The sequence below is a fragment of the Rhodococcus sp. LB1 genome (genome assembly GCF_001583455.1).
Taxonomy (GTDB): domain Bacteria; phylum Actinomycetota; class Actinomycetes; order Mycobacteriales; family Mycobacteriaceae; genus Rhodococcus_F; species Rhodococcus_F opacus.
In genome coordinates, this window is record NZ_LTCZ01000290.1 from 285,689 (window position 1) to 340,608 (window position 54,920).

At 68.5% G+C, this 54,920-nt stretch carries 60 protein-coding genes (2 of these 60 running past the window's edge); 25 read left to right on the forward strand and 35 right to left on the reverse strand.

What is annotated here, in order from left to right; translation table 11 throughout:
* On the reverse strand, window positions 1-397 hold the 5' portion of the coding sequence (locus tag AZG88_RS30820) for a DUF4328 domain-containing protein (protein ID WP_061700022.1). Its footprint begins 587 nt before the window's first position; the window shows 397 of its 984 coding nt (coding positions 1-397); its start codon is at window positions 395-397; the stop codon falls past the left edge of the window.
* A gap of 456 nt (window positions 398-853) precedes the next feature.
* Here AZG88_RS30820 and AZG88_RS30825 point away from each other — a divergent pair, with 456 nt between their 5' ends.
* The gene (locus tag AZG88_RS30825; RefSeq protein ID WP_061700023.1) at window positions 854-2,635 is read left to right on the forward strand and encodes a hypothetical protein; all 1,782 of its coding nucleotides are present in this window, start codon (window positions 854-856) and stop codon (window positions 2,633-2,635) included.
* On the opposite strand, the gene AZG88_RS30830 is transcribed toward AZG88_RS30825, so the two are convergent.
* Window positions 2,636-3,502 carry a S49 family peptidase gene (locus AZG88_RS30830; protein ID WP_005248879.1) on the reverse strand — a complete coding sequence of 289 codons (867 nt, stop codon included), beginning with the start codon at window positions 3,500-3,502 and terminating at the stop codon, window positions 2,636-2,638. It lies immediately after the preceding gene.
* 41 nt (window positions 3,503-3,543) lie between these two features.
* On the opposite strand from AZG88_RS30830, the gene AZG88_RS30835 reads away from it, so the two are divergent.
* Window positions 3,544-4,473, forward strand: a complete 930-nt coding sequence (locus tag AZG88_RS30835) for an LLM class F420-dependent oxidoreductase (protein WP_061700024.1) — start codon at window positions 3,544-3,546, stop codon at window positions 4,471-4,473.
* Here the strand turns inward: AZG88_RS30835 and AZG88_RS30840 are convergent.
* Entirely contained in the window at window positions 4,470-4,949 is a 480-nt protein-coding gene (locus AZG88_RS30840; RefSeq protein WP_025431645.1) for a RidA family protein, read from the reverse strand. The genes AZG88_RS30835 and AZG88_RS30840 overlap by 4 nt on opposite strands.
* Before the next feature lie 149 nt (window positions 4,950-5,098).
* Between AZG88_RS30840 and AZG88_RS55160 the strand changes: the two genes are divergently transcribed.
* Window positions 5,099-5,230: a hypothetical protein gene (locus AZG88_RS55160; protein ID WP_264297271.1), complete on the forward strand. Its 132-nt coding sequence runs from the start codon at window positions 5,099-5,101 to the stop codon at window positions 5,228-5,230.
* Window positions 5,231-5,256: 26 nt separating this feature from the next.
* The gene (locus AZG88_RS30845) at window positions 5,257-5,568 is read left to right on the forward strand and encodes a DUF3303 domain-containing protein (protein WP_005248883.1); all 312 of its coding nucleotides are present in this window, start codon (window positions 5,257-5,259) and stop codon (window positions 5,566-5,568) included.
* Between the two features lie 6 nt (window positions 5,569-5,574).
* On the opposite strand, the gene AZG88_RS30850 is transcribed toward AZG88_RS30845, so the two are convergent.
* Window positions 5,575-6,168: an Rv1733c family protein gene (locus AZG88_RS30850; protein WP_061700025.1), complete on the reverse strand. Its 594-nt coding sequence runs from the start codon at window positions 6,166-6,168 to the stop codon at window positions 5,575-5,577.
* A 108-nt stretch (window positions 6,169-6,276) separates the two neighbouring features.
* The gene (locus AZG88_RS30855) at window positions 6,277-7,218 is read right to left on the reverse strand and encodes an AraC family transcriptional regulator (protein ID WP_061700026.1); all 942 of its coding nucleotides are present in this window, start codon (window positions 7,216-7,218) and stop codon (window positions 6,277-6,279) included.
* A gap of 81 nt (window positions 7,219-7,299) precedes the next feature.
* On the opposite strand from AZG88_RS30855, the gene AZG88_RS30860 reads away from it, so the two are divergent.
* A complete protein-coding gene (locus tag AZG88_RS30860) occupies window positions 7,300-8,130 on the forward strand; it encodes an NmrA family transcriptional regulator (protein ID WP_061700027.1) in 831 nt (276 codons plus the stop codon).
* Window positions 8,131-8,132: 2 nt separating this feature from the next.
* Window positions 8,133-8,600, forward strand: a complete 468-nt coding sequence (locus tag AZG88_RS30865) for an anthrone oxygenase family protein (protein ID WP_061700028.1) — start codon at window positions 8,133-8,135, stop codon at window positions 8,598-8,600.
* 9 nt (window positions 8,601-8,609) lie between these two features.
* Here AZG88_RS30865 and msrA read toward each other — a convergent pair whose 3' ends face one another.
* Together msrA and AZG88_RS30875 are read right to left on the reverse strand one after the other, a co-directional pair.
* Entirely contained in the window at window positions 8,610-9,320 is a 711-nt protein-coding gene (gene msrA / locus AZG88_RS30870; RefSeq protein WP_037204971.1) for a peptide-methionine (S)-S-oxide reductase MsrA, read from the reverse strand.
* On the reverse strand, window positions 9,280-10,473 hold the full coding sequence (locus AZG88_RS30875) for an acyltransferase family protein (RefSeq protein ID WP_061700029.1): 1,194 nt from the start codon (window positions 10,471-10,473) through the stop codon (window positions 9,280-9,282). The genes msrA and AZG88_RS30875 overlap by 41 nt, the downstream gene beginning before the upstream one ends.
* Before the next feature lie 258 nt (window positions 10,474-10,731).
* On the opposite strand from AZG88_RS30875, the gene AZG88_RS30880 reads away from it, so the two are divergent.
* Together AZG88_RS30880 and AZG88_RS30885 are read left to right on the forward strand one after the other, a co-directional pair.
* A complete protein-coding gene (locus tag AZG88_RS30880; protein ID WP_005248891.1) occupies window positions 10,732-11,355 on the forward strand; it encodes a superoxide dismutase in 624 nt (207 codons plus the stop codon).
* Window positions 11,356-11,470: 115 nt separating this feature from the next.
* Entirely contained in the window at window positions 11,471-12,910 is a 1,440-nt protein-coding gene (locus AZG88_RS30885) for an amidase (protein ID WP_061041716.1), read from the forward strand.
* A 3-nt stretch (window positions 12,911-12,913) separates the two neighbouring features.
* Here the strand turns inward: AZG88_RS30885 and AZG88_RS30890 are convergent, their stop codons facing one another.
* The 4 genes from AZG88_RS30890 to AZG88_RS30905 all read right to left on the reverse strand — a co-directional run bounded on the left by AZG88_RS30890 (window position 12,914) and on the right by AZG88_RS30905 (window position 17,332).
* Window positions 12,914-14,263 (reverse strand): hypothetical protein, encoded by a 1,350-nt coding sequence (locus tag AZG88_RS30890; RefSeq protein ID WP_061700030.1) that lies wholly within the window; start codon window positions 14,261-14,263, stop codon window positions 12,914-12,916.
* Window positions 14,264-14,328: 65 nt separating this feature from the next.
* Window positions 14,329-15,804, reverse strand: a complete 1,476-nt coding sequence (locus tag AZG88_RS30895) for a CotH kinase family protein (protein WP_061700031.1) — start codon at window positions 15,802-15,804, stop codon at window positions 14,329-14,331.
* A complete protein-coding gene (locus AZG88_RS30900) occupies window positions 15,804-16,481 on the reverse strand; it encodes a DUF4956 domain-containing protein (RefSeq protein WP_061041719.1) in 678 nt (225 codons plus the stop codon). The genes AZG88_RS30895 and AZG88_RS30900 overlap by 1 nt, the downstream gene beginning before the upstream one ends.
* Complete coding sequence (locus AZG88_RS30905) at window positions 16,478-17,332, reverse strand: polyphosphate polymerase domain-containing protein (protein ID WP_005248896.1); 855 nt, start codon at window positions 17,330-17,332, stop codon at window positions 16,478-16,480. Before AZG88_RS30905 ends, AZG88_RS30900 begins: the two co-directional genes overlap by 4 nt.
* A gap of 255 nt (window positions 17,333-17,587) precedes the next feature.
* Here AZG88_RS30905 and AZG88_RS30910 point away from each other — a divergent pair, with 255 nt between their 5' ends.
* From AZG88_RS30910 to AZG88_RS30930, 5 genes are all read left to right on the forward strand, one after another.
* Entirely contained in the window at window positions 17,588-18,115 is a 528-nt protein-coding gene (locus AZG88_RS30910; protein ID WP_005248897.1) for a hypothetical protein, read from the forward strand.
* A gap of 275 nt (window positions 18,116-18,390) precedes the next feature.
* Window positions 18,391-19,101, forward strand: a complete 711-nt coding sequence (locus AZG88_RS30915) for a TMEM165/GDT1 family protein (RefSeq protein WP_005248898.1) — start codon at window positions 18,391-18,393, stop codon at window positions 19,099-19,101.
* A gap of 82 nt (window positions 19,102-19,183) precedes the next feature.
* A complete protein-coding gene (locus AZG88_RS30920; RefSeq protein WP_061041741.1) occupies window positions 19,184-20,860 on the forward strand; it encodes an FAD-dependent oxidoreductase in 1,677 nt (558 codons plus the stop codon).
* A gap of 13 nt (window positions 20,861-20,873) precedes the next feature.
* Window positions 20,874-22,322 carry an ATP-binding protein gene (locus AZG88_RS30925; protein ID WP_061700032.1) on the forward strand — a complete coding sequence of 483 codons (1,449 nt, stop codon included), beginning with the start codon at window positions 20,874-20,876 and terminating at the stop codon, window positions 22,320-22,322.
* Complete coding sequence (locus AZG88_RS30930) at window positions 22,315-22,662, forward strand: UBP-type zinc finger domain-containing protein (RefSeq protein WP_005248901.1); 348 nt, start codon at window positions 22,315-22,317, stop codon at window positions 22,660-22,662. Before AZG88_RS30925 ends, AZG88_RS30930 begins: the two co-directional genes overlap by 8 nt.
* A 9-nt stretch (window positions 22,663-22,671) precedes the next feature.
* Here the strand turns inward: AZG88_RS30930 and AZG88_RS30935 are convergent, their stop codons facing one another.
* Window positions 22,672-23,019, reverse strand: a complete 348-nt coding sequence (locus AZG88_RS30935) for a hypothetical protein (protein WP_061700033.1) — start codon at window positions 23,017-23,019, stop codon at window positions 22,672-22,674.
* A 173-nt stretch (window positions 23,020-23,192) separates the two neighbouring features.
* On the opposite strand from AZG88_RS30935, the gene AZG88_RS30940 reads away from it, so the two are divergent.
* A complete protein-coding gene (locus AZG88_RS30940) occupies window positions 23,193-23,960 on the forward strand; it encodes an SDR family NAD(P)-dependent oxidoreductase (RefSeq protein ID WP_061700034.1) in 768 nt (255 codons plus the stop codon).
* Window positions 23,961-24,049: 89 nt separating this feature from the next.
* Complete coding sequence (locus AZG88_RS30945; RefSeq protein WP_061700035.1) at window positions 24,050-24,679, forward strand: class I SAM-dependent methyltransferase; 630 nt, start codon at window positions 24,050-24,052, stop codon at window positions 24,677-24,679.
* 24 nt (window positions 24,680-24,703) lie between these two features.
* Here AZG88_RS30945 and AZG88_RS30950 read toward each other — a convergent pair whose 3' ends face one another.
* Complete coding sequence (locus AZG88_RS30950) at window positions 24,704-25,378, reverse strand: YoaK family protein (RefSeq protein ID WP_005248905.1); 675 nt, start codon at window positions 25,376-25,378, stop codon at window positions 24,704-24,706.
* Between the two features lie 37 nt (window positions 25,379-25,415).
* Entirely contained in the window at window positions 25,416-26,972 is a 1,557-nt protein-coding gene (locus tag AZG88_RS30955; RefSeq protein WP_025431641.1) for a TM0106 family RecB-like putative nuclease, read from the reverse strand.
* 162 nt (window positions 26,973-27,134) lie between these two features.
* Here AZG88_RS30955 and AZG88_RS30960 point away from each other — a divergent pair, with 162 nt between their 5' ends.
* Genes AZG88_RS30960 through AZG88_RS30980 form a run of 5 tightly spaced genes read left to right on the forward strand, consistent with a single transcriptional unit; the run spans window position 27,135 to window position 30,508 of the window.
* Window positions 27,135-27,788, forward strand: coding sequence for a DUF6474 family protein (locus AZG88_RS30960; RefSeq protein ID WP_005248907.1), 654 nt, complete (start codon window positions 27,135-27,137; stop codon window positions 27,786-27,788).
* Between the two features lie 17 nt (window positions 27,789-27,805).
* Window positions 27,806-28,324 carry a hypothetical protein gene (locus AZG88_RS30965; protein ID WP_061700036.1) on the forward strand — a complete coding sequence of 173 codons (519 nt, stop codon included), beginning with the start codon at window positions 27,806-27,808 and terminating at the stop codon, window positions 28,322-28,324.
* Between the two features lie 41 nt (window positions 28,325-28,365).
* Window positions 28,366-29,034: a YcnI family copper-binding membrane protein gene (locus AZG88_RS30970; protein WP_061700037.1), complete on the forward strand. Its 669-nt coding sequence runs from the start codon at window positions 28,366-28,368 to the stop codon at window positions 29,032-29,034.
* Window positions 29,031-29,564 (forward strand): copper resistance CopC family protein, encoded by a 534-nt coding sequence (locus AZG88_RS30975; protein ID WP_005248910.1) that lies wholly within the window; start codon window positions 29,031-29,033, stop codon window positions 29,562-29,564. The genes AZG88_RS30970 and AZG88_RS30975 overlap by 4 nt, the downstream gene beginning before the upstream one ends.
* A gap of 5 nt (window positions 29,565-29,569) precedes the next feature.
* Window positions 29,570-30,508 carry a CopD family protein gene (locus AZG88_RS30980; protein ID WP_061700038.1) on the forward strand — a complete coding sequence of 313 codons (939 nt, stop codon included), beginning with the start codon at window positions 29,570-29,572 and terminating at the stop codon, window positions 30,506-30,508.
* A 50-nt stretch (window positions 30,509-30,558) separates the two neighbouring features.
* Here AZG88_RS30980 and AZG88_RS30985 read toward each other — a convergent pair whose 3' ends face one another.
* Both AZG88_RS30985 and AZG88_RS30990 read right to left on the reverse strand, forming a co-directional pair.
* Window positions 30,559-31,488 carry an NADP-dependent oxidoreductase gene (locus tag AZG88_RS30985; RefSeq protein WP_061700039.1) on the reverse strand — a complete coding sequence of 310 codons (930 nt, stop codon included), beginning with the start codon at window positions 31,486-31,488 and terminating at the stop codon, window positions 30,559-30,561.
* Between the two features lie 52 nt (window positions 31,489-31,540).
* Window positions 31,541-32,191 carry a UdgX family uracil-DNA binding protein gene (locus AZG88_RS30990; protein WP_005248913.1) on the reverse strand — a complete coding sequence of 217 codons (651 nt, stop codon included), beginning with the start codon at window positions 32,189-32,191 and terminating at the stop codon, window positions 31,541-31,543.
* 105 nt (window positions 32,192-32,296) lie between these two features.
* Between AZG88_RS30990 and AZG88_RS30995 the strand changes: the two genes are divergently transcribed.
* The gene (locus AZG88_RS30995; RefSeq protein WP_005248914.1) at window positions 32,297-32,662 is read left to right on the forward strand and encodes a RidA family protein; all 366 of its coding nucleotides are present in this window, start codon (window positions 32,297-32,299) and stop codon (window positions 32,660-32,662) included.
* Between the two features lie 107 nt (window positions 32,663-32,769).
* Complete coding sequence (locus AZG88_RS31000; protein ID WP_005248915.1) at window positions 32,770-33,330, forward strand: MarR family winged helix-turn-helix transcriptional regulator; 561 nt, start codon at window positions 32,770-32,772, stop codon at window positions 33,328-33,330.
* Window positions 33,331-33,339: 9 nt separating this feature from the next.
* Here AZG88_RS31000 and AZG88_RS31005 read toward each other — a convergent pair whose 3' ends face one another.
* From AZG88_RS31005 to AZG88_RS31085, 17 genes are all read right to left on the reverse strand, one after another.
* Window positions 33,340-34,029 (reverse strand): TetR/AcrR family transcriptional regulator, encoded by a 690-nt coding sequence (locus tag AZG88_RS31005; RefSeq protein WP_005248916.1) that lies wholly within the window; start codon window positions 34,027-34,029, stop codon window positions 33,340-33,342.
* A 20-nt stretch (window positions 34,030-34,049) separates the two neighbouring features.
* Window positions 34,050-35,081, reverse strand: coding sequence for an aromatic ring-hydroxylating oxygenase subunit alpha (locus AZG88_RS31010; protein ID WP_005248917.1), 1,032 nt, complete (start codon window positions 35,079-35,081; stop codon window positions 34,050-34,052).
* Window position 35,082: 1 nt separating this feature from the next.
* Complete coding sequence (locus AZG88_RS31015) at window positions 35,083-35,295, reverse strand: recombinase-like helix-turn-helix domain-containing protein (protein WP_005248918.1); 213 nt, start codon at window positions 35,293-35,295, stop codon at window positions 35,083-35,085.
* A gap of 12 nt (window positions 35,296-35,307) precedes the next feature.
* Window positions 35,308-36,267, reverse strand: a complete 960-nt coding sequence (locus AZG88_RS31020) for a PDR/VanB family oxidoreductase (RefSeq protein WP_025431638.1) — start codon at window positions 36,265-36,267, stop codon at window positions 35,308-35,310.
* A gap of 110 nt (window positions 36,268-36,377) precedes the next feature.
* Entirely contained in the window at window positions 36,378-37,112 is a 735-nt protein-coding gene (locus AZG88_RS31025) for an MBL fold metallo-hydrolase (RefSeq protein ID WP_005248920.1), read from the reverse strand.
* An 88-nt stretch (window positions 37,113-37,200) separates the two neighbouring features.
* Window positions 37,201-38,349, reverse strand: a complete 1,149-nt coding sequence (locus AZG88_RS31030; protein ID WP_005248921.1) for an MBL fold metallo-hydrolase — start codon at window positions 38,347-38,349, stop codon at window positions 37,201-37,203.
* Window positions 38,350-39,480 (reverse strand): FAD-dependent monooxygenase, encoded by a 1,131-nt coding sequence (locus AZG88_RS31035; RefSeq protein ID WP_061041727.1) that lies wholly within the window; start codon window positions 39,478-39,480, stop codon window positions 38,350-38,352.
* On the reverse strand, window positions 39,477-41,126 hold the full coding sequence (locus tag AZG88_RS31040; protein WP_005248923.1) for a thiamine pyrophosphate-binding protein: 1,650 nt from the start codon (window positions 41,124-41,126) through the stop codon (window positions 39,477-39,479). The genes AZG88_RS31035 and AZG88_RS31040 overlap by 4 nt, the downstream gene beginning before the upstream one ends.
* Window positions 41,119-41,901 (reverse strand): SDR family oxidoreductase, encoded by a 783-nt coding sequence (locus AZG88_RS31045; protein WP_005248924.1) that lies wholly within the window; start codon window positions 41,899-41,901, stop codon window positions 41,119-41,121. Before AZG88_RS31045 ends, AZG88_RS31040 begins: the two co-directional genes overlap by 8 nt.
* A 16-nt stretch (window positions 41,902-41,917) precedes the next feature.
* Window positions 41,918-42,667, reverse strand: coding sequence for a 3-oxoacyl-ACP reductase family protein (locus AZG88_RS31050; protein ID WP_061700040.1), 750 nt, complete (start codon window positions 42,665-42,667; stop codon window positions 41,918-41,920).
* Between the two features lie 2 nt (window positions 42,668-42,669).
* The gene (locus AZG88_RS31055) at window positions 42,670-43,176 is read right to left on the reverse strand and encodes a cupin domain-containing protein (protein WP_005248926.1); all 507 of its coding nucleotides are present in this window, start codon (window positions 43,174-43,176) and stop codon (window positions 42,670-42,672) included.
* Between the two features lie 14 nt (window positions 43,177-43,190).
* Window positions 43,191-43,973, reverse strand: a complete 783-nt coding sequence (locus AZG88_RS31060; RefSeq protein WP_005248927.1) for an alpha/beta fold hydrolase — start codon at window positions 43,971-43,973, stop codon at window positions 43,191-43,193.
* Entirely contained in the window at window positions 43,970-44,899 is a 930-nt protein-coding gene (locus tag AZG88_RS31065; RefSeq protein ID WP_005254764.1) for a VOC family protein, read from the reverse strand. Before AZG88_RS31065 ends, AZG88_RS31060 begins: the two co-directional genes overlap by 4 nt.
* Window positions 44,900-45,090: 191 nt before the next feature.
* Window positions 45,091-46,599: an aldehyde dehydrogenase gene (locus tag AZG88_RS31070; protein WP_061700041.1), complete on the reverse strand. Its 1,509-nt coding sequence runs from the start codon at window positions 46,597-46,599 to the stop codon at window positions 45,091-45,093.
* A complete protein-coding gene (locus tag AZG88_RS31075; RefSeq protein ID WP_005248931.1) occupies window positions 46,596-47,978 on the reverse strand; it encodes an MFS transporter in 1,383 nt (460 codons plus the stop codon). The genes AZG88_RS31070 and AZG88_RS31075 overlap by 4 nt, the downstream gene beginning before the upstream one ends.
* Window positions 47,979-48,107: 129 nt before the next feature.
* Window positions 48,108-48,818 carry an ABC transporter ATP-binding protein gene (locus AZG88_RS31080; protein WP_061700042.1) on the reverse strand — a complete coding sequence of 237 codons (711 nt, stop codon included), beginning with the start codon at window positions 48,816-48,818 and terminating at the stop codon, window positions 48,108-48,110.
* The gene (locus AZG88_RS31085; protein WP_061700043.1) at window positions 48,815-49,855 is read right to left on the reverse strand and encodes an ABC transporter permease; all 1,041 of its coding nucleotides are present in this window, start codon (window positions 49,853-49,855) and stop codon (window positions 48,815-48,817) included. The genes AZG88_RS31080 and AZG88_RS31085 overlap by 4 nt, the downstream gene beginning before the upstream one ends.
* 198 nt (window positions 49,856-50,053) lie before the next feature.
* Here AZG88_RS31085 and AZG88_RS31090 point away from each other — a divergent pair, with 198 nt between their 5' ends.
* From AZG88_RS31090 to AZG88_RS31100, 3 genes are read left to right on the forward strand one after another with little or no spacing between them, the layout of a single operon-like run.
* Window positions 50,054-51,205, forward strand: a complete 1,152-nt coding sequence (locus tag AZG88_RS31090; protein WP_197487964.1) for a sensor histidine kinase — start codon at window positions 50,054-50,056, stop codon at window positions 51,203-51,205.
* On the forward strand, window positions 51,202-51,825 hold the full coding sequence (locus AZG88_RS31095) for a response regulator (protein WP_005248935.1): 624 nt from the start codon (window positions 51,202-51,204) through the stop codon (window positions 51,823-51,825). The genes AZG88_RS31090 and AZG88_RS31095 overlap by 4 nt, the downstream gene beginning before the upstream one ends.
* A 55-nt stretch (window positions 51,826-51,880) precedes the next feature.
* Complete coding sequence (locus AZG88_RS31100) at window positions 51,881-53,365, forward strand: adenylate/guanylate cyclase domain-containing protein (protein ID WP_061700045.1); 1,485 nt, start codon at window positions 51,881-51,883, stop codon at window positions 53,363-53,365.
* Window positions 53,366-53,418: 53 nt separating this feature from the next.
* On the opposite strand, the gene AZG88_RS31105 is transcribed toward AZG88_RS31100, so the two are convergent.
* Together AZG88_RS31105 and AZG88_RS31110 are read right to left on the reverse strand one after the other, a co-directional pair.
* Window positions 53,419-54,771, reverse strand: a complete 1,353-nt coding sequence (locus AZG88_RS31105) for an MFS transporter (protein WP_061700046.1) — start codon at window positions 54,769-54,771, stop codon at window positions 53,419-53,421.
* Window positions 54,772-54,784: 13 nt separating this feature from the next.
* On the reverse strand, window positions 54,785-54,920 hold the end of the coding sequence (locus tag AZG88_RS31110; RefSeq protein ID WP_061700047.1) for an acyl-CoA synthetase. The gene runs 1,439 nt beyond the window's last position; only the last 136 of its 1,575 coding nucleotides appear in the window; its start codon lies beyond the right edge, outside the window; it ends in the stop codon at window positions 54,785-54,787.

Genomic DNA, 54,920 nt, shown 5'->3' on the forward strand with positions numbered 1-54,920 from the left:
GATTGCGGAGGAGGACGGCGTACCGGCCAAGTTCGGCGATGACGGCGAACGCGTACAAACCGGCGGTGAGGGTGAGGAAGGTGGCCGCCTTGCCGGCGAGCAGTTCCGGCCAGTCGCGCCGCGAGGAGGGGGCCTCGACGTGATCGTGGAGTCCCCAGCGGGGGATCTCGGTGTAGTGCGGGGTGGGGCCGGCCGTCGGCGCCTCGGCCGCGAGACCGCTCCTCCGCAGCGGGGATCGCGCGATCCAGCGGAACCCCCGGCTCGCGGGTGGCTGGTGCTGGTCGGTGCGGACGGGGGCGAGCAGCACACCGTGGCAACGCGGGCACCACTGCGCCGGGGAGCCGAGGACCGGCCACCGAGCCGCGCATCGCGCACACACCTGAACGACGACGCTCATGCCCTCCGCACCCACTTCACATTGCCGATTCTGTCACGACCCGCGAATGCGGGCAGCCCACGACCGAATCGTCCTTTTTGGGGAGAATGTGTGAGCTGCACCACGCGAAATGCCGAGTTATCCACAGTTTCCACAGGTTCATACACAGTTATGGACAGTGTGAGTAGTGCTCATACACAGGTCAGAGCGCATGCGAATCCGCGATTGTTGACAGCTTCGGATGAACGGTCCACAACGGTGGATGAACTTGACATCGCAGCTCGGTGAACAATCGGGCTCGGTGACCGACGGCTCGGCCCGGAATTACCCCTCCAGTTCGGATCGCCCGCGAAGCGACCCGAGAACTCCGGACCGGCCGTCGTCTCCCCCACCTGTGCCGGGCGAAAATGTCCCGACACTTGATCTGACGCAGCCCGGCGCGGTTTGGTTCCACCCGATCTGTAATCTCGGAAAACGATGACGGACGACGTCGGATCGCGGTGGCACCTCGGGCCCGCCCGTGTCCTCCGGGTGGCCGCCGCCCTCGTCGTGGTGCAACTTCTCGTGCGGACGTGGGTGGCCGCCCACAGCGACTTCTACTGGGACGATCTGATCCTCGCCGGACGCGGCGGAAGCCTCCCGCTACTCTCCGCCGACCTCCTGCTCTACGACCACGACGGTCATCTCATGCCCGGGGCCTTCCTGGTTGCGGGTATCGCGACGCGGGTGGCGCCGTATCAGTGGATCCTGCCGATGCTGACGATGATCGCGTTGCAGGCGGTCGCGTCGTATGCGGTCTTCCGCTTACTTCGCACGATCCTCGGTCTACGACCCGTCCTGCTGGTTCCGCTGGCGATCTATCTGTTCTCTCCGCTGACCGTGCCGGCGTTCGCCTGGTGGGCGGCGGCGCTCAACGCACTGCCCCTGCAGATCGCGCTGGCCTGGGTGGCGCGCGACGCCCTCGAACTGTGCCGAACCGGGCGGCGGCGGTACGCGGTCTCGGGCACTCTCGTGTTGATCGCGTCGCTGCTGTTCTTCGAGAAGTCCGTCGTGGTCCCGTTCGCCGCGTTCGCGACCGTGGCCCTGCTCGCGCACGTCGGCGAGCGGGAGCGGCCGGTGCGGTCGACGCTACGGCGAGGAGCGGCCCTCTGGATCGCGTCGGCGGCGGTGCTCGCGGTGTGGGCGGTGTTCTACTTCTCCACCGTCGCGTCGCAGTGGGAATGGGCGGGTGCGTCGCGCGCGTTCGAACTGTTCCACCACGGCACCTCGCTCGGGCTGCTGCCCACGCTCGTGGGGGGGCCGTGGACCTGGGATCGGTGGATTCCGAGTCCGCCGTGGGCCTCCCCGTCGACGGCGCTGGAGGTGGTCGGCTGGGTGGTCCTCGTCGCGGCGGTCGTCGCGACGATCCGGCTGAAGCGCCGCATCGGCTGGGTGTGGGTCCTCACGGCCGCGTACTTCCTGCTGTCGGTGACCGCGATGGTCGTCACCCGCTGGGGCGCGGACACCACCTACGAACTCGCGCAGACGCTGCGCTACTACACGGACACCGCGGTGATCCTCGCGATCGCCGTCGCGGTGATCGCCCGTGCTCCCCGCCGACGAGCCGACCCCGTCCGGGTGCGGCCGCTGGTGGCCGTCGCCGCCGTGGCCGCGTTCGTCGCGAGCAGCCTGTGGTCGACGTACACGTTCACCCGCAGTTGGGAGGAGAACCCGACCACCGCGTACCTCGCGACCGCGCGTGCGTCGCTCGCCGAACGGGATGACGCGCCGATCCTCCAGCAGCCCGCGTCCATCTGGGTGCTGTTGCCGGTGGCGTACCCGAACAACCTGGTGAGCCGGGTCTTCGCCCCGCTGCGCGACCGCCCCGAGTTCTCCGACAGCACCCCCGACCTCAGGATGATCGACGACGCGGGTTCGGTGGTCGACGCCCAGGTCACGTGGGTGCGCGCGATCGATCCCGGATCGGTTCCGGACTGCGGGCACCTGGTCGACCAGCGCAGTTTCGTCCCGCTTCCCCTGGACGGGCCGCTGACCGGCTGGGAGTGGACTGCGCAGCTGAACTACATGGCCACCGCGGACGGTGAGATCGCCGTCGCCATGGAGGTAGGCAGCCCGGTGCGGGTGCCGGTGCACCGCGGCCCGAATTCGGTGTTCGTGCGACTCACCGGCGGCGGTCAGAGCGTGCGGGTGAGCACCCTGACCCCGGACCTGTCGCTGTGTATCGGCGCGGGCCCGGTCGGGGTCGTCGTGCCGAAGTAGTTACCGCCCGTACCGCGACCAGGCGACGCGGGCACCGGCCGCGCCGACGATCGCGGCGGCCACGTCGTCCCAGCTCGCAGCGGGCAGCCCGAGCTTCGCGAAGAGGGAGCGGCGCGGCCCGGTCATCTCGAGGGTGGCGTCGGGGAACCGCTTCTCCACCACCTCGCGCAGGGTGCCGATCCCGTCGACGATGCCGAGTTCGACGGCGCGGCGTCCCAGCCAGACGTCGCCGTTGAACAGCTCGGCCCCGTCCGCCTTCAGCTTGTCCCCACGGCGGCCGACCACCCAGTCGCGGAACTCGTCGTGGATGCCTTCCTGGATCTGTTCGAGCCACTGCACGTCCTCGGACTTCTCCGCGAAGAACGGGTCGAGGCGGGCCTTCGCCTCGCCGGCCGAGTGCAGCCGCCGTTCGATGCCCAGCCGGTCGATCAGTTCGGAGAACCCGAAGCCCGCCGAGATCACACCCACGGAGCCGACCACCGACGTGGCCGTCGCGTAGATCTCGTCGGCCGCGCAGGCCAGCCAGTAGCCGCCGGACGCGACGACGTCCTCGCAGAACGCGAGCACGGGCAGTTCGTGTTCGGTGGCGAGCTGACGGATGCGGGCGGCGATGTATTCGCTCTGCGTCGGCGACCCGCCGGGGCTGTTGATCAGCAGCGCCACCGCTTTTGCACCGTGCGTGGTGAACGCGCGTCGCAACGGTTCCTCGACGGATTCCGCGCTCAGCGCACGCCCGAAACCCGCTCCGCCGGAAGCGATCATCCCCTGCAGTCGCACCACCGGCACCACGCCGGCGCCGGAGCCTCCGAACGCGTCGGGCAGCTTGTCGGCCAGCGGTTTCGGCAGGTTCAGTGGGATCTTGGCCATGAAATCAGCGTACCGATCACGGATCGGGCAGAGTGGTTCACATGGAGTTGCGAATCTTTACCGAACCCCAGCAGGGTGCCACGTACGACGATCTTCTGGCGGTGGCGCAGGCCGCCGAGCGTTTCGGATACGGCGCGTTCTTCCGGTCGGATCACTACCTCGCCATGAACACCGAGGGCCTTCCCGGACCGACCGATGCGTGGATCACGCTGGCGGGTCTCGCCCGCGAGACGTCGACGATCCGTCTCGGCACCCTCGTCACGTCCGCGACGTTCCGGTATCCCGGGCCGCTGGCGATCTCGGTGGCGCAGGTCGATCAGATGAGCGGCGGCCGCGTCGACCTCGGCATCGGCGCCGGCTGGTACGAGGAGGAGCACCAGGCGTACGGCATCCCGTTCCCGCCGCTGAAGGAGCGGTTCGAGCGGCTCGAGGAGTCCCTCGCCGTGATCACGGGGCTGTGGCGCACTCCGCTCGGCGAGACGTTCTCCTACGACGGGACGCACGTGACGGTCAAGGATTCGCCCGCACTCCCGAAGCCGCGGCAGCCGCAGGGTCCGCCCGTCCTGATCGGCGGCACCGGCAAGAAGAAGACCCCCGCGCTGGCCGCGAAGTACGCGGACGAGTTCAACGTCCCGTTCCAGGCCGTCGACGAGACGCGGGACGTGTTCGAACGGGTCCGGCTCGCGTGCAAGGCGATCGATCGCGACCCCACCGAGTTGGTGTATTCCAACGCGCTCGTCCTGTGCTGCGGGCGCACCGAGGAGGAGATCGCGAAACGCGCCACGAGCATCGGACGCGAGGTGAGCGAGCTGCGGGCGAACGGACTCGCCGGGTCGCCCGCCGAGCTCGTCGACAAGATCGGCCGCTACGCCGAGGCCGGGTCGCAGCGGATCTACCTGCAGACCCTCGATCTCGGCGACCTCGACCACCTGGAATTGGTCGCCAGTGAGGTCGTTCCGCAACTGGGCTAGGCGAGCTCGAGTTCGGCGGCCACGACGACCGGAAGATCGAGGGGCAGCGCGGCCACCCCGATCGCCGTCCGCGCGTGGTCGCCGATGTCCGGGCCGAACACGTCGAGTACCACCTCGGAGAACCCGTTGAGCACCGCGGTCGTCTGCTCGTAGCCCGGCTCGGCGTTGACGAATCCCGTGACGGTGAGCCACGCACCGATGCGGTCGAGATCGCCCACCGCACGACGGACGCCCGCCAGGACCGCGAGGGCGGTGAGCCGGGCGGAGTGCGTGGCGTCGGCGGCCGACACGTCGGTGGGAACGGACCCGAACGGTCCGGCGGGTGTGCCGTCTTCGGCGAGCGGCCCGTGACCGGACACGAGCACCCTGCGGCCGTGCACGCGTACCCAGCTGAACGGCAACTCCACCCCCGGGGGCAGCTGGACGGCGCGGGGCAGTACCAGCCCCAGATCACGTAGTCGGGACTCCGCGCCCATCACTCCTCCGCTCGACGAGGACCCCGGTCATTCGGCGTGCTCAGCAGCATTCCATTCCCTTTCCACCGGTGGAATGCTCGAAGTACGACCGGAACGGCCGTGACTCGAGTGCGCCGGAGGTTGTCACGGGTTTTGCGGAAGAAGTGGTAGTGGGTCGATTCTACGAGGAGATGGACGCGATCTCGATCCATCGGCCGGCCGACCGCAAGATCGTCGAGACCTGGCAGGTGTGGGACACGCTCGGATTCCTTCAGCAGCTCGGCGCGGTCCCCGCGAGCTGATCCCGGCACGCCCTCGGGAGGGTGCGATGAAGTACGTGATTACCTGGACGCTGCGTAATGGTGGGTCCGCCGCCGAGAACGAGGAAGCTGCGCGGCGGAGCCTGGAAGTGTTCGCGAGATGGACGCCGGCGGAAGGGGCGACCTTCCATCATTTCCTCGGTCGCCTGGACGGAACCGGGGGATTCGCCTTCGTCGAGGCGGATGACCCGAACGACGTCTTGGACGGCCCGACGAAATTCGGACCTTTCTTCGAGTTCCACGTCTATCCTGTCGCGGATATCGCCGTCACCACGCAGGCTGCGCAGCAGGCGGTCGAGTTCAGGGGCTCGATCAGCTGAGCGGGCTCAGTGCCGGGTGGTCGAATCCAGGAACTGGCGGAGGTCGCGATCCCACTGCGCGTCGCGGGCGCGGTTCAGGGAGGCGCGGCAGATGAGGAAGCCGGACAGCGCGATCATCATCACCGCGAACCAGGTGAACATCCCGGCGATCACGCCGGCCACTCGTGCCGCCGACGGCGACATCGGTTCGGTGGTGAGGTTGCCGTCGGCGTTGACCCAGATGTCTTCCTTCGTTCCCGAAGGCGTGGCGGGGTCGACCGTGATGTCGGCGTGGCGGGTTTCGTTGCCCCACGTCCATTTGGCGGGGGCGGTGTCGACGCCCGACGGTGCGACATCGGAGGTGACGGACACGCCGGTGGAGTCGGCGAGCGTGGTGGCGGAGACGGTGCGGTAGTCCGCGACCTGCTTCTCCGCCAGCGTCAGTTGACTGTCGATGGTCCGGGCGCCCACGAGGATGGCCAGGGGAAGCATCGCGAACGCGAGCACAACGACCGCGAGGGTGAGCATGTTCTCGATCCGGTCCGAGCGCCGGAGTAGCGGGTTCTGCCCCTGACGGGCCGACCGCTTACGCAGCCCCCGTGCTTGAGAGTTGTTCCACATTCCGGATCCGGTCCTCTCGCCGACAATTCCCTACCATCCAGGGTCGTACGCAAGGCAAACAAGATCAAGTCAATCCGGTGTGTCTTTGGGCACTGTGCCGTAATACACTCATCTGCTCCCCGCCATCTCACGATGCTCCTTGGGGCTCACTCCGCGCACGCGTTTGAACGCCGCACTCAGCGCGAATGCGCTGCCGTACCCCACCCGCTGCGCCACCGTCGCCACCGTCGCGTCCGGTTCGCGGAGCAGATCCGCGGCCAGGGACAGCCGCCAGCCGGCGAGGAAAGTCATGGGCGGTTCGCCGACGAGGTCCGTGAACCGTCGCGCGAGGGCAGCCCGCGACATGCCGGTTTCCGCGGCGAGCGACTCCACGGTCCACTGACGGGAGGGGTTGTTCTGCAGGATGCGCATCGCCTTGCCGACCACCGGGTCGCTCTGCGCCCGCACCCACGACGGCGCCTCGGCCGCCGGCCGCGCGAACCAGGCGCGTAGCACCGCGATCAGCAGCAGGTCGAGCAGACGGTCGAGCACCGCTTCCTGTCCGGGTTCGTCCCGCACCACTTCGTCGTGCATGAGGGTGACCAGCCGCGAGTCCCAGTCGGCGCGGCGCTGCACGACGAGTTCCGGGAGCGCGGTCAGCAGTCGCATGCTGATCTCGCCCGGGGTCTGGTACGTCCCGGTCAGCATGACCGTGCGGCCGTCCGCACTGTTTCCCCAGGTACGCACCCCGAGGTCCATCGCCTCGGCGAGCGGTTCCCCGCGGAGCGTCGTGCAACTCTGGTCGGGGTTGATGATCACGTGCGGCGGGGTGTCCGGATGGTCGGCGACGACGTAGCGCTCGGGTCCGCGAACGATCGCGACGTCACCCTCGGTGAGCTGCACCGGGTCGCCGGTGTGCGGAAGGATCCACGCCTCTCCCCGGCCCATCGCGACGAGGCTGAGCGGCGCGTCGTCGTCGATCTGCAGCGACCACGGCGGTTCCATGATCGAGCGGAGCACGAACGCGCCTGCGGCACGGGGACCACTGATGAGACCGGCGAGGGGATCCACACATCCAGCGTAGACGCTCGCGTATGGATCAGCGCGTTTCAACCATGGAAAGTCTCGGCATCGCCGTCTTGACTGAAAGACATGACAACGACACCGCACACACTCGTCCTCACCGGCACCGGCAAGGTCGGCAGCCGCGTCCTCGCCCGGCTCGCCGCCGCAGAAGTACCCGCTCGGAGCGGCTCCCGCTCCGGCCATCCCCCGTTCGACTGGGAGAACAGGGACACGTGGCGGCCCGCACTGGACGGAATCACCTCGGTGTACATCGCCTACTACCCGGATCTCGCGGTGCCGGGAGCGGCGGAGGTCGTCGAGGAGTTCGCGGGCCTGGCCGTCGCGAACGGCGCCCGGCGACTCGTCCTGCTCTCCGGTCGCGGCGAAACCGAGGCGGAGCGCAGCGAACTGGCGATCCGCAAGGCGGGAGCCGAGTGGACGATCCTCCGGTCCAGTTGGTTCAGCCAGAATTTCAGCGAGAGCTTCATGCTCGACTCCCTGCTCGCCGGCGACCTCGCACTGCCCGTCGACGGGCGCGTGCTCGAACCCTTCGTCGACGCCGACGATCTCGCCGAGATCGCCGTCGCCGCACTGACCGGGGACCGCCACGCCGGCGAACTCTACGAACTGACCGGACCGCGGTTGTTGTCGTTCGGTGACGCCGTCGCCGAGATCTCGGAGGCAACGGGTCGCGAAATCCGATACACCCCAGTCACTTCGGAAGAGTATTCGACGGCCCTGGCCGGGCAGGGGGTACCGTCCGACGCGATCGGCCTGCTCACCTACCTGTTCGGCGAAGTGCTGGACGGGCGCAACGCATCACTCACCGACGGGGTGGAACGCGCTCTGGGGCGCGCGCCCCGCGACTTCACCGACTACGTCCGCGCCGCAGCAGCGGCCGGTGTCTGGAGGGTCTGACCATGGAGCGTTATCTGACGGTCGTCACGGCGGTGGGCGCCGGCGTGGTGGGCGGCGTGATGTTCGCGTTCTCCACGTTCATCATGACCGGGCTCGGTCGCCTGGAGCCGGCTCAGGGCATCGCGGCGATGCAGGCGATCAACCGGGAGGCGCCGAACTTCTGGTTCATGACGGCGTTGTTCGGCACCGCACTGACGTCGATCGTGCTCGCGGTCGTCAGTGTGGTGCGGCACGACGGTTCGGCCGTCTACGCGGTAATCGCCTGCGCGCTGTATCTCGTGGGGATCGTGCTGACCATCGTCTATCACGTGCCGCACAACAACGCGCTGGACGCGATCGATCCCACGGCGGCCGACTCGGCGGCGTACTGGCGCGACTACGTGTCGGGATGGACCGGGTGGAACCACGTGCGCACCGTCAGCGCCATCGCGGCGTCCGCGGTGCTGACGTGGTCCGCGACCCGCGGTTGAAACCGGGGGCTACGAGGGCGGCAGGATGTCGGTCTGCGCCGGCACCTCGTCCTGCTTCAGCAGCCCGACCGGGCAGCTGACGCCGGTGGCGTGCACGGGGCAGTAACCGCCGGGGTTCTTCGCGAGGTACTGCTGGTGGTAGTCCTCGGCGTAGTAGAACTGCGTGAGCGGGGCGATCTCCGTGGTGATCGCTCCGTACCCGGCTTCGGCGAGCCTCTTCTCGAACGCCTCACCGGTGGCCTCGGCGATCTCCACCTGCTGTTCGTCGATCGTGTAGATGGCCGAACGGTACTGCGTTCCCTGGTCGTTGCCCTGCCGCATGCCCTGTGTGGGGTCGTGGTTCTCCCAGAACTCCTTGAGGATCTCGGCGTACGAGATCACCTTCGGGTCGAAGACCACGAGCACGACCTCGGTGTGACCGGTGCGACCGGAGCAGGTCTCCTCGTAGGTGGGGTTGGGCGTGTAGCCGCCGGCGTATCCCACCGCGGTGGTGTAGACGCCGTCGAGTTGCCAGAACTCCTTCTCGGCGCCCCAGAAACATCCCATGCCCAGCACGGCGGTCTGCATGCCCTCCGGGAACGGGGGCTGCAAGGGGTGACCGTTGACGAAGTGCGTCGCCGGAACGGGAATCGGCTGACTGCGACCGGGGAGGGCGTCCTCGGCGGTGACCATCACGGACTTAGCGGCTGCTCGACCCAGAAGCTCGTCGTACCAAGACATGATTCGATGCTACGCGCGGTGCGGGAGTGGTCTCCTGGGCGAGCGCCGACTGTCTGCGCATCCGCTCGACGCGAGCGGTCACCCACCCCGTCGCGGGGACCTCCACCCACCGGTACATCGCCTCCGACACCAGTGCCGTCACCACGAGGAATGCGATCACCGCCCCGGTCTCGCCGAACGAGCCGACCGTGTGCTCGTACACGCGGTAGAGGATCAGCGTGTGGACCAGGTAGATCGCGTAACTGCGCGTCGCGGTCCACCGCACGACGGCCCAGTGCGCCGCGGGACCGTCGTATCGGGCCACCAGCACGACGCACGCGGTGACGACGGCGAACGTCCAGAGGTAGTGATCGCCGGCCCAGTAGACCCGGAAGTCGGTGGCGAGGCGGATGACCTCGACCTGGGCGAGCCCGGCGACGACGATCCACCGGCAGTCCGCGAGCCGCGCCCAGCCGAGGTAGATGATCTGCCCGAGGAACACGGCAGGCAGCGTCGCGGCGATCTTGGACAGCATCGGGACCGTGTACGGCTGCGGCGCGTACAGGTTGTAGAGCAGGATCAGCGCGCAGAGCGCGGCACCGGCCATCGGCATCGCGATGGGCAGGGTGCGCAGAACGGGGCGCGCGGCCACGCAGGCGAGGTAGAAGAAGATCTGCACGGCGAGGGTCCAGGTGACCCCGAGAACCGCCACCTCGGGTTTGAGGAAGAAACCGCCGAGCACGAAACTCAGGGCCGCGTCGACATTCGACACCCCGTCCTGGCCGCTGAACATGCCGTTGATGCCGAGGCGGACCAGCACGATCGCGGCGAGAACGGCCACCCAGAATGCGGGCAGGATTCGTCCGAGCCGGTTGACCAGAAATTGCCCGGGTTCGTGACGAATGGCCGAACGGGTGATCAACACCCCGGTCAGCATCATGAAGACGGCGACCCCGAGAAAGGACAGATGCTGGTTGAGACCGCCCCGCTCGATGAAGATTTGATAGACGACGTCGATGAACCACCATCCGGTTCCGAGGTCGTCGATCAGATAGAACGAAATGTGCGAGTAGATCACGGCCAGAACTGCGAAAAAGCGGAGCAGGTTCGCGCCCGTGAGCTCCACACGCGGCGCGGCCGCATGCGAATCTGCAACAGGTATCAGCGAAGGCATCGCGTCAGCTTAAGGTTCCGTTCACCGCTCGGACGAATTCTCACGACATCCAGTGTCACCGCGACAGCCTTTTTTCGGGTGCCCGAACTTTCCTTTGCGGGAATCGCTCCGTGACCCCAACTGTTGCGCAGGGTGTACCAATGAGATTGGGTATATACCCGAGAACGATTCGCCAAAGGCGGGTGTCAGACGCGTGCCCACGTGTCGTCGACACCCGGAAACACAAGGGCTCACACGCCCATAGATGAAGGGACCCTCGTGTCTGTTTACACGCTGCCGGAACTCCCGTACGACTACGCAGCTCTCGAGCCGCACATTTCCGGCAAGATCATGGAACTGCACCACGACAAGCATCACGCCGCGTACGTGACCGGTGCCAACACGGCCCTCGACAAGCTGGCCGAGCTCCGCGAGTCGGACACCCTGCCCGCCGTGGTCAACCTGCACGAGAAGAACCTCGCCTTCCACTTGGGCGGCCACACCAACCACTCCGTCTTCTGGAACAACCTCTCGCCCGACGGTGGCGACAAGCCGACCGGTGAGCTCGCAGCCGCGATCGACGACCAGTTCGGCGGCTTCGACGCGTTCCGCAACCACTTCTCGGCCAACGCCAACGCCATCCAGGGCTCCGGCTGGTCCATCCTGGCCTGGGACTCCATCGGACAGCGCCTGCTCATCGTCCAGCTGTACGACCAGCAGGGCAACATCCCGATCGGCCTCACGCCGCTGCTGCTCCTCGACATGTGGGAGCACGCCTTCTACCTCGACTACCAGAACGTCAAGGGCGACTACGTCAAGGCATTCTGGAACATCGTGAACTGGGCCGACGTCGCCGCTCGTTTCGAGAAGGCACGCACGCAGACCGCGGGCCTGATCGTCTAGTTTCCGCTTCGCAGCCACGGGCGCACGGACCACTTTCGGGTGTGTCCGTGCGCCCGTGCTCGTTTCGGGTCCGGAATTCCTTCCGAGCAGGCCGAGCGTCCAATAGGCTTCGGAAGTGACCGAGTTCAGCAATCCCGCCCGAGACGACACCGTCGTCCACGCCTTCCGCGACGACGCGCTCGGCGACCTCGACGCCACCGGCCTCGCGGCACGGATCGCCGCCGGGGAGGTGTCGGTCCGGGAGGTGACGGAGGCGGCGATCGCGCGAGCCGAGTCGGTCGGACCCACCCTGAACGCCCTGGCGTTCGCCGACTTCGACCGTGCGCTGACGGAGGCGGACCGCCCGCACGAGGGTGTCTTCGCGGGAGTGCCGACCGTCGTCAAGGACAACGTCGACGTCGCCGGCCTGCCCACGCAGCACGGCAGCGTCGCCTTCGCCGCGCAGCCCGCCCGGGTCGACAGCGACTTCGTCACGCAGTACCTGTCCACAGGTGTTCTCTCGCTGGGGAAGAGTCGGCTCCCCGAGTTCGGGTTCAGCGCGTCCACCGAGTTCATGGACGCCGAGGCCGTGCACAATCCGTGGAATCTCGCGTTCTCGCCGGGGGCGTCCTCGGGTGGTTCGGCCGCACTCGTCGCTTCGGGTGTCGTGCCGATCGCGCACGCCAACGACGGTGGCGGATCCATCCGCATACCCGCGGCCGCGTGTGGGCTCGTCGGCCTGAAACCGTCCCGTGGGCGGACGGTCCCCGACGCCATGGACAAGACGCTGCCGATCCGGATCATCGCGCAGGGCGCCGTCACCCGCTCGGTGCGGGACACCGCACGGTGGATGGCGGCCGCCGAACGCCACTACCGCAATCCGGCACTGCCACCCATCCGGTTGGTCGAGGGGCCGAGCAGCACCCGGCTGAAGGTCGGGGTGGTGGTCGACTCGGTCACCGTGTCCCGCACGGACGACGAGACCCGCAAGTCGGTCCACGCGACCGCCGATCTGCTGGCGGACCTCGGGCACCACGTCGAGGAGTGCCCGATGCCGGTGAACTCCTCGTTCGTCGAGGACTTCTGCATCTACTGGGGGTTCCTGTCGTTCGTCATCTCCAGCAACGGCAAGCGGATGCTCGGACCGGACTTCGACCGCGACGCCACCGACAATCTGACGCGCGGACTCGCCGCGATGTACCGCAAGAACATCGCGAAGACTCCACGGGTGCTCTACCGGTTGCGGCGCACGTACCGTGAGTACGCGCAGATCTTCCAGAAATACGACGTGATCCTGTCTCCCACCCTGGCCCACACGACGCCGGAGCTCGGATATCTTTCGCCGACACAGAGTTTCGAGGAGTTGTTCGACAAGCTGATCGCCTACACGGCGTTCACGCCGTTGAACAACGCGTCGGGCGGACCGGCCATCTCGCTGCCGATGCACGAGACGTCCCGCGGCCTGCCGCTGGCGTCGCACTTCTCCGCCGACCACGGCGACGAGCGGACGCTGCTCGAGCTGGCGTTCGAGCTCGAGCAGGCCACGCCGTGGCGTCGTATCCAGGACGCCCGCTGACGGTCAGGTCCTGCGCCGCACACCCATCCACACCACCGCACCCGCCAGCAGCACCGTCGTGATCCCGAAGCCGACGGCGAGGTGCTCGGCGGTGAGGATCGGCGACGGCGCGGACAGTGTGCGGGTGACCGCGACCGGTTCGGCGAGCACCGTCGCCAACTGGTTCTGCTGAGCGGCCGTGCGCACCGGCATCGCCGCGACACCGTTGTTGAGGTCGGTCGACAGCTGCCCGGACAACGTCTTCAGCTTCGCGAACCCGTCGACGATCTGCGAGGTGGCGCCTTCGAGCATCTCCGGTGCCTGATCGGCGATCGGGACGATGCCGTCGTTCAGCTGCCGCGCCCCGCTGCTCAGCTGATTGCTGGCGTCGGTGAGCTGACCCATCGCGACGCGGACGAGTTCGCCCAGATCCGTGTCGGGGCCGACTCCTCCGCCCAGCAGACCGGGCACCGAGCCCAGCTGCGCGGAGAACAGATCGAGGTCGGCACTGACCTGTCGGAGCGACGGGACCACGTCCGATGCAACGGGAGTGGCGTCGAGAACGCGGATCGCCTCGTCGATTCTGGTACGCATCTGGGTCGCGCTGTCGTTCGCCTCGCCCAGCGTCAGCCCCAACGCGCTCAACCGGTCCGCGAGGTCGTTGGCCGTCCCCGACGTCTGGTCGACCACGCCCGCCACCTGGTCGGCGACGCCCAGCAGTTGCACCGAGCCGGAACGCGCCGTCTCGAGATACGGGAGCAGAGTGTCGGCGCCCTCCGTGAGCTGTTGCGCCGCATCGTCCGCCGCGGCCGTCCCGGCTGCGAGGAATCCGGCCGTCATTCCCGCCTGCTGGAACCGGGTCCGCGACGAGGACATGTCCGCCAGCAGATCCGTGATGCCGTCCGCGCCGATCTGGGAGGACACCACTCCGGAGAGTTCCTCGGACGCACCGGTGTCGGAACCTGCGACGTCGAGGTCGAGGGTCGCCTGCCGCGGCTTTGCACCCCACACCGAGGACACCGCCTCGCTGAAGTCCTCGGGCACGGTCACCGTGGCGAACCAGTCGCCGCCCGCCGCCGCGTCCGCGTCGACCACCTGCCAGTCGAAGGCCTCGTTCGCCTCGAGCTTCTCGATCAGGGTGTCGCTCGCACGCACCGGTTTTCCGTCCACGGTCGCGCCGGCGTCGGTGTTGACGATCGCCACGGTCCGGCTGTCTGCCCCGCTGTCACCGAGGAACAGGTAACCGAGTCCCCCCGCGGACGCCAGCACCAACCCGGCCAGGGCGGCCGCGGCGACGCGCCGCGAAGTGAGGACCTTTCGCGTCGGCTCGGTTCGGGCGTGATTCGCGGAATTCCGTGCGCGCTCAGAGGTCATTCCGGTGAGGATAGGTGGCTTTCGTAGCGGCAGATTGTGACGATTGTGAGGATTCTCTGAGACCTCTACCCGGCCACGATCACCTCGTTCGCGGCCAGCGCGTCCGCGCGGGCCTGCAACCGCGCACGCAGGGTCTCGACTTCCGATGTGAGTTTCTCGGCGCCGAGCCCGTCGGATAGCGGTACGGCCCGCGCGATCTCGTCGAGGATCTCGACTGCCCGGCCACTGCCGAACAGTTGCTGGTACAGATCGCGGTACGCGTCCTCGTAGACGCTCGTGAAAGCCTCCGAGGCCAGGAACCGCTCCTTCAGCGCGTTCCCGCCACCTCCGCCGGGCATGCCACCACCGGGCCCGGCGCCGCCTGGATCTGCACCGCCCGGCCCGGCTCCGCCGCCCATCCCGATCGAGTCGTGCGGGCCCGCATCGCTGTTGCCGCTCAGCGCGAGGTTGAGATCCCAGGACACGACGGAGATTTTCTTCGTCCCAAGGTCGTACCAGAGATAGTAGTTCTTGCCCGGGCCCGCCATGTCGTCGCTGTTGACCAGCAGATTCTGGGTAGCGACATACCGGGCGAAGGATTCGACGTCCACCCGGTCGGCGAGTTCGGCGTCGAACTGCTCGTCGGACGCACCGTCCAGCCATTCGAGTAACGAGATGATCGGCTGCAGATCCTGCGAGCCTTCCGCGTTGATCTGGTCGAACTGCTCCGCGTAGGTGGTCTGGTCGTCGCCCTGATACGTGAAACGCGAGTTGGCGTCGGCCTTGTAGAGGACGCCGTCGCTGTCGAACAACGAGTTCGCATACCCGTCGTCCGGGTGCTCGAGAACGAGCCGGGTCTGCGTCGGCGACCCGTTCACGGAGTACGTGGTGTAGGCGTACCGCTGGGTGGCCTGGCCGGATTCGGCGGTCGACGACAGTGACACCGCCTCGTTCAGCACGGGCGAACCCGGCCGGACCGACAGCTGTGTCATCCCCTGGTACGCCCGCCCCGCCACGTACTTGTCGAAGTTGATCAACAGCGGCAGCGACGCCGGGTCCTCGGCCGACAGCGTGACCATGCCGCCCGGTCCGCCTTCGCCCCTGCCCTCCGGCATCGCCGTTCCCACGGGAGGTTCCATCCCTTCCGGGATACCGCGTTTCCCGCCGCCGGGACCGCCGGTGCCGCGGAGCCCCATCAGGGTCGAGTTGCCCTTCAGCCGCACTCCCACGTCCGTGACGAGGGTGCCGTCGATCGTGATGTCGGCGGTGATCCACGTCTTCTCGCCCTCGTCCCGGTATGTGGCGATCATGTCGTCGTAGTCGGACTGCGAGAACTCGATGCTCACGTCGTGTGCCGTCCCCGCGTCGAAGAAATCGACCGACCCGGCAACGTTCTCGGTGATGCGGGAGGCGATCACCGTCGCGTCGCCGGTGATGTACGGACGCACCCGCGCCTGACCGAACACGCCGACCGTCACCGCCACGAACGCGAGGAAGGCAGCGAGGATCTTCCAGTTCCGGCGGACCGGGATCGGCAGCCGGTGAACGAGTCTGCGGCGCATCAGATGTCGGTTTGGTCGTAACCGGTGAGAACGGTGACGCGCTGGCCGGTGTTGACCCCACTGAGCGCCGAGATGAGCTCCGCCGGTTTACGGCCCGGCTTCAGCTGCGCCGTGTAGTACAGCTCGGTGAGCGCACCCGACCGCACCGACTCCGTGCTCACCAACTCGAACTCCTTCGTGTAGTCGATCAGCACGTCCTCCACGAGGGCGGTGTAGCCCGACTCGGGCGGAACCTGCACCTTCACCACCTGCCGCTGCACGTCCAGCTTGAACATGTCGAACCGGCTCATCAGCACGAGCACGAGGCAGATCGCGACGGTGGCGGCGATGGCCAGCACATAGAACCGGGTGCCCGTGGTCATGCCGATGGCCATCACCAGGAAGATGAACCCGACGTCGCGAGTTTCCTTGATCGCGTTGCGGAATCGCACCACCGACAGCGCGCCCACGAGCGCGAACGCGCGGGCGATGTTGGAACCCACCACCAGCATGATCAGGGTGATCACCATGCCGACCATCACGAGGGTCTGGACGTAGGACTGGCTGTAGGAGACGTTCTTGTGCGTCAGGCGATAGACGTATCCGATGATCGCCGACAACACGAACGACAACGCGAGCGACACGACGATGTCGAACGTCGAGAACGTTCCACTGAGATCCTGGAGATCGAAATTCATGACAGGGTTCCTGTTTTCGCGAGGGTGCGGCCACGGTCGGCCGGGGCCGGGAAGAGCTCGTCGGGGATGTGCATGCGGGATCGGGGCGCAAGCCCGAAGGCCTCCACGCTCTGGCAGTATTTCGAAACCCGGACCACCGACATGTCCAGTCGCGCGGTGAGATCGGTGACCCAGTAGGGCACCCGCTCGTTGGCCTTGATCTCGACGATGCACAGGTGCGGCGGAATGATGAAGCGGTTCTCGGCCGGCGCCGCGAAGTGGAAGTCTCGGTCGCGACCGTGCACCCGATGGTCGATCGTGACGCGCAGGCCCAGATCGGCCTCCGTACCGACGAACGCTTCACGCAGGTACCCGGTGGTGACGGTCGGGCACAGGTCGAGGTTGCCGAGGAGCGTCGTCACCTCGTTCACGAACGGCCCGGCCGAGACGTCGTGGTCGATCGGCTGTCGTGCGTCGCACAACCGCATCGCATGCGAGTACGGCAGTTGGATCCGGCGTTTCTGGGTGACCCGATTGACGCGCTGCTTGATCTCCACGTAGACGGGGGTCGCCCCGGTGGCCTCCGCGGGAGGCCCGTACAGCCGCACTCGCAGTTTGCGGCGGAACTTCAGGCCCTCGATCTTCTCCCAGTAGAAGCGCAGATTCTGGGTGTCGTAGTACAGGCTGCTCACAGGGTATCCGCCCACCGGCGAGAATTCGTCGGACGCCATGTGCCCCGCGAGCGCGTCGCGAAGGCGTGGAACGTCCGACTCGTGGGCGAGGTACTTGATCTCGTATCTGTTGAACGCGTGCAGCGCGCTGGCGGTCTTCAGGTATCCGGACGCTTCCGGTTCGGGCGCGGACGATCCCATACTTTCAGCCTTTCGTCGGTGGGCTCTCCCACCTCAGCCGCCGCGCCTCGAGTAAACCTGCAGTAAAGCTGGCAGTTTTCTGTACGGCGGACCGTCAGATGCCGTTCATCCGCACCTACACCTGTGTTCACCTGCGGCAGTTAGCACTCCCCTGCTCTTGTGTGCCAGGCACTGTCGGGCGCATTCTTCAAGTACCCAACGAGGTGTGCAGAACCAGTCGTGTTCGCAGCGTGTCATCACACCGAGGAGGCAGAGATGAACAGGGACGGCTACATCGGCATCTCGCCCTTCCAGGCCGCGGGTACCTTGCGGGGATTCGTCATTTCCGGGCGCTGGCCCGACACCACCAAGGAATGGGCCCAGTTGCTCGCACTCGCCGTGCGGGTGGCGTGCGTTCCGGGGCTGCTCCACACCACGACCGTCTTCGGCGCCCACGAGGACCTGCCCGAGGAGCCCGAGCCCGAGACCGTCGGCCTCGTGGTGGCCGAGGGCACAGTTCTCGGGGAGTTCGCGCTCGCCCCCGGTCGCTTCGCGGATCATCAGCCGCCGGCGCTGATGATGTTGCACCCGCCGTCCGAGACGACCCCGTCGCTCCCGGAGTGCGCGGGCGCCGCTTCGGGCTGTGTTCTGCTCCCCGGCCTCCCCCACCTGGGGTTGGAACACCGGGCGGCGTGGGTGGAAGCAGAGGCGGACGGGACGGTGACGTCCATGGTCAGCCGGGTGGGCATCGACCCGATCAGCGATCCCGACACTGCCGTTTTGGCCATGCTGCTGGCCTCGTGAGGGTACCCGAAGTTTCTGCGGTCGGTGTCCCAAACTTATTGCCGCCTTTGCCTTTTCGGATAAGTCACGCTAACGTTACGGACATCGAAGGGGAGTAGCCCCCAATCGCCTGTGTCGACATACTGGCTCGTTGCTTCACCGCACCGGACCCGGCCTGGCGAACCGCCGCCGGACACCCGGCGCCGGTGGGCGAGACCTTCGGCCGGACAGACGTACCCGCGTCTGCCAGGCCGGAGGAATCCACCCGTCATCCTCCGACCGACCACTGGAGGAGGATGCCCGTGCTGACCGCCGCACTACTGAGCTTCGGCGTGATCTTCGTCGCCGAACTGGGAGACAAATCCCAGCTGATGGCGATGACGTTTGCGCTGCGCTACCGCTGGTGGGTCGTGATCGCCGGCATCACCGTCGCGACCACGGTGGTCCACCTGGTGTCCGTCGCCGTCGGCCACTACCTCGGTGTCGCACTCCCGACCGCGGCGATCAGCATCGTCGGCGGTGCCGCCTTCCTGATCTTCGGTGCGTGGACGCTGCGCGGCGACGACCTCAGCGAGGACGAGCAGCTCAAGGCGGGCCGGGCCACCCGCTCCGCGTTCCTGGCCGTCACGTCCGCCTTCTTCCTCGCCGAACTCGGCGACAAGACCATGCTCGCCACCATCACGCTCGCCACCGACCACGACACGGTCGGCGTGTGGATCGGCTCGACCGTCGGCATGGTCGCGGCCGACGCCCTGGCCATCGTCGTCGGCGCCGTGCTGGGTAAGCACCTCCCCGAGAGTGTCATCCGCATCGGCGCGGCCGTTCTGTTCTTCGCGTTCGGCATCTGGTTGCTGCTCGAGGGGCTGCTCCCCGGCAACGTGGCGGGCCCGATCGCCGGCGCCGCAGTCGTCGTTCTGGCGCTGGCCGGTGCGGCCGGTCGCGCAGTGTGGTCGCGGCGCCGCCGCGGTGCCGCGGCAGAGCCCGAACAGATGCAGCACCAGGACTGAACCCGGTCGACAAAGACGCGCCCTCGGGCAATACTCGGAAGCCTTGGAGTACCTCGCAGTTCTCACGGACGAGAGGGCGTGTGTGAACCATCCCGTAGCGAGCGGCAAGCCTGCGATTCTCACCGTCGACGACGATCCCGGGGTGTCCCGCGCGGTCGCCCGCGATCTGCGGCGCCGATACGGCGAGAAGTACCGGATCATCCGCGCCGAATCCGGCGAGTCCGCACTCGACGCGATGAAGCAGATGAAACTGCGCGGGGATCCCGTCGCGGCGATCCTGGCGGACTACCGGATGCCGTCGATGAGCGGGATCGAGTTCCTCGAGAAGGCCATGGACCTGTATCCGGTCGCGCGGCGCGTGCTGCTCACGGCCTACGCCGACACGGACGCGGCCATCGAGGCGATCAACGTCATCGACCTCGACCACTACCTGCTCAAGCCGTGGGACCCGCCGGAGGAAAAGCTGTACCCGGTGGTCGACGCCCTGCTCGAGGCGTGGGCGTCGTCGGATCATCACCCCGCCGAGGAGACGAAGGTCGTGGGTCATCGCTGGGCGCCGCGGTCCTCGGAGGTGCGCGAGTTCCTGGCCCGCAACCAGCTGTCGTACCGCTGGTACATGTCGGACGAACCGGAGGGCGGCCGGCTGCTCAACGCCGCCGGCGAGGACGGCCGGCGACTGCCCGTGGTGATCTGTTCCGACGGCGAATGTCTGGTGGAGCCGTCGGACACCGAACTGGGACGGCATCTCGGACTCCGGACCGACCCGTCGGAGAACTTCTACGACCTGGTCGTCGTCGGCGGCGGACCGGCCGGTCTGGGCGCCGCCGTCTACGGCGCCTCGGAGGGTCTGCGCACCGCCCTGATCGAACGGACCGCGACCGGCGGGCAGGCGGGTCAGAGTTCACGCATCGAGAACTACCTCGGTTTCCCCGACGGCGTGTCCGGCGCGCAGCTCGCCGAACGGGCCCGCAGGCAGGCCACCCGGTTCGGGGCCGAACTGATCACCACCCGCGACGTCGTCGCGCTCGAGGTCAACGGATCGGCGCGGACCGTCCGGTTCGCGGACGGCGACACCATCGACGCGCACACGGTGATCCTGGCGACCGGCGTCTCCTACCGGCGTCATCCCGCGCCCGGAGTCGACGACCTCACCGGTCGCGGCGTCTACTACGGTTCCGCCGTCACCGAGGCCGCCCGCTGCACCGACCAGGACGTCTACATCGTCGGCGGCGCCAACTCCGCCGGACAGGCGGCGGTGTACCTGTCGCGGGGTGCCCGGTCGGTCACCATCGTCGTCCGGGCGCAGTCGCTGGAGGATTCGATGTCGTACTACCTCGTCCAGCAGATCGAACGGAACCCCCGCATCCGCGTGCGGCCGTGCACGGAGGTGATCGGCGTCGAGGGCGAGGGTCACCTCGAGAAGGTCCGGCTGCGCAACAACGCGACCGGCGACGAGGAGACCGTCGACGCCGGGTTCCTGTTCCTGTTCATCGGCGCCGCCCCGCGGACCGAGTGGCTCGAGGGCGTCGTCGCGCGGGACGAGAACGGGTTCGTCGTGTCCGGACCCGACCTCGTCGTCGACGGGAAACCGCCGAGCGGCTGGCCCCTCGACCGACTCCCCCACCACCTCGAGACGAGCGTCCCGGGGATTTTCGCGGCGGGCGACGTGCGCTCCGAATCGGCGAAGCGGGTGGCGTCGGCGGTCGGGGAAGGCGCCATGGCCGTGATGCTCGTCCACCGCTACATCGGCCAACCGTGACCAGGGGCAGACCATGACCCAACTCCCGTGCAATCCCCCCGAGCTGAGGACGTTGTTTCTCTTCGAGAAGCTCACCGATCACCAGCTCGAGCAGCTGTGCGAGAAGGGGCACGTCGAGCTGATCGAACCCGGCCCCGTGTTCGCGGAGGGTGAGGTCGCGACGTGCTTCTACGTGCTGATCGAAGGCGAGCTCGTGCTGAGCAAGCTGTCGGGCGGCGAGGAGATCGAGTTCAGCCGGACGTCCCAGCGCGGCGTGTACTCCGGAGCCTGGCAGTCGTACCTCGGTGACCGCGCTCCCCAGACGTACACCGCGTCGATGCGCGTCACCGCCCCGTCGAGGTTCTTCGTCCTCGACGCCGACCGTTTCGGGCAGCTGATGCGCGAGTGGTTCCCGATGGCCGTGCACCTGCTGGAGGGGCTGTTCTTCGGCAACCAGAACGCGAAGCAGGTCGTCGATCAGCGGGAACGCCTCCTCGCGCTGGGGTCGCTGTCGGCGGGGCTCACGCACGAACTCAACAACCCGGCGGCCGCCGCGGTCCGGGCGACGGCGTCGCTGCGCGACCGGGTGTCGCACATGCGGCAGAAACTGAGCGTGATCGCCTCCGGCGTGTACGACCGGCAGGCGCTGGCCACGTTGATCCGGTTGCAGGAGGAGACCGCCGAACTGGTCGCGAAGGCGCCGACGCTGACCCCGCTCGAAGCCTCCGACCGCGAGGACGAACTCGGCGACTGGTTCGACGACCACGGCGTCTCCGGGGGCTGGGACCTGGCGCCCACGTTCGTGCAGGCGGGTCTCGACGTGCCGTGGCTCGAGCGGATCGTCGCCAGCGTCGACGACGAATCGATGGTCGAGAGCGCGATCCGCTGGCTCAACTACACCATCGAGACCGAACTGCTGATGAACGAGATCGCCGACTCGACCGCCCGGGTGTCCACCCTGGTGAACGCAGCGAAGCAGTACTCGCAGATGGACCGTGCCCCCTACCAGCGCGTCGATCTGCGGGAACTGCTCGACAGCTCGCTGGTGATGCTCGGCCGCAAGATCGGCGACTCCGTCACGGTGGTGAAGGAGTACGACCCGACCTTGCCGCAGATCCCGGCGTACGCCGCGGAACTCAACCAGGTGTGGACGAACCTCATCGACAACGCCGTCGCCGCCATGGACGGCCACGGCACCCTCACCGTCCGCACCCGGCGCGACGGCGACATGGCCCTCATCGAGATCGGCGACACCGGACCGGGTGTGCCCGAAGAGATCCGGTCGCGCATCTTCGAACCGTTCTTCACGACGAAACCCGTGGGCGAGGGAACCGGACTCGGCCTCGACATCTCGTGGCGGATCGTCGTGAAGAAGCACCGCGGCGACCTGCGTGTGGAGTCCGAGCCGGGCGACACCCGATTCCAGGTCCGTATTCCGATCGAACCCGAAGTCGCAGCAGCAGAAGGAGCCTCAGATGGGTGAGCTGGAGGGAATCGACCCGAACGTGCCGCCGAGCGGAGAGGGGTGCGCCGAATGCGACAGCGCCGGCGGGTGGTGGGTGCACCTGCGCCGCTGCGCGCAGTGCGGCCACATCGGTTGCTGCGACTCCTCCCCGGAACAGCACGCCACCAAGCACGCCGCCGACACCGGACACCCCGTCGTGCGGAGCTTCGAACCGGGCGAGAACTGGTTCTGGAACTACGCCACCGAGATTGCCTTCGAAGGCCCCGACCTCGCCCCGCCGCAACATCATCCGATCGACCAGACCGTCCCCGGTCCCGGCTCCCGGGTTCCGCCGAACTGGCAGGCCTACATTCACTGACTCGAGCAGTCAGAGTTGCTCGAGGCGGTGTGCCGTCGCCGCGTCCTGCTCGTCGTACCGGGCCAGCGCCGCTTCGAACGTCGCCTTCAGGTCCAGCGCGTAACGCTCGTGCGCCGCGAACGTCCCGACCGCCGAGTTCTCGACGGGGACGCCCGGGCCGCCGATCGCCGTCGCCCGGAACCGCGCAGCCAGTTCCGCCGCCGACCGCAGATGAGTTTCGCCGAGACCGAAACTCTCGGGCGCCAGTTCACGGCGCGCTCGCTCTCGCAGGTCCTGCATGTCGGCCGCCAACACCTCGCACGCGGCGATGGACCGCACCAACGCGTCGCGGTCCACTTCGAGCCGGTCCTCGGTCATCCGTCCCCCTACGGTCGCCCTCCGCGCGTCCCCTGATCCGCGCGAGAAGACAAACTACCCGCTCCCCCGCCCGTGACGTTTCCCTCACCTCTGCCGTCACACCGAGCGGGCGTTATGGTGCAGGTCACCAGGGTCGGCCAACGGAGGTCGCCGGGAAAGTAAGGATGCGAACTGTGGAAATTCAGGGAACCGCCGCACTGGTCACCGGAGCGGCCTCGGGCCTCGGCGCCGCCACCGCCAAGCGTCTCGCCGACGCCGGAGCCACCGTGTTCGGACTCGACCTGCAGCAGTCCATCGAGCGCGCCGGCGACAACGTCCCCGACGGCGTGACCCTCCTCGCCACCGACGTCACCAGCGGCGACGAGGTCCAGGCCGCAATCGAGAAGATCGTCGAGTCGGGTCTGCCGCTGCGCATCGTCGTCAACTGCGCCGGCGTCGGCTGGGCCGGCCGCATCCTGTCGAAGAAGGGCCCGCACGACCTCGAACTGTTCCGCACCGTCATCACCGTCAACCTGCTCGGCACGTTCAACGTGATGCGCCTCGCCGCCGACGCCATCGCCAAGACCGACACCGTCGACGAGTCCGGGCAGCGCGGCGCCATCATCAACACCGCGTCCGTCGCCGCGTTCGAGGGCCAGATCGGCCAAATCGCCTACTCCGCATCCAAAGGCGGCGTGCACGGCATGACCGTCCCGGCCGCCCGCGACCTCGCGCAGTTCGGCATCCGCGTCAACACCATCGCCCCCGGCATCATCGACACCCCGATGCTCGCCGGGGTCACCGACGAATACCGCAAGGGCCTCGAAGCCGGCGTCCCGTTCCCCTCGCGCCTCGGTCAGCCCGCCGAATACGCCCAGCTCGCTCAGATGATCGTCGAACACGACTACCTCAACGGTGAGACCATTCGTATGGACGGCGCGCTGCGCATGGCGCCGCGGTAGGCGGCTCCGCCGCCCGTGCGTGGTTAACGAGTCTCTGGACTCTTCAACCGCGCACGGGGCGCGAAGCGCCCTTCGCTGGGGAGGTGGGCATGGGTTTCTACACGAACCGGATCGTTCCGCGACTCGTCGACATCAGTTGCGGGATGAAGTTCACGGAGCCGACGCGACGACGCGTCTGCGCCGGTCTGCACGGGCGTGTGGTGGAAATCGGATTCGGCTCGGGTCTCAACGTCCCGTTCTACCCGGCCGCCGTCGACTCGGTGAGCGCCGTCGAACCCGCCGACCTCGGCTGGAAGCTGGCGCGCAAGCGGCTGGCGGCGTCGACGACACCGGTCGAGCGGTCCGGCCTCGACGGCCAGTCACTCCCCTTCCCGGACAACAGTTTCGACACCGCACTGTCCACATGGACGATGTGCACCATCCCGGACGTCGACGCCGCACTCCGGGAGGTCCGGCGCGTCCTCAAACCGGGCGGCACACTGCATTTCGTCGAGCACGGTCTCGCCCCGGACGCAAACGTCCAGCGGTGGCAGCGCCGGCTCGAACCGATCCAGAAGGCCGTCGCCGGTGGGTGCCACCTCACCCGCGACATCCCCACCCTGGTGACGAACGCCGGATTCGACGTCCAGGACCTCGACCGGTTCTACGAGACGTCCGCGCCGAAGATCGTCGGCGCCTGTTCTCTCGGAGTCGCGGCTTCGCCGCCCGTGCGTGCCTGACGAGTCCAGGGTCTCGTCAACCGCTCACAGGCGGCGGCGCCGCCTGTCGTCGATGTAGAACAGCACGAGGGCTCCGCACAGGAGGGCGGCGGGGATCCAGGCGGCGGATCCGCCGAAGTAGCGGGTGGCGAATGCCCCGACGACGGCCCCACCGGCGAAGCTGCTGACGATGGCGGCGTACACCCGGGTGTGCTGGCGCGATTCGGGGACCTTCTCGATGAATCCGGCGTACGCCGATTCGGTGAAACGCATGAGGTTGCCGGTGGTGGCGACGGCGATGTACGACAGCGACCCGATGGTGCGGAACAGTCCGAACTGCATAGCGGCGACGAACGCGATCGGAACGGTGACCAGTGCGTTGGGCACGTTTGCGGGAACGAACGCGACCGCGACGAGGACGACGATCTGCGCGACCATCGCGATCCGGATCGGGTGGTCGAAGACGCTGTGGGCGAGTTCGCCCTTGAGCAGGTGCGCGAACGCGACACCGACGATGAACGCGAGGATCGGCCACAGGTGGGCCCGTGCGGCGTGGAAGTGACGCTCCGACAGGTCGATGGCCATGAGGATGACGTTGCCGGTCTGGGCGTTCGCGAAGACGCCGCCGCGACTGATGTAGGTGTAGGCGTCGAGGAAGCCGCCCGCAGCGGTGAGGAGCAGAGCGAACCGCAGCGTCGTGGATGTCTTCGGCACCTCCACCTGACCACCCCTACCGAATCGGGCCCTGCCTTGCAGCCTAGAGGTCGGACGCGAGCGGGATCTCCTTCTCGGCCCGATCCGACATCCATTCGCGCAGCACTTTCGTCGCGATGACGTCGTCCTCGTTGTATTGCAGCAGTCGTTCGCGCTGGGTGAGGTCGGGTTCGCCGTCGTAGCCGACGGCTTCGCGGTACCAGCTCATCGACGCTTCACCGCTGGCGTCGGCGTCGCGCCACCGGAATCCGGCGACCGGGGCGATCTTCTTGAGGCCCTTGCCGCCCGGGCAGATGAACTGGTCGCTGATCGCCTGGTAGATGTCGACCCATTGCGGGCTGTCGATGAATTCCCGGATCTCGGCCTCGGTGGGGATGCCGGGTGCCCCGGCGAACCGGCGGGCGGAGTCCAGCAACCACTTGTCCTCCGCGGACCGCGAATAGCAGTACGCGGCGAAGGTTCTGCCGCTCAGCGCCGCCGCTTCCCGCTCGGCCATCAGCCACGTCCAGAATTCGGCGAACGACCGCGCCTCGTCCTGCGTCGGCACCGGGTCCCAACTGACGAACGGCCGGTACGCCGACACCCCGTCCACGTTGAGCAGCGTGCCCCACAGGTAGGCGCCGTGTTCCTGGTAGCTCTCCATGTCGACGTCGACCTCGACGTCCGCGCGCGTCACCCGGATCTCGGGGAACCGTCGCACCAGCGGCGCTCCCGCGAGCCACGCCTTGGCGGTGACGACGGCGTCCTCGAACGCGCCGTGCGGCCAGTCCTCGAGCGGCTCGCGATCCCACGCCGCGAGGTCGTCGATGGTGTGGCAGCCCGCGTCGCGCAGCATGTCGGCGCGCGAACCGGTTGCCACCAGGCTCACGTCGTGTGTCTGGGTCAGCTGCTCCTCGCACCCGGGCCACCACGGGCAGGAACGGCATTCACCGATCCTGGACGGCACGGTCGCCGATTCCCCGCGGGCGACGGCGAGCCGGTCGGCGAATCGTTCGTCGTAGTCGTCGAGGATCGTGGTGAGGTCGTGCACGAAGATGACGTCGGAGCCGTAGCCGATCGCGCCCGCCACCAGGGCCGGACTCGCGAGCCCGTGCCGCTCGAGCATCCGGTACACCTGCGCGACACGCATCTGGTCGCGGACCTGACCGCGCGGCTTCCGCGTGGCGTCCTCCCGCGGTTGCCAGTCGAACATGTCCGACGTCATCGCGCCGCGGCCGGGATCGGTCACCTTGTGATTGACGACGATCACGGGGATGTACCCGCCGTGGTCCTCGTCACGAATGAGGATCTCGCAGCGCGCCCTCCGGCCGGCGTCCCGGTCGAGCGGGAGCACGGCTCCCCAGATGCGGTCCGCGCCTGCCTCGCACGCGGCCACAGTGTCCTCGGCTCGTCGGCGCAGGCTCTGCTCGGTGTCGATCTGCACCCACCGTTGCGGTGCATGCTCGGTGAGGATCCGCCGGACGTCTTCACGCTTTGCGGCGGCGGCGTCCTGACGCTGGCGGACGCCCGGGTCCTCGGGCGCGGCCGCGAGTTGTTCGGGGAACGCCGCATCGAGGTGCACCCGGTGGCGGCACCGCGTCAGTGCGCTGGCATCGATCACCGTCCCCGACGCCTTTCCGGGAGAGGCGTCGGGTTCTGATTGCTGACCGATATGGGAACACACGATGACGAAGATTATGTGCTCCCCTAGGCTGATCCCGAAGCACCGGATGCAGTTGGTAGCGTGGGCTGCGCTGAAACACCAGGAAAAGGGGTCTTTTCGATGGGGTTGTTGAAGAAACGTAAGTCCCGAGCCACCCGCAAGGCGGAAGCCAAGGCACTCAAGCACAAGGCTGGAGTGGAGGCGAAGCTGAGCGCGAAGAACGAACGGAAGCGCGACAAGCAGGCCGCCAGTGCCGGCCGCAAGCTCGAGGCTGCCGAACTGAAGTCGCTGAAGAAGGTCGAGAAGGCTCAGATCGCTGCGTTGAAGGCCGAGGAGAAGGCCGCGGCCCAGAGGGGTTTCACGGTCGCCGCCGTCCGCAAGTACCTCGGCGTCGCTCGCCTGCTGACGCCGGTGCTGCTGCCGATCGCCTACCGCGCCGCCACGGTCGTGCGCGGGCAGATCGATGCCCGGCGTGCCGACCGGATGGGCGTCGACATCGACCAGCTCGCCAACTTCACCGGGCACGGCGCCAAGCTCAGCGCCCGCATCGCCGGCGCCGAAAGCTCCACCACGGAGATCCTCGGCCAGAAGCCGGACGACGCGGAGACGCAGCAGTTCGCCGCCGCGATCCGCGACCGCCTCGGTGATCTCAGCACCGCCGTCCGCGCGGCTGAGCAGATGCCGCAGGCTCGCCGCAAGGCCGCCCATCACGCCATCTCGTCCGAACTCGACGGAGTCGAAGCCGATCTCCTCGCCCGCCTCGGCGTGCGCTGAACGACCCGCCCACCGCAATGTCCCCTGCCCGCCCCGCCACGACCGCCACCCTTCGGGGCTCGGCGGTCGGTGCGCTCGTGGCCGCTCTCGCGGTCGCCGCGCACGGCATCGGCGGGGGCGGCCTTCCCGAATCCGCGGCCCTGACCCTGCTGCTCGTCACGTGCAGCGGTGTCGGCGCGGTCACCGCGCAACTGCCCGCCCGCGTCCACGGACCGCTCGCACTGGTGGGTGCTCTCGGTGTCGGCCAGGTGGCCGGACACTTCGCGCTCACGCTCACCTCGCATGTGCACTCGGCGGTCCCGGCCGTGCCGATGCTGGCCGCGCACTTGGCCGCCACCGTGGTCTGCGCCCTGCTGATCGCGAATGCCGAGCGTCTGTACGGCCCCCTCGTCCACGTCTGGCGGGTGGTGCTCCGCGGCGAACCGCAGCCCGTCTCGGCGGTGCCGACGGCGCACGTCCCCGCGCGTCCCGCGAATCCCGTGGACGCCCTGCTGCGCGCGAGCATTTCACGTCGCGGTCCCCCGGTCCCGGTCTGACTCCCACCTCTTCTCCCTTCAGACCCTCACAAGGACCTTCGATGAATTCCCTCGTTTCCCGTGCCCTTTTCACGGCCGGTGCGGCCGGCGGCGCAATGCTGCTCGCGGCCGGTGTCGCCGCCGCCCACGTCAGCGTCGTCGCCCCCGGCGCCGAGCAGGGCGGCTACTCCGTCCTGACGTTCCGCGTTCCGACCGAGTCCGAGACGGCGTCCACCACCAAGCTGACCGTCACGCTCCCCGACCTGAAGTCGGCGCGAACCACCCCGCTGCCGGGGTGGACGTCCATCGTCGAGAAGGACCCGACGTCCAAGCTCGCGAAGTCCGTGACGTGGACCGCCGACCCCGGTGTCGGTGTCGCGCCCGGCCAGTTCCAGCAGTTCGAGCTGTCCGCCGGACCGCTGCCGGAGCAGGACGAGGTGTCGTTCCCGGCCGCCCAGACGTACAGCGACGGCGAGGTCGTCAACTGGGATCAGGCGGTCGGCGCCGACGGCGCGGAGCCCGACAAGCCGGCACCGACCCTCACGCTGGCCGCGGCGAGCGGTGAAGACCACAGCCATGACGCCGGCGGCGCCACGACGTCCGACGAGACCGAGACGACGGCGTCCGGCACCGACGACACCGCCCGCTGGCTGGGCGGCATCGGCCTGATCCTGGGCGCACTCGGTGCGGCCCTCGGCCTCGGCGCCATGGTCCGGAGCCGTCGCTCATGAGAAGACGCACCACCTTCACGTCGGTGAAGGTGATCGCGGTCGGACTGCTGACCATGCTCGCGAGCATGCTCGGGGCAGGCACCGCGCTCGCCCATTCCGTCGTGATCAGCTCCACCCCCGAGAACGGCGCGGAGATCGCGGCCGGCCCGGAACGGGTGAGCGTCACGTTCAACGAGGCGCTGCAAGAATCGTTCGCGTCGCTCACCGTGGTGGGGCCCGACGGCAACCTGTGGACCAAGGGTGACCCCACCGTCGAGGGGCCCACGGTCAGCGCCGAACTCGGCGAGCTGGGACCGGCCGGTGTGTATACCGTCGCGTTTCGCGTCACGTCCGCCGACGGGCATCCGGTGAGCGGAACCCGCACGTTCACCCTCACCCAGGAGGGGTCGGGCACGCCCGGCGCCGCGGCCGACAGCTCGGGTGACTCCGGCAGCGGTGGAGTTCCGCTGTGGCCGTTCATCGTCGCCGGGGTGGTCGTGTTCGGCGGCGGGCTGTGGTTCGCGCTCCGCAAGCCCCGCGGCGAGAACTGAGCAGGGTGGGTACGGCGCGACAGTCCTGGCTGCTGTTCGCCGTACCCACATCGCTCGTCGGGGTCGCGTGCGGTTGGGCGTTGGCGCAACCGGAAGACCCCTCACCGTCGAGCGCCGTCCGGGCGCTGTGCCTGGTGCTCGGTTCGGCGGTGCTCGGACTCGCCGCGCTGGGCTGGTGGAGTCGCGCGGACAGCCGTCCCCTCGTGCGGGACCAACGGCTGTGGCGGTTGTCGACCGCGGTCGCCGGTGCGTGGCTGCTCGCCGAGGCGGTGCTGCTGTCGATGACGGCGGCGGAGGCCGACGCCCTGGCGTTGTCCGAGCTGTCGGTCGGCCGGTTCGGCGCGTACGTGACCGAGATCAGCGCGGGACGCGTCGACCTCGCCGTTCTCGTGTGCACGGCCGCGGCCACCGCGTGGTCGGCGGTCGCGTTCCGCCGCACCGACGCCCGGCTCCCCGTGCCCGTTCTGGTACTCGCGGCGCTCGCCCTGGTGGCCCGGCCGATCACCGGCCACATGTCGCAGCAGGTTCTCGGCTCGGTCCTCGACGTCGTCCACGCACTGGCCGCCGCGGTGTGGTTCGGGCTCCTCGCCGCACTCGGCCTGATGCTCCGGTCGCGCGGGGACTGGTCGTCGTGGCTGCCGCGGTATTCCGTCGTCGCGTGGCGGTGCGTGTGGCTGCTGACCGCGACAGGGATCGTCGACGCCGCGGTCCGACTGGGCGGGGTGACACCGCTGTTCGACACCGGTTACGGCCGCATCGTGCTCGCGAAGGCGGCGGCGCTGGCGGCGCTCCTCGGGCTCGGCTGGTGGTGGCGGCGAACGTGGGTCGGGCAGGCCGCCGCACACCGGATCAGCGCCGAAGGGTCCCTGCGGCGCGCGATCGTGGAGGTGGTGGTGATGGCCGTTCCGTTCGGTCTCGCCGCCGCCCTCGCTACCACCGCCTGACCCGTGAGTACTTGTTAACGTGCGGCGGTTGATAAGTACTCACGGGCGCGTCAGCGCAAGAGGATCTTCCCGCGGCTGCCGCCCTTTTCGCCGGCGCGCTGAGCGTCGGCGGCATCGGTCAGGGGGAATGTGCGGGCCGGCGGGAGGGCCAGCTTCCCGTCCGCGGCGAGGGCGCCCAGCCGGCGCAGCGTCTCCGCGCTCCGGTCGCCGGCGTTGCCGGACGAGAAGGTGATTCCCAGCCCGAACGCGGCACCGTCCGACAGCGTCACGATCCGGTCGGTGCCCCCGCGCAGGTCCATCGCCGCCTCGAGTCCGCCGAAGCCGACGTCGAGGACGGCATCGACACCGTTCGGGGCCAGTTCGCGGACCCGGTCCGCCAGCCCCTCACCGTACGTCGTGGGGGTCACGCCCAGCTCCCGCAGCGCGTCGTGGTGTTTCTCGCTCGCGGTGCCGATCACGGTGACACCCGAATCCAGCGCCAGTTGCGCCGCAATGGTTCCCACCGCACCCGACGCGCCGTTCACCAGTAACGTCTCTCCGGACTTCGGCTTCAGGAGCCGCAGTCCACGCGTCGCGGCCTCGCCGGCGACCGGAATGCTGGCGGCGTCCGTCCAGCTCAACCCTTTCGGCTTCGGCACGACGATCGAGGCGAGCGCGTATTCGGCGTAGCCGCCGGTGTCGGACCAGCCGAACACCTCGTCGCCGACCACCGCACCGGTCGCCTCCGGACCGACCGCGTCGACTACGCCGGCCACTTCGCTGCCCGGGATCTTCGGGAACTGCACCGACATCACCTCGGCCATTGACCCCGACCGCAGTTTCCAGTCGATCGGGTTCACGCCGGCCGCCCGGATCACGAGGCGCACCTGGTTGCCGGTGGGCTCGGGCACCGGCACGTCGTGGGTCTCGAGCACCTCGGGATCACCGTAGGACGAGTAGGAGACTGCCTTCATGGTCTGCTTCGCGTTGGAATTCGTCATGCAAACAATCTCGTCCTCGGCGGTCCGTCGCGCCAGACATTCGGCTGGTTGATCACAGGGCGGCGGCGGCCTTCTTCAGATCGGCGACGAGGGCGTCGAACGCGTCGTCCCGATCCTCCGTCGGTCCGCGGAGCACGGCGGACGGGTGGATCGTCGCGAAAACGTCCGGCTCCACGTCGACGTCCACCTCGCCGTCGAGATGCAGTAACTCTCCGCGGTGTTCGGTGAGGCGGAACGACGGGCCGAGCAACGCCTGCGCGGCGGTGGCCCCGAGGCACACGAGGACGTCGGGTTGCACGGCCGCCAGTTCGGCGATCAGCCACGGCCGGCACGCGACGATCTCGGTGCGGTTCGGCTTCTTGTGGATTCGGCGCTTGCCGCGTTCGGCGGGGACGAACTTGAAGTGTTTGACGGCGTTGGTGACGTACGTGACGTTCCGGTCGATGCCCGCCGCGTCGAGCGCCTTGTTCAGGAGCTTTCCCGCCGGACCGACGAACGGCTCACCGGCGCGGTCTTCCTGATCGCCCGGCTGTTCGCCGACGAGCATCATCCGCGCGGATCGCTTGCCCGCGCCGAACACGGTCTGCTCGGCGTCGCGGTACAGATCGCAGCCGTGGCATCCGTCCGCGGCGTGGGACAACGCGTCGAGGTCGACGGTGTCCGGCACGAACGGTGCGGCCGAGGGCTTCGTGGCTCGTGACATGCGCGTCGAGTACCCGTCGGGCGGAGCTCCATTCGCGCAACCCTGTCAATTAGTTTAGCGCTAAGATATAATCACCGGAGAAGCCCACCGAGAAAGCGAGCCTCCATGTCCCTCACCGAAGTCACCGCCCACCACCCCTACAGCCCGGCCGTGGTCGCGGGCGGACTCGCGTTCGTCTCCGGCGCACTGTCCGTCGATGCCGAGGGCACCGCAGTCCCCGGCCGCACCGAGGCGCTCGACGCCGCCGTCGACCGCATGGTCGATCGCCTCGCCACCGTCGGCGGACAGCTGAAGGACGTCGTCAAGCTCACCTACTACGTCACCGACCTGTCGTTGCGCGAGGAGGCGAACCGCCAGTTCGAGCGCATCTTCGACGAGCCGCGCCCCGCGCGCACGTTCCTCGAGGTCAGCAGCCTCCCCTACGGCGCCATCGCCGAGATCGACGCCGTGGCGGCGGTCGGGGGACGCTGACAGCGCACCTGTCCGGCAGCGCCGCGGGTCCCCGTTCCGAGGAATCGACGGGGACCCGCGGCGCGTCGCCGTCACTTATGCTCGTTCGATATCTTGGTACTAAACAGATGAGACCCTCGAGGATTCAGGAGGTGCGCCCGGTGACGCAACGCCCCGTTCCAGATCGCGATGCCGTCGACGACATCGTCGACCAGTGGGCCCACCAGTGGCCCGACCTGGATGTGAGTCCACTGAAAGTGCTGGGCCGCCTGCACCGTTCGTATCTGCGCTACCAGTCGTCCCTCGCCGCAGTGTTCGAGGAGCACGGCATCAACATGGCATCGTTCGACGTCCTGGCCGCCCTCCGACGCTCGGGTCCGCCGTACCGGATGACGTCCGGACAGCTGGCGGAATCCGCCCTCGTCACCACGGGCGGTGTCACGCTGCGCGTCGACCGGCTCGAGAAGGCGGGGCTCGTGCAGCGCGAGCGCGACGCCGAGGACCGCCGCATCGTGCACGCGCAACTCACCGACGAGGGACTGCGGGTGATCGAGAAGGTCGCGGAGGCCCACTTCGCCAACGAGTCGCAGATCCTCAGTGGAATGTCGAAGGACGATCAGGCGGCGCTGGCCGAATTGCTCCGCAAGCTCGAGCACTCGATCGTCGAGAACCAGGCCCCCACCGCCTGAGCGGAAAAATCAGCTGGCCGCACGGGAGGTCAGATCGGCGACCTCACCGAATCCGATGAACCGTTCGGATGCCGCCGTCATCTCCACGATGAAGCGTCGCTGCTCGTCCTGCGACGCACCGATCAGGCGCGCCGCACCCGTCCACTGCGCCTCGGACAGCTTGCGGGCGAGTTGGGCGGGTTCGGCGCACGGCGTCGCGATCCCGGCCTGGTTGAGCCGTTCGATGAACCGGATGTACCGGCCGAGGATCCGATTGTGTGCCGCCTCGAGCTGTTCCCGGATCACGGGGTCGACGGCGGCGCGGTCCTCGATCATCGTGAACAGGCGTCCGCTGCTGTAGACAGTCTCGATGAACGCCGCGGTGGCCGCCCGCAGGACGGTGCGCGGGTCCGCGTCCGGCGGGACCGGGATGCGCTGAGCCTCGACGAACGTGTCGAACACCGCGGCGGCGACGGCACGGAACGCGTCGTCCCGGGACGCGAACCGGGCGGAGAATTCGGCCTGCGACACCCCGGCGGCAGCGGCGATGACCGCCTCGGAGGTGCGCTCGTATCCCAGCTCGGCGAAGCACCGCCCCGCCGCTTCGACCAACGCGAGCCGACCTCGATCGTCACCGTTCGTAAGCACCGCTCGCGCCTCCTCGTACCCCGGCCGGCGCCCGACGTGTCGGCCGTCACACATTCTTAGTTGACATTTCATTCACGTCAACCCGCGCGACCTTACGCCTGCTGAAGTGCCTTCGCCTGGGCCTCGGCCTGCGCCCGGTAGAGCCGGCGGAGCCGGATGACGCCGAGGTCGTGCTGGTACAGGTTCTCCGCCTGGTCCGCGTCGAATGCCATCGCCTCGAGCATGGTGCGGTCCTGCTCGAGCACCACCCAGTGCCGCTCCTCGAGCTTGGTGCGGTACAGGAACCGCCAGACGTCGCGTTCCCAGCCCTCGACGCGGCGGTACCGCCAGAAGAACACCGCGGTGGTCTCGGCGTCGATCGGCGTTCCCATGCCGACGATGCCGAACGAGCCACCCGGGCCCGCGGTCGGCGGGTACGGGATCTCGAGGTCCACCCAGTCGATGCCGGTCCGGCAGAATTCGACCCAGTCGAAGTTCACACCCCGCTGGTCGGTCTTCTCGAAGAAGAACCCGCGATCGGTTTCGCGGATCCGGAACTTCGCGGAGGTCTCGCCGCCGAACATCGAATGCGATTCGCGGTGCAGGAATGCTCCGTGCATCGGGTCGAGCAGGTTCTCCAGCGTGAACCGCCACGGCGCCTTCCACTCCGCGTAGCAGAGGAAGTGCGAGATGCCGTCGTCGGTGAGGCGCTCGGGCAGTTCGAGTGGTGCGGGTTCGGCGTCGGGGTCGGTGCCGAACCAGGCGAGTACGGCGCCGGCGACCTCCCGCACGGGGAGGCTGGTGACGAGCCGCTTGCCCTCGAGGTTGCAGCCGGGCATTCCGGGGACGGAGACGACGGTGCCGCCGCCGTCCACCTGCACGCCGTGGTACTGGCAGGCGACGCGATCGCCGAGGTGCTGGCCCTGCGACAGCGGGGCGCCGCGGTGCGGGCAGCGGTCGGCGAGCATGCGGAGGGTGCCGTCGGACTGACGGAACAGCAGCCAGTCCTCGCCGAGGCGGCGCACCTTCTTCATGTCGCCGCGCGCGACGAAGTCGGACGGGCACACCGCGTGCCACTGGTCGCGCATCCCGGTCGCGAAGATCTCGTCGCCGGTCAGTGCCGCCTTGTGCAGTCGGTTCACCATGTCAGGCCCCCATCCGTCGGATCTCGTCCGTGAAAGTGTCGGTGGTCCAGGCGTCGCCGCCGGGACTGTGGATGCCGAGGGCGTTCAAACCCTTCACCAGGCCTTCGAGGTGGTGCACACCGGTGCCGAAGACCTCTTCGATCGCGCCGGCCAGCTTCCGTTCGTACGGGGTGGGTGCCGTGCCGGACTGGCGTGGTTGCAGATACAGGCTCATGGTTCTTCCCTTCTAGAGATCCAGCACGAGCTCGTCGGAGCGGGCGCGGGAAACGCAGATCATGATGGTGGTGCCGGACTCCTGCTCGGAGCTGGAGAGCAGGGAGTCGCGGTGGTCGGGGGTCCCGGCGAGGACGCGGGTTTCGCACGTCCCGCAGATGCCTTCGCGGCAGGAGTTGGGGACGTCGACGCCGGATTCCTCGAGGGTGTCGAGGATGGTCCGGTCCGGGGCGACGGTGGCCGAGATGCCGGATCGTTCGCAGATCACGCGGACGGGGCGGTCACCGGCGAGGGTGTCGGCGGGGATCTCCTTCGCCTTGAACCGCTCGAGCCGGATCGTGCCGTCCGGCCAGGAGCCGGCGAACCCTTCGACCGCGCCGAGCAGACCCTCGGGGCCGCAGGCGTAGACGAACGTCTCCTCGCGGGCGGTGCCGAGGATGTCGGCCAAATCGAGGATGCCCTCGGTTTCCTCGGTGACGACGTGCACGCGGTCGCCGTATGCGGACAGTTCGTCGAGGAACGCCATCGACGCGCGGGCGCGGCCGCCGTAGTGCAGTTCCCACTCGGCGCCCATGCGTTCGGCTTCACCGATCATCGCGAGGATCGGCGTGATGCCGATGCCGCCGGCGATGAACACGTAGCGCGGCGACGGCAGGAGTTCGAAGTTGTTGCGAGGTGCGCTCACCGACAGGCTGTCGCCGGGCCGCAGCGTCTCGTGGACGTGCCGGGAGCCGCCTCGGCCGGTCACCTCGTGGAGGATCGCGACGCGGTACCCGGTCTTGTCGTCGGGGTCTCCGCAGAGGGAGTACTGGCGGACGGTCCCGCGGTTCAGGTGCAGGTCCAGATGGGCGCCCGGCGTCCACTGGTCGACCGCGCCGCCGTCCTGTCGTTCGAGGCGAAGCGAGACCACGCCCGCGGACTCGACCCGCATCTGACGCACCATCATGGGGACGGTGTCTGCGTCTGTTGTCATCGCTCACTCCCAGGCTCAACCGAAGGCATAGTTCCTTAGTGCTCAATAATTTAGCACTAAGATGTATCGTGCGCCACAGTTGAGGGGAAATCCGTCGAACACGGGCCGAGCTACTCCGCTTCGCGGTACCGCGCGGTCTCGGCCGCGAGCCGCTCCTCGTACGCCTGTGCGAGGTCGTGCAGACTCTGCACGCAGTCACCGGTGAACACCGGCGCATGCATCGGCGCCAGCAGCAGGGGTTCCAGATCGGCGAGTCCCCGGATCGTGGGCCCGAGCGCCGGTGACAGGCACGTCGCGTTCCCCATGTCCTCGGCCGCGATGGCCGGGCCGACGATCTCCTCCTCCGTGGCAGGCGGATGATGCCCGAATGCGGTGAACAGGTCGCCGCAGAACAGCGTCTGCGTCGTCTCCTCGAAAACCAGCCCGGCATCCCACCCGTGCGGAACATGCGGAGTGTCGAGGTGACGGACCCGCCTGGTGCCCGTCTCCATCACGTCGCCGTACTGCAGGGGACGGGGCATGCGATCGGCGAGGTCGTTGACCTGAACGAAGCAACCCATCGCCCCGTGCGCGACCTCGGCGTTCGGCGCGGCCGCCAGCCACGAGTTCATCGCACCGCACTCGTCGGCCTCCACGTGCCCGAACGTGATCCACCGCAGCCTGTCGAGAGGAATCAGCCGGCCGACCGCCGCGGACACGGACGGGAACAACGCACGCTGACCGGTGTGGAACAGCAGCGGTTCCTCACCGTCGACGAGGAACTGGTTCATGATCAGGTTGGGCTCGTCCAGATACGTGGACAGCCGGTAGATGTCGGGAGCGATCTCGGTAATCGTGGTGTCCATCCCTGGCTCCGATCACGTCACGGTGTCGTGAGGACAAGCCTTCTCGGGACAGCGGCGGCGCGCAAGATCCTGCCGGTCCGCGATGGCGCTACCGTCGTTGCCCGACGCCGATCCGGACGAGATCGTGCCCGACGGTCACGGTGCCGGCGAACGTGGACTTCACGCCTCGTTCCCACTGGTCGTCGGTGACCTGCCGGGGGTCGCCCGGACCGATGTGGGAGAGCACCACCTGACGGACATCCGCGTCCGTGGCGACGCGCCCGACGTCCTGCGCGGTGGTGTGCGCCTGAATCATGTGCTCGACCAGTGCGGGACCCGAAGCCTGAGCGTAGAAGTCGACGTCGATCACCTCGTGGACGAGGATGTCGGATCCTCGGGCGAGTCGAACCACGTTCGGCGACTTCGCGGTGTCGCCGGAGAACGTGACCGCACCGTCCTCCGTGTCGAACCGGTACGCCAGCGAGGGGTAGACCGGGCCGTGCGGAACCAGTGTCGCGGTGACCCGGATCCGGTCGTCTTCGAACACCGGGAACGGCTCCATCTCCGGCGCCGTGTTGTCGGCGGACGCACCCGCCGACTCCGGTGGCAGTACATCGTGCAGCGACAACCGCCGCCCGTAGTCGGACTGGGCGCCCTTTTCGACGTTGCGGATGTTGATGTCGTAGGCGAATGCGTCGAGTACGCCCGCGAACAGATCGGTGAGTCCGGGCGCCGGCGATGCCGGACTCTGGATCGGAATACTCTGGCCGCCACGCGGTGCCGACAGTCTGCCCGCCGAGCCCGGGCCGTACACCGGCACCACGTTGCGGAATGTGTAGGACGGTGTCCCGCCCGGCAGCCAGAAGACGTTGAACAGATCGGCGATGTGATCGCTGTGCATGTGCGTGACGAAGACGCCGCCGAGCGAATCCGCGGCGATACCGGCCTGGATCAGCTTTCGGCTCGACCAGGGACCCGCGTCGATCAGATACGGTCGGTCGCCGACGACGAGCACACTGGACGTGCCGCTCCGCCCCGGCACGGCGATGGGTCCGGCCGCCGTGCCGAGCAGGATCAGCGTGGTTGCGTAGCCGTCGACGTCACCGGACAACTCGTAGGCGTCCGGTGGCGTCGCACCACTCGGCTGCGCGTCCGAGGTGTGGGACGCGCAGCTCGTCGCGGCGACGGCAGTGGCGGCGGAACCCAGCAGGGCCAGCGCACGCCGCCTCGACAATGCGTGTCGGCCGACAGGTTCCATTTATGCGTCCGTTCGGGCCGCGGCCAACTCCAGCGGCACGTGCCAGGCGTCGTATTCGTAGACCCAGTCGCCGTTGCCTGCGACCTTCAGCCACTCGTTGGACCGGGAGCCGCGCTGGATGCGCGAGGTCCGCTGCAGTCGCGTCTCCTGGTAGGTCTGCAGCGCGACGGCAGGGTCGTCGAACAGGCTCAGGCAGCGGGACAGGACGACGGCGTCTTCGATGGCCATGCCGGCGCCCTGCGCCATGAACGGCATCATCGGATGTGCCGCGTCGCCGAGGAGCACGGCGCGCCCGTCGGTCCACGATGCCAGCGGGTCGCGAACGTAGAGAGCTGATTTCAGGACGTCGTCGCAGGCGTCGAGCAGGGCTCGTGCCTCGGGGTGGAAGTCGCGGTACAGCTCACGCAGTTCGGTGACGGAGCCGGGTGTGGTCCACGATTCCTCGGTCCACTCCTCCTGGCCGCAGGTGGCGAAGACGAAGATGTCCTTGCCCTGGTTGAGGGGGAACGTCACGATCTGAGTCGACGGATTCGGCCCCCACCACTTGGTGAAGCAGTCGAGGTTCGGCAACTCGCCGACGCGTTCGGTGGGGACGACGGCGCGGAACGCCACAACCCCGGTGAACGTCGGCTGTTCCCGCCCGAGGAGAGCGGTCCGGACCGCGGAGTGGATGCCGTCGGCGCCGACGATCACGTCAGCGGAAGCCGTACTGCCGTCGGTGAACTCGATGCGGCCGTCGGCGACGCCGCTGACCCGGCGACCCATTTCGACGACACCCGACGGCAGCCGGTTCTCGAGCGCGGTCATGAGGTCGCCCCGGTGCATGGTCAACTGCGGTGCACCGTAGTGCTGTTCCGCGCTGTCCCCCATCGGCAGCCGGGACGTTTCGGCTCCCGTGTCCCACGTGCGGCTGATCCGGAACTGCGGCCGGGCGGCCGATTCGCGGATCGCCGGGCCGATGCCGAGTCCGTCGAGAGCCCGGACCGCGTTGGGGGTGAGGTTGATGTCGGCGCCGACGCGGGCGAACTGCCTCGTCTGCTCGTAGACCGTGACGTCGAGACCGAACTTGCGGAGGGCGATCGCCGTGGCGAGTCCGCCGATGCCGCCGCCGCAGACGGCGACCGTGGTCACTGTGCAGCCTTTCCGGGCACCGTGACGGGCGGCGTGAACGGTGCCGGCATGTCGCCGTAGGCGGCGAGATCGACCTCGACGATCACCGGCGCCTGCCGCGACACCGCGTCGGCGAGCACCTCGTGGGCCTCGGCGGCGCCACCGATCCGCAGGTACGGCACGCCGATGGACTGCGCCAGCAGCGGGAAGTCGGGGGTGACGAGGTCGACGGCGTAGGTGTCTTCGCCGCCGCCCTTCTGCATGTTGCGCAGCACACCGTAGCCGCCGTCGTTGAACACGAGCAGCACCAGCCACGGCTTCTCCTGCGCCATGGTCAGGATCTCGCCGAAGTGGACGGCCAGGCCGCCGTCGCCGACGAGGGCCAGGGTGGGACGGGTCTCGTCGGCCAGTGCGGAACCGATGGCCATGCCCAGGCCCTGCCCGATGCCGCCGCCGCGGGGGAAGACGTTGGACTTGGGGTCGAACATCGGCAGCAGCCGGTTGCCCCAGGAACTCGACGCGATGGTGACGTCGCGGGCGATGACGGAATCCTGCGGGAACGCGGCACGCACGGCGTCGCACAGCACGGCGTGATCGCCGAGTCCGGCGCGCTGCTTGCTGCGGACGAGTTCGCGGGTGGCGCGGGCACGTTCGGTCCAGGCGGCGTCGACGGGCGCGGGCCCGGACAGCTGCCGGAGGAACGTGGCGATGTCGGCGGTGACCCCGGCCTGCGCCGGGTACACACGTCCGAGCGCGGCCGCGTCGATGTCCACCTGCACGTGCACGGCGGGGACGGGCATGGAGTAGTCGCCGGTCTCGTTGGACCGGAAGTGGGTGCCCAGCGACAGCAGCAGGTCGGCGTCCCGGAGGAGCTCGCGTCCCGCGGGGGTGTTGCCGTAGTTGCCGATGCACAGCGGATGGTCCTCGGGTACGGCGCCGCGCCCGGAGTTGCTGGTGAGCAACGGGACTCCCCACTGCTCCACCAGTTCGGTCAGCTCGGCACCGGCCGTGGCGACACCGCCGCCCGCCCAGATCACCGGGCGTTCCGCCGACCGCAGCAGGGCGAAGGCGACGGCCAACTCGTCGGCGTCCGGCGTGCGCGGCGACTCCGACACCGGCTCGACGACGTCGATGACGTGCTCCGCGTACTGGAGGTCGATCGGCCATTCGATGCTCGACGGGCCGCCGGGCGCGGCGAGGGCGGCGGCGACGCCTTCCCGCAACACCTTTCCGGCGCTGTCGGTGTCGAGGATGGTGGCGGCGTGCTTCGACGTCGCCGTCAGCATCCCCAGCTGATCCTTGGTCTCGTGGATGAACCCGCGACCCGAGCCGAGGTACCGGCTCTCGACGTTGCCCGTCACGTGCAGCACCGACGTTCCGGCACTGAGCGATTCGATCAGCGACCCGGCCGCGTTGCCGGCACCGGTGCCGGTACTCGTGAGAGCGCAGCCGAGTCCGCCGGTGGCCCGGGCGTACCCGTCGGCGGCACTGACCGCGGTGGCCTCGTGCCGGACCGGCACGAACCGCAGGTGCTTGCTGACCGCCTGCACCAGGGGCTGGTTGTGGACGCTCACGATGCCGAAGACGGTGTCGACACCGGCCTCGCGCAGCACCTGGACGAGCAGGTCGCCCCCATTACCCACAGACATGGTGTTCCTCTCAGACATAGCGTGCGACGCCTCCGCAGACGTCGAGGCTGGTGCCCGTCACGTAGGACGAGCGGGGGGACAGCAGGGTCACGATCATGGTGGCCACCTCGTCGGCGCGGCCGAACCGGCCGAGGCCGATGCCGCGGTCCTGGGCGATCTCCGCCTCCCATTCGGCGAATGTGGCGTCGGTGCCGGATTCCTCGTAGCGGCGCCGCCACTGGCCGGTGTCGACCAGTCCGAGCGACACCGAGTTGACGCGGATGCCGTCGGCGGCGAGTTCGAGCGACAGCGACTTGCTGAGGTTCAGCAGCCCGGCCCGGGCGGCGCTGGTGGTGACCAGCCGCGGCTCGGGCTGACGTGCGAGCACCGCCGAGATGTTGACGATGGACGCGGCGTCGGACTTGCGCAGCAGCGGCAGGGCGGCCTCGACGGTGTTGAGGACGCTGGAGAACTTGAGGTCGAGTTCGTCGCGCCAGTCGTCGAGGGTCGCCTCGCCGCGCGGGACCATGCGGGACTTGCCTGCGTTGTTGACCAGACCGTCGAGGCCGCCGAATCGGGCGACACCGGCGTCGACCAACGCGGCGACCGCGGCTGGGTCCCGGACGTCGCAGGACGCGGTGAGGACGCGGTCGCTGCCGGGCAGCGGCGCGATCACGGAGTCGAGCCGGTCGCGGTCGCGCGCGCAGGTGACGACGTTGGCACCCTCCTCGAGCAGCATCGCGACGGTGGCGAGCCCGACTCCCGAGCTTCCGCCGGTCACCAGGTGGGTGCGGTCTTTCAGTTGCAGGTCCACGACGTGGTCCCCTTCTCTAGTGCAGGACGAATCCGCCGTTGACGACGAGTTGCTGGCCGGTGATGTACGAGGCCTCGGGTCCCATCAGGAACGCGACGGCGCCGACGAGATCCGACGGCTGCTGCGGCCGCTCCAGCGCGCGATTGAGGCGGTACAGCTCGTGCCGGTGCTCCGGAACCTTCTGCGCCGATTCGCTTTCGGTCAGACCGGGCGAGACGGTGTTGACGGTGATGCCGTACGGGCCGAGGTCACGGGACATGGCGCGGGTCAGCGCGGCCACCCCGCCCTTGGAGGCGATGTAGTGCGCGAGACGCGGCGAACCGTACAGGGCGGCGTCGGAGCCGATGGTGACGACTCGTCCGCCTCCGTTCCCGATGATGGAGGGAACGATCACCCTGCTCACGAGGAACGTGCCGCGCAGGTTGACGCCCAGCACACGGTCCCACTCGTCGATGTCGAGTTCGTGAATCGGTTTGCCGCCCACGCCGTCCGCGAGGGCCGCGTTGTTGACGAGGCCGTACAGCGGGCCGCCGGCGGTGACGGTGGCCGCCATCGCGTCGACGGACTCCGCGTCGCGGAGATCGACCCGGACGAACTGTGCCTTGACCCCGTCGGCGCGCAGGCTTGCCGCCGCGTCCTCGCCCCAGTCCTCGCGGATGTCGGCGAGCCACAGGGTGGCGCCGTCCTCGCCGAGCCGGCGGGCCAGGGCGAGGCCGAGACCCCGCCCCGCCCCGGTGACGAGAATGCTGCGGCCGTCGAGACTCATGGTCAGTCCCGCGTCACGCCGTGCATGGCCGACGTCTCGGGGTACGTCGGGATCTGCGGCTTCTGCGCGCCGATGATGACGCAGAACAGAGCGTCCTTGTCGCCGTTGTTCTTCAGGCTGCGCGGAACTCCGGCCGGGACGACGATCATGTCGCGGTAACCGAGGGTGCGCTTCTCCACCTGGCCGTCGCGGTGGACGCCGACCTCCACCTCGCCCTCGAGGACGAAGAAGGCTTCCTCGGCGTCGTGGTGGGTGTGCTCCGGGCCCTCGGCGCCGGGGGGAAGCAGCATGTTGGAGAACGTGAATCCGCGCGAGACGATGGTGCGGTTGTCGTTCTCGTGGTTACCCGTCGCGCCGGAGCCGACGTAGCGGATCTGCGCGCGCTTGAACTGGTCGCCGGCCTTGGCCTGGAAGCCCAGGGTGTCCCAGTCCTCGTGGCGGGAGCCACGGGTGAGGATCAGCGAGTCGGTGAATTCCTTCAGATCGGCGGTGCCGTATTCGAGTGTCATGTCGTGCTCCTTCTCTAGAGGTGGTTGCGTAGGCGTTCGGTGATGTGGATGAAGGATTCGACCCAGGCGTTGAAGGCCTCCGGCCGCTCCTGGTTCGCGAGGTGTCCGGCACCCCGGATGGTGACGAACACGGCGCCCGGAATTCCCCCGGCGAGAACCTGACTCGCGGGAACGCCGGTCACCCCGTCCTCGTCTCCGCCGAGGACGAGCGTGGGGATGTCGATCTTCGGCAGATCGGCCGTGTGATCGGTGGCCGCCATCGACTCGGCGGCGTACCCGTAGCCGGGCAGCCGGATCGACGACGCCATGATCGCCGTGGCCTGCGCGGTCACTTCGTCGCAGGCGGTCCCGGACAGTAACCGCGGGGCCCGTTCGGCGGCAAAGGCTTCCGCCCCTTCCTGCTCGAGCGTTGCGGCCCGGGCGCGCATCCGGCCGGCGGCGTCGCCGTCCGCTCCCGAGCCGACGGTGGAACTGCCGAGCAGCAGACTCCGCACGAGCCCGGGGTGGCGCAGCGCCAGCCGGGTGGCGATCACGCCGCCCCACGACATTCCCAGGACGTGCGCTCCCGCGTCACCGCAACGGTCGCGGATCACGTCGGCGGCGGCGTCGGCGTAGTCGTCGAGGTCGAACGGACGGCCCGGGTCTTCGCTGCGGCCGTAGCCGGGAGCGTCCCAGGCCAGCAGTCGCAGCGACGACGACAGTTCGTCGAACTGTGGCACGAAACTGTCTGCGCTGCCACCGATCCCGTGCAGCAGGAGCAGCGCGGGGCCGGAACCGGATTCGACGACGTGCGTCACGACGCCCGCCCGAGGTCGAACCGCTCGAACGCTCCGGGGTCGGGGATGCCGGCCATGTGGTCGCGGACCTGCTTGGACGGCGGGCCCGCGGTGCCCCACAGGTCGGAGAGTTCGGGAACCCGGCGCCAGACCTTGCACAGCCACCGGTCCTCGTCGACCTGTGCGATGCCGGACGTGTACTCGCACACCAGCCCTGCCGGGTCGGCGAAGTACGAGAACGTGTTGTCGCCGGGGCCGTGCTTGCCCGGACCCCACAGCGGCACGGTGCCGTGGTGACGCAACCGGCCGATGCCGCGCATGAAGTGGTCGACGGTGGGCATCTCGTAGGCGACGTGATTCACCGACGTCCACTCGGCCTGGTTGAACGCGATGCTGTGATGGTCGGTGTTGCAGCGCAGGAACGCCATCTGGTGCTCGGACCAGTCGGAGACCCGCATGCCCAGGACGTCGCAGTAGAACGTCACCGCGGCGTCGATGTCGACGGTGTTGAGGACGACGTGCGTGACGCCTACCGGGACGGCGTCCTCGCGGCCGAGCTTCGGGACCGCGAGCGCGTCGGCGAGCAGTTCGACGACGCGGCCCTCGGGGTCGACCAGGCTGACGCCGTAGCCGCCGCCGAGATCGTCGACCGGCCCCGGGCCGCTGACGATCGGGACGCCGCGGAGTTCGAGTCGGCGGGCGGCCTCGTCGACCTCGGCCGGCGTGGCGACGGCGAACGTGATGCGGCCGAGTCCGTTCCGCTCGGCCTGCGTGAGTTGCAGCGCGTGGTGGTGCTCACCGGTTCCCCGCAGCCAGGCACCGTCCGTGCCCTGCTCGACCACGCGCAGTCCCCACACCTCCGAGTAGAAGTCGGTGGATTCGATGCTGGCCTGTGTGCGCAGTTCGACGGAGCGCAGGCACCGCAGCCGGGCTATGGGTTGGTTCATCGCATGCCTCCAGTTGCTTAGGTCTCAATATCTTAGCGCTAAAGTAATAGGTCGTACAGAGCTGACGGGAATTTCTTTCCGGACGACCTATTACTTCAGCTTCCCCGTGGGCCGATGTGACCGTGGTTCACTCAGACGGAACCCGTGTGACATTCGGCGAGCAAGCTTCAGTTTGCCCACGAGCGGGTCGCTCAATTTGCCCAGGGGTTGGGTTCCTCGTCGAGGCCCCAGTAGATGCTCTTCTGCCGCGAGTAGGCGGCGATACCGCTGCGCCCCTTCTCCACCCCGAGCCCGCTCTCCTTGACGCCACCGAACGGCGTCGAGATGCTGAACTGCTTGTAGGTGTTGATCCACACGGTGCCGGCCTGGAGTCGGCGGGCGAGTTTCCAGGCGCGGCGGTAGTCGCCCGTCCAGATTCCCGATGCCAGACCGAATACCGAATCATTGGCCTGTGCAACCAGATCCGCGTCGCCGTCGAACGGCAGGACCACGAGGACGGGTCCGAAGATCTCCTCCTGGCAGGTGCGTGAATCGTTGGGGAGCCCGTCGATGATCGTCGGCAGGTAGTACGCGCCGTCGCGGAGCCGTTCGTCGTCGGGGATCGCCCCGCCGCACAGCACTCGTCCGCCCTCTTCGCGAGCGAGGTCGACGTATGCGGCGACGCTGTCGCGGTGCTTGCGGTGGACCATCGGCCCGACCTGGGTGTCGGGGTCGCGGCCGGGTCCGAGTCGCAGTCGCTGCGTCTTGGCCACCAGCTTCTCGAGGAATTCGTCGTAGATGCGGCGGTCGACGAACAGCCGGGATCCGGCGATGCAGCTCTGCCCGGTGGACGAGAAGATCCCGTACATGACGCCGTTCACGGCGGCGTCGAGGTCGGCGTCGTCCAGCACGATCGTCGGCGACTTGCCACCGAGTTCGAGCGACACGGGCATCAGCTTGTCGGCCGCCGCGTGGGCGATGGACCGTCCGGTGTTGGTGCCGCCGGTGAACGTCACCTTCCCGACGTCGGGGTGGGTGACGATGGCGTCGCCGACCACCGAGCCCTTGCCCGGCAGCACCGACAGCAGGCCCTTCGGCAATCCGGTCTGGTCGATGAGCCGCGCCAGTTCCAGCGACACCAGCGGCGTCCACTCGGCGGGCTTGAGGACGACGGCGTTGCCTGCCGCCAGGGCGGGGGCGATCTTCTGCGCGTCGCTGGCCACCGGCGAGTTCCACGGTGCGATGGCGCCGACCACGCCGATGGGCTCGAGAACGCTCATCGTGAGGAAGTTGCCGCGCGGGGTGGTGAGGTCGTCGTCCGCGGTTTCGAGGACGGCGGCGAAGTAGCGGAACGTGCCCGCCGCGCTGCCGACGAGTGCCGTGGTCTCGGCGACCGTCTTGCCGGTGTTGTAGCTCTGCAGCAGCGCGAGCCGGGACGTGTTCGCCTCGATGGCGTCGGCGATGCGGTGCAGGTACTTCGCCCGCTGGTGTGGGAGCAGCGCGCGCCACGCCGGGTCGTCGGCGGCGGCGCGGCCCTTGCGGACCGCCTCGTCGGCGTCGTCGGCGGTGGCCTGGTGGATCACCTGCAGGGTCTCGCCGTTCGACGGGTCCGTGACCGCGAAGGCGGGTCCGTCCGCCTGCCGCCACTGTCCGGCGACGAGGATCCGGTCGGCGACCGGGACGAACGGCAGTGTCTGTGGTGCGGTGTCGAGGATGGTCACTGGGAGATCTCCTCGAGGGTCTTTTCGCGGGTTTCGACGGCGAAGAAGCCGACCACGAGGGCACCGATCATTGCGACCGCGGCAAACATTCCGAAGACGACGGTGAGCGTGCCGCCCCCGTCGAGGATGGCGCCGACGGCGAGGGGGCCGACGATGATGCCGAGGCGTCCGCTCGCTCCGCCGATCGCGCAGCCGATGGCTCGCATCCGGGTCGGGTACAGCTCCGCGGTGTAAACGTAGAGCGCCATGTTGACCGCGAAGACGAACAGGGCGGATCCGGCCGACCAGAACAGGACCTTCGTCGCGGTGTCGGCGCCGGAGGCGGCGAGCAGGAACAGCAGCGACGAGCACAGGACCATCGACGCGGTGATGCAGATGCGGCGACCGAGGTTGTCGATGAGGAACGCGACGAGGATGCAGCCGATCAGGCCGGCGACGCTGGTGACGATGCTGTAGTGCAGGGCGGTGTCGACGCTGACGTCGAATGCGGATCGGTACAGCGTCGGCAGCCACGACGCGATGCCGTAGTTGACGAAGTAGGCGCAGCCCCAGATGGCCGCGAGCATGAGTGTGCGACGCAGGTAGATGCCCCGGAAGGCCTCCGCGAACGTTCCGCGGCGGGTGTCGACGGCGACGGCGGGCAGCGGCTGCGGAGCCGGCAGCGTCTTGCCGTACTTCTCGGTGATCTCGTTCTCGATGCGGGTCATGGCATTGTGCGCGTCTTCGTAGCGGCCGCGGGACGCGAGCCAGCGCGGAGACTCGGGCAGCTTCCACAGCAGCGGCAGGAGCACGACGGGCAGCGCACCGAGCGCGAACAGGATCTTGTAGCCGTAGTTCGGGACCACCCACGCCGACACGATCGCCGACATTACGAGCCCGATCGGGAAGATCACCTCGTAGAGCAGCACGAATCGTCCGCGCTTGTGGGCTTTGGTGATCTCGCCGATGTAGCTCGCCGCGACCGGGACCTCGGCGCCGAGGCCGATACCCTGCACGAATCGGAAGACGAGGAAGAGCATCAGGCTGTCGGTGAACGCCATGCCGAGGCTCATCACAGCGTAGAGCGCGAGCGAGAAAATGATGACGTTGAGCCGGCCGACGCGGTCGGCGAACCAGCCGCCGGCGAGGGCGCCGACGAGCATGCCGATGCCGCCGATGGCGATCACCCAGGCGATGTCGCCGGGGGTCAGGCCCCACTTGGGGATGAGGACGGGGAGGGAGTACGCGATCATCAACTGGTCGAAGCCGTCGAAGAACGTGACGGCGCCGACGATGACGCGGGCCTTGATGTGCCACCTGCTCATCGGCAGGCGTTCGAGTCGGGCGCTGATCATCTCAGCTGTGGCAGCCATGGCGGGCGATACCGTCGTCATGAGCATCCTCAGGGTCGGGTCGAGGCATTTACTTAAGCCCTCAAAGGCTTACCACTAAGATGTAATCTCACGCACATGAGAAACGTCAACCCTTGACTTTGGAAGAAACATGTTATTCACACCTGTGCGTACTTATTAACCTTCCGCGGTTAACAAGTGCTCACGGGTGAGAGAGCCGTCGACTACGCGGTGGACTGCATCCATTCTGCACAGATGCGTGTGGTCGTGTGTCACCAGCAGCGTCGCGACCTCGCGCTCTCGCACGACACCGAGGAGCAGATCCATGATCGCGGCGCCCCGTTCCTGGTCGAGCGCGCTGGTCGGCTCGTCGACGACCAGCAGCGACGGATCGTTCATCAGCGCCCGGGCCAGGTTGACCCGCTGCCGCTGCCCACCCGACAACTGCGCGGGCCTCTTCCCGGCGTGGTCTGCGAGGCCGACGGCGTCGAGCAGGTCGCGAGCCTTCGCGCGCCCTGCCCGCCGCGGTACGAACATCCGCTGCCCGAGATGCGCCATCACCTCCAGTTGTTCGAGGGCCGTCAACGACGACACCAGATTGGACTGCTGGAACACGATGCCGATCCGGTCGCGGCGCAGCGTGGACGCCTCCCGCCGGCTCAGCGCGGTGAGTTCGGTGGCGCCCAGCCGGACGGAGCCCGAGTCGGGCCGGATCAGTGTCGACGCCACCGCGAGGAGCGTCGACTTTCCGGAACCGGACGGACCGGTGATCGCGGCGATCTCACCCCGGCCGAGGGTCAGCGACACCGAGTCGAGGGCGGTGACGCGTCCCGCGCCGTCGGGGTAGGTGAGGGTGACGTCGTCGAGGGTGAGGGCGGGGGTGGTCATCGTGTGCTCCCGAGGGCGGTGAGGGGGTCGGTGGTGAACAGGAAGCGGAGCGCGAACGCGGCGCCGAGGAGGCCCAGCCCGACGAGGGCGGTGGCGGGCAGGACAGTGGTGGAGATGTCGAGCACGAACGGCACGGCGTCGCCGATCATCGACCCGGCCACCGCCGCCGTCCCGACACCGACACCCACGCCGGCGAGCAGGACGACGAGCGCCTGCCCGAGCGCGTCCCGCACGAGCGACCCGGTGGACGCGCCGAGCGCCTTCAACGTCGCGACATCGGGGGTGCGCTGCAGGGTCCACACCGTGAAGAACGCGCCGATCACCAGTGCGGAGATCGCGAACAGCATCACCGTCATCAACGTCAGCGACCCGTTCTCGGAGGTATAGGAGCCGATGGCGGAGAAGGAGTCGGCCACACTTCGGGAGGTCGTCCCCGCGGCGGCGTTCGTGGCGTCGTCCCCGCCGGACACCGCGAGCACCGTCGCCGCACCCCCGCGCGGGTTCGCGTGCTGCCAGTCGGCGAGCGTCATCCACACGGCCGGGCTGTGGCCGTACCAGTCGTCGCCGCGGACCGCGGTCACGGCGAACGTGGAATCGCCGACTGTGACCCTGTCGCCGGCGACGACGCCGAGGGATCGCGCCGCGCCGGCCCCGAGGATCACGGTTCCCGGCGCGGACGGTGCACGGTCGCCCACACCGCCGTCCGCGCCGACCAGTGCCACCCCCTTCGCCGCACCTCCTACTGCCGACGCCGAGCCTCGTCCGACGCCGATCGGCCGCACCGAGTCGGCGCTCCGCCGCCAGACGGCCACCTGCTCGGACGTCAGCACGGACTCGTCGAACGACGGACCGTCGTCGGAGGCGGCGAAGACCACCGACTCCGCGTCGATGCGCTCCACGACGGACACGTTCTGATGACGCAGTCCGGCCGTGAGACCGCTGAGAAACGTGACGAGCAGCGCAATCAGCACCACGACGACGGATATCAGCGCGAAGCGACCACGCGCGGCACGCAGGTCTCTCGATGCGACGAACACAGGTGGTCCTCTCCAGATCACGACCGGCGCCGCAGTCGATGCGGGCCGGGGCGGCGCTCACGGCCTCCGAACTCACCCTGCCCCGGACACGACACGGTTCCATCGCACGTGGGGTGGAATTCTCGGTGGTCGAAGGTCGGGTGCGCGTTCCGACTTTCGATGGATGCCGGGTGCGCTCGCGTCGATAAGCTGGGCGGAGTGCACCGCTCCCCTCTCACGCCCGTGTTCGCGGGACTCCAACTGGGACTGCATGCGCTGATCGCGGCGCTCACTGCAGTCGTGATCTTGCGCGCCGTCCTTCCGGACGCACCACAGGCACCGGCGATCGTGGTGCTGTCGGTGGCGTTTCTCGCGGTGTACGCGGCGGGAGCGACGCGTCGTCTGCGCGGGACGTGGTGGCTCGCAGCGCTGACGGCTCTGTGGGTGGCGCTGATGGTCCTCGCCCCCGACGCCGCCTATCTCGCGTTCGGGCTGTTCTTCCTGTACCTGCATCTGCTGCCGCGACGCTGGGGAGTCCTGGCGGTCGCAGCCGCGACCGTCGTTGCGGTCGTGGGTACCGGAATGCACCGTGGCTGGAGCGTCGCGGGTGTCGTCGGTCCGGTAATCGGTGCGTGCGTCGCGGTGGCGATCGGCCTCGGCTACCGGGCGTTGTACCGGGAGGCTGTCGAGCGCGATCGCCTCATCGACGAATTGACCCGAACCCGAGCCGAACTCGCCGAGCAGGAACGTGCCGCCGGCTCCCTGGCCGAACGTGAGCGGCTCGCACGCGAGATCCACGACACCGTCGCGCAGGATCTGTCGAGCATTCAAATGTTGCTCCACGCCGTCGAACGCGCCGCCCCCGACCACCCCGCCCGGGACCGCATCCGGTTGGCGCGGGAGACGGCCGCCGACAGCCTCGCCGAAACCCGTCAGCTCATCGGCGATCTCACACCCGCCGTCCTCGACGGGCAGTCACTCGTGGACGCGCTCGCGCGGATCTGCACGCAGGCGAGGAGCGACACGTTCGACACCATTGCCGTGGTCGAGGGGGAGCCGGTGCGATTGCCGATGCCCGTCGAGGCGGCGTTGGTGCGGATTGCGCAGGGCGCGGTGTCCAACGTGGTCCGGCACGCACACGCATCCCGGATGGCGGTCACTCTCACCTACTACGAGGACGCAGTCCGGTTGGACGTCGTCGACGACGGCGTCGGCTTCGATGTCGAACTCCTCGACCGTGAACCGTCGAAAGCGTTCGGGCTGAATTCGATTCGCCGACGCGTCGAGCTGCTCGACGGGTCGATGTCGGTGGAGTCGGAACCAGGACTGACCGCGGTCGCGGTGTCGTTCCCGCTCGGGGTCGGCGCATGATCCGACTGCTGCTCGCCGACGACCACGCGATCGTTCGCGCGGGCCTGCGCGCCCTCCTCGAGCACGAGCACGACATCGAGGTGGTCGGCGAGGCTGCCACCGCCGACGCCGCCGTGGCGTTGTGCGCGACGACTCCGGTCGACCTGGTGCTCATGGACCTCCGGTTCGGCGCCGGCACCTCGGGCGTGGACGCCACCCGGAACCTGCGGTCCCTGCCGAACCCACCGCACGTGCTGGTCGTCACCAACTACGACACGGACGCCGACATCCTCGATGCGGTCGCGGCCGGCGCCGCCGGGTATCTCCTGAAGGACACTCCCCCGCCCGAACTCCTCGCCGCCGTCCGCGCGGCGTCGGCCGGCGACAGCGTCCTCTCCCCGGCCGTGGCGTCGAAACTGATGACGCGCGTACGCCGACCTGCCACCAGCCTCAGCCCACGGGAGATCCAGGTGCTGACGTTGGTGGCTGCCGGGCGGTCCAATCGGGAGGTCGGTAAGGAACTCTTTCTCTCCGAGACCACCGTGAAGTCCCATCTCGTCCACATCTTCGGCAAACTCGGCGTCAAGTCCCGGACCTCCGCAATCGCGCGGGCCCGCGAGCTGGGCACCATCCCCAGGTGAGTGGCAATGTGTGCGGACGCACACTTTGCCACTCACATGCGTTTACGCTGGGGAAATGGACCCACCGGCCGTCCGCTACGTGCAGCGGGACGGACATGCGCTGGCATACCAGGTGGTGGGCGCGGGTGAACGCGACGTGGTGTGGCTGTTCGAGATCAACATGCACCTCGACCTCATGTGGACGGACCCACAGATCCACTACCTGATGGAACGGGGCAGCACCTTCGCCCGCACGGTGTACTTCCAGCAGCGGGGGCTGGGGCTGTCCGACCCGGTCGACCACCTGCCGACACTCGAGCAGCAGGCCGACGACATCGTCGCGATCATGGACGAGGTCGGGATGCGGCAGGCCGTGCTGGTCGGGGTGGCCAGCGGGAGCGGTGCCGTCGCACTCGTCGCCGCCCGCTCACCGGAACGGGTCACCGGCGTCGTACTGATCCAGCCGTTCGCGGAACGCCTCCTGGGCGGTGACCACGTCCCCTCCGGCTGGAGCGACGCCGAACGCGACAACTTCGTCGACGAGTGGCGAAAAGCCGCCCAGAACTGGGGGTCGGGCAGCACGGTACCCCTCTGGGATCCCCAGGAGGACTCGGCGTTCAACCGTCGGCTGATGGCGATGCTCGAGCGCAGTTCCGCGACACCTGCGGTCGCACAGGCCCACCTCGAGTGGATCTTTCGGCTCGACTACTCCGACACGTTGCCGTCCATTCAATGCCCGGCGCGGGCGCTGCTGGTCCCCGGCAGTCCGGTGCCGGTGGCCGCCTCGCAGTACGTCGCCGACCACATCCCGGGCGGCAGCTTCCACCTGTTGCCGCCGTCGCCGCCCGGCGCGTCGCTCGGGGAGGCGTGGAAGCCGATCATCGACCACGTCGAGCAGTTGGCCACCGGTGGGCACCCGGCATCCGACGCCGGCCGGTACCTGGCATCCGTACTGTTCACGGACGTCGTCGGGTCCACCGAGGTGCTTGCGCGGATCGGCGACGCCGCCTACCGCGACCTCCGGGCCGCGCACGAGTGGCAGGTCCGCGACGACGTCGAGAAGGCAGGCGGTCGGCTCCTCAACGTCGCCGGCGACGGCACCTTCAGCATCTTCGACGGCCCCGCGTCCGCGGTCCGTTGCGCGCGGGCAGTCGTCGACGGGTCCGCCGAACTCGGGCTCGAGGTGCGGGCCGGCGTCCACACGGGGCAGGTCGAGCGCAACGGTCCCGACGTCAGCGGGATGACCGTCCACATCGGCGCACGCATCGGAGCGACCGCCCGCGCCGGCGAAGTGCTGGTGTCACGTACCGTGCGCGATCTCGTGGTGGGTTCGGGACTGCGGTTCGCCGACGCCGGGGAACACGACCTCAAGGGCGTTCCCGACCGCTGGCCCCTCTACTCCCTCACCGACGCGGACCACGCGCCCCGGACCGTTCCGCGACTCGCGCCGAAGCTGGGCATGATCGACCAGGCCATCCTGCGCACCGCGAAGCGGGCACCGCAGGCACTGCGCGCGCTCGTCGGCGCCGCCAACGCGAGGCAGCGCCGACTGTCCCGCTGACCCCCAGGTGAGTGGCAAAGCGTGCGCCAGCACACTTTGCCACTCACGTCACCTCACACCGCCACGGTGGACCGGCGAGCAGTCGCCTGCTGGACATCGGGCGACGAGTATTTCCGGACGATCGCGACGAGGCAGAGCAGCCCGATCGCTCCTGCGCCGGCGAGGAAGGCGCCGACTCGCCAGGCGTTGGACGCGTCGCCGTTGATGAGCAGCACCATGACCATCGGCGAGAAGCCACCGATGATGGCGGAGATCTGGTAGCCGAGGGAGGCACCGGAGAATCGGATCTCGGGCGGGAACAGTTCCGCGAACAGCGTTCCCTGCGTTCCGGTCTGGAACGACATGACGATCACGGCGCCGAAAACGGCGAGCGCGAACGGCCACAGCGTGCCCTGGCTCGACTGTCCGATCATGAGCCACATGGGAATTCCCCAGAGCAGCATTCCGGCGGTGCCGATTCCGAAGATCAGCTTCCGGCCGTAGATGTCGGAGAGGTATCCGGCCAGCGGGACGAGCGGAATCATCAGAACGCAGGCGGCGAGGATGAAGCCGAGCACGGTCGAGCGTTCGATCCCGAGGTACGTGGTGGCGAACTGCACGGACCCCGTGATCATCGTGTAGAAGAAGATGACGCCGATGGCGTTCGCGCCGGCCGCGGTGAGCACGGTGCCGGGATTGTTGCGCAGCACCTGCAGGATCGGCGACTTCCGGGCGACCGGAGCCTCGGCCAGCTTCTTCGACAGTTCCCGGAATTCGGGGGTCTCCTCCAGGTAGCGGTGGATGAGGAAGGCGACGGGGAGCATCACGAGGCTGATCCAGAACGGGATGCGCCACGCCCAGGCGAGAAACGACTCGGAGTCGAATGCCGCTGTGATGACCAGGAACACGACGTTTCCGAGCACGACGCCGATGGGCACGCCGAGCTGCGCGAAGCTGCCGTAGAACCCGCGGCGTCCGGCGGGCGCGTTCTCGGTGGCGAGGAGGACGGCACCGCCCCATTGCGCTCCGACCGCGAGGCCCTGGCAGATCCGCAGGGTCACGAGAATCGTGGGTGCCAGCCAGACGAGCTGAGTGTTGGGGACGAGGCCGATCAGCGACGTCGCGACGGCCATCATCACGATGGCCGCGACGAGTACCGGTTTGCGCCCCACCTTGTCGCCGAAGTGGCCGGCGAGGACGCCGCCGATGGGCCGGGCGATGAAGCCGACCGCCACCGTCGCGAACGAGTTGAGGGCGGCGACGACCTGACTGTCGGTCGCGAAGAACGTGGTGTTGAAGACGAGTGCGGCTGCGGTCGCGTAGATGAAGAAGTCGTACCACTCGAGTGAGGTCGAGATGGCGGCCGCGAACGAGGCGCGTGCGGCCCGGGGCTTGCCCGCGCGCCGGGTGTCGGAATCGGTGGGCATGGTGGTCTCCTGCTCAGTCTTGGGCAATGGAACCGAATGTGTCTCGGAGAACTCGTTTGAGGATCTTGCCGCTCGGGTTCTTCGGGAGGGAGTCGGCGACGATCACGTACTTGGGCACCTTGTATCCGGCGAGTCGTCCGCGGCAGTGC

What these genes read in the sequence shown, in the direction of transcription:
- AZG88_RS30825 (WP_061700023.1), top strand. Translation starts at nt 854, where the DNA reads ATGACGGACGACGTCGGATCGCGGTGGCACCTCGGGCCCGCCCGTGTC.
- AZG88_RS30830 (WP_005248879.1), bottom strand. Translation starts at nt 3,502, where the DNA reads ATGGCCAAGATCCCACTGAACCTGCCGAAACCGCTGGCCGACAAGCTG.
- AZG88_RS30835 (WP_061700024.1), top strand. Translation starts at nt 3,544, where the DNA reads ATGGAGTTGCGAATCTTTACCGAACCCCAGCAGGGTGCCACGTACGAC.
- AZG88_RS30840 (WP_025431645.1), bottom strand. Translation starts at nt 4,949, where the DNA reads ATGGGCGCGGAGTCCCGACTACGTGATCTGGGGCTGGTACTGCCCCGC.
- AZG88_RS30845 (WP_005248883.1), top strand. Translation starts at nt 5,257, where the DNA reads ATGAAGTACGTGATTACCTGGACGCTGCGTAATGGTGGGTCCGCCGCC.
- AZG88_RS30850 (WP_061700025.1), bottom strand. Translation starts at nt 6,168, where the DNA reads ATGTGGAACAACTCTCAAGCACGGGGGCTGCGTAAGCGGTCGGCCCGT.
- AZG88_RS30860 (WP_061700027.1), top strand. Translation starts at nt 7,300, where the DNA reads ATGACAACGACACCGCACACACTCGTCCTCACCGGCACCGGCAAGGTC.
- AZG88_RS30865 (WP_061700028.1), top strand. Translation starts at nt 8,133, where the DNA reads ATGGAGCGTTATCTGACGGTCGTCACGGCGGTGGGCGCCGGCGTGGTG.
- msrA (WP_037204971.1), bottom strand. Translation starts at nt 9,320, where the DNA reads ATGTCTTGGTACGACGAGCTTCTGGGTCGAGCAGCCGCTAAGTCCGTG.
- AZG88_RS30875 (WP_061700029.1), bottom strand. Translation starts at nt 10,473, where the DNA reads ATGCCTTCGCTGATACCTGTTGCAGATTCGCATGCGGCCGCGCCGCGT.
- AZG88_RS30890 (WP_061700030.1), bottom strand. Translation starts at nt 14,263, where the DNA reads ATGACCTCTGAGCGCGCACGGAATTCCGCGAATCACGCCCGAACCGAG.
- AZG88_RS30895 (WP_061700031.1), bottom strand. Translation starts at nt 15,804, where the DNA reads ATGCGCCGCAGACTCGTTCACCGGCTGCCGATCCCGGTCCGCCGGAAC.
- AZG88_RS30900 (WP_061041719.1), bottom strand. Translation starts at nt 16,481, where the DNA reads ATGAATTTCGATCTCCAGGATCTCAGTGGAACGTTCTCGACGTTCGAC.
- AZG88_RS30905 (WP_005248896.1), bottom strand. Translation starts at nt 17,332, where the DNA reads ATGGGATCGTCCGCGCCCGAACCGGAAGCGTCCGGATACCTGAAGACC.
- AZG88_RS30910 (WP_005248897.1), top strand. Translation starts at nt 17,588, where the DNA reads ATGAACAGGGACGGCTACATCGGCATCTCGCCCTTCCAGGCCGCGGGT.
- AZG88_RS30915 (WP_005248898.1), top strand. Translation starts at nt 18,391, where the DNA reads ATGCCCGTGCTGACCGCCGCACTACTGAGCTTCGGCGTGATCTTCGTC.
- AZG88_RS30925 (WP_061700032.1), top strand. Translation starts at nt 20,874, where the DNA reads ATGACCCAACTCCCGTGCAATCCCCCCGAGCTGAGGACGTTGTTTCTC.
- AZG88_RS30930 (WP_005248901.1), top strand. Translation starts at nt 22,315, where the DNA reads ATGGGTGAGCTGGAGGGAATCGACCCGAACGTGCCGCCGAGCGGAGAG.
- AZG88_RS30935 (WP_061700033.1), bottom strand. Translation starts at nt 23,019, where the DNA reads ATGACCGAGGACCGGCTCGAAGTGGACCGCGACGCGTTGGTGCGGTCC.
- AZG88_RS30945 (WP_061700035.1), top strand. Translation starts at nt 24,050, where the DNA reads ATGGGTTTCTACACGAACCGGATCGTTCCGCGACTCGTCGACATCAGT.
- AZG88_RS30960 (WP_005248907.1), top strand. Translation starts at nt 27,135, where the DNA reads ATGGGGTTGTTGAAGAAACGTAAGTCCCGAGCCACCCGCAAGGCGGAA.
- AZG88_RS30965 (WP_061700036.1), top strand. Translation starts at nt 27,806, where the DNA reads ATGTCCCCTGCCCGCCCCGCCACGACCGCCACCCTTCGGGGCTCGGCG.
- AZG88_RS30970 (WP_061700037.1), top strand. Translation starts at nt 28,366, where the DNA reads ATGAATTCCCTCGTTTCCCGTGCCCTTTTCACGGCCGGTGCGGCCGGC.
- AZG88_RS30975 (WP_005248910.1), top strand. Translation starts at nt 29,031, where the DNA reads ATGAGAAGACGCACCACCTTCACGTCGGTGAAGGTGATCGCGGTCGGA.
- AZG88_RS30985 (WP_061700039.1), bottom strand. Translation starts at nt 31,488, where the DNA reads ATGACGAATTCCAACGCGAAGCAGACCATGAAGGCAGTCTCCTACTCG.
- AZG88_RS30990 (WP_005248913.1), bottom strand. Translation starts at nt 32,191, where the DNA reads ATGTCACGAGCCACGAAGCCCTCGGCCGCACCGTTCGTGCCGGACACC.
- AZG88_RS30995 (WP_005248914.1), top strand. Translation starts at nt 32,297, where the DNA reads ATGTCCCTCACCGAAGTCACCGCCCACCACCCCTACAGCCCGGCCGTG.
- AZG88_RS31000 (WP_005248915.1), top strand. Translation starts at nt 32,770, where the DNA reads ATGAGACCCTCGAGGATTCAGGAGGTGCGCCCGGTGACGCAACGCCCC.
- AZG88_RS31005 (WP_005248916.1), bottom strand. Translation starts at nt 34,029, where the DNA reads ATGAAATGTCAACTAAGAATGTGTGACGGCCGACACGTCGGGCGCCGG.
- AZG88_RS31010 (WP_005248917.1), bottom strand. Translation starts at nt 35,081, where the DNA reads ATGGTGAACCGACTGCACAAGGCGGCACTGACCGGCGACGAGATCTTC.
- AZG88_RS31015 (WP_005248918.1), bottom strand. Translation starts at nt 35,295, where the DNA reads ATGAGCCTGTATCTGCAACCACGCCAGTCCGGCACGGCACCCACCCCG.
- AZG88_RS31020 (WP_025431638.1), bottom strand. Translation starts at nt 36,267, where the DNA reads ATGACAACAGACGCAGACACCGTCCCCATGATGGTGCGTCAGATGCGG.
- AZG88_RS31025 (WP_005248920.1), bottom strand. Translation starts at nt 37,112, where the DNA reads ATGGACACCACGATTACCGAGATCGCTCCCGACATCTACCGGCTGTCC.
- AZG88_RS31030 (WP_005248921.1), bottom strand. Translation starts at nt 38,349, where the DNA reads ATGGAACCTGTCGGCCGACACGCATTGTCGAGGCGGCGTGCGCTGGCC.
- AZG88_RS31040 (WP_005248923.1), bottom strand. Translation starts at nt 41,126, where the DNA reads ATGTCTGAGAGGAACACCATGTCTGTGGGTAATGGGGGCGACCTGCTC.
- AZG88_RS31050 (WP_061700040.1), bottom strand. Translation starts at nt 42,667, where the DNA reads ATGAGTCTCGACGGCCGCAGCATTCTCGTCACCGGGGCGGGGCGGGGT.
- AZG88_RS31055 (WP_005248926.1), bottom strand. Translation starts at nt 43,176, where the DNA reads ATGACACTCGAATACGGCACCGCCGATCTGAAGGAATTCACCGACTCG.
- AZG88_RS31065 (WP_005254764.1), bottom strand. Translation starts at nt 44,899, where the DNA reads ATGAACCAACCCATAGCCCGGCTGCGGTGCCTGCGCTCCGTCGAACTG.
- AZG88_RS31075 (WP_005248931.1), bottom strand. Translation starts at nt 47,978, where the DNA reads ATGCTCATGACGACGGTATCGCCCGCCATGGCTGCCACAGCTGAGATG.
- AZG88_RS31080 (WP_061700042.1), bottom strand. Translation starts at nt 48,818, where the DNA reads ATGACCACCCCCGCCCTCACCCTCGACGACGTCACCCTCACCTACCCC.
- AZG88_RS31095 (WP_005248935.1), top strand. Translation starts at nt 51,202, where the DNA reads ATGATCCGACTGCTGCTCGCCGACGACCACGCGATCGTTCGCGCGGGC.
- AZG88_RS31100 (WP_061700045.1), top strand. Translation starts at nt 51,881, where the DNA reads ATGGACCCACCGGCCGTCCGCTACGTGCAGCGGGACGGACATGCGCTG.
- AZG88_RS31105 (WP_061700046.1), bottom strand. Translation starts at nt 54,771, where the DNA reads ATGCCCACCGATTCCGACACCCGGCGCGCGGGCAAGCCCCGGGCCGCA.